Origin of the sequence: Pseudomonas parafulva (assembly GCF_002021815.1) — a bacterium.
Lineage (GTDB): Bacteria > Pseudomonadota > Gammaproteobacteria > Pseudomonadales > Pseudomonadaceae > Aquipseudomonas > Aquipseudomonas parafulva_B.
This window is the reverse complement of sequence record NZ_CP019952.1, coordinates 3,937,620-3,995,290: the sequence shown is the minus strand read 5'-3', so window position 1 is coordinate 3,995,290 and position 57,671 is coordinate 3,937,620. Positions and strand designations below refer to the sequence as shown.

The window sequence follows — 57,671 nt, the reverse complement described above, 5'->3', positions numbered from 1 at the left end:
GGCGCAGGCGTTCTTCACGCGGCAGCTGGGCCTGAAGAATGGCCTGCACCTGCTCGGCGCTGGTGTGGTCGCGGGCGAGGGTGCGTGCTACCTGCAGGGTCTGCGGGGCGTCGATGACCAGTACGCGCTGGGTTTTCTTATACTGCCCCGACTCGATCAGCAGGGGCGAGACGTACACCGCATAGGGCGATTGCCCTTTGGCCAGGTAACTGAAAATCTCCTGGCCGATCAGCGGGTGCAACAATTGCTCCAGCCATTTGCGCTGCGCCGGGTCGGTGAAGATCAACTGGCGCAGCGCGGCACGGTCAAGCTGCCCATCCGCCTGCAGCACGGCAGGGCCGAAGTGCTCGACGATGCTCGCCAAGGCTGGGCGGCCGGGCTCGACCACCCACCGCGCTGCCTGATCGGCATCGACCAGGTGCACGCCAAGCTCGACGAAGCGCTCGGCTGCGGCGCTCTTGCCGCTGCCGATGCCGCCGGTAAGGCCGAGAATCCAGGGTGTTGTGGCCGCTGTGGTCATTGGAATCCAAGCAGTTGCATGTAGGAGGGGGGTATTTCATCACCCCAGAGCACGGCAATCCACCCCGCAATAGCCAGATAAGGCCCAAAGGGCATTGCCGCCCCCATGGCATGCCGGCGCAGCCCGATCAGGCACAACCCTATGAATGTGCCCGCCACCGAGGACAGTAATAGGGTCAGGGGCAGCACCTGCCAGCCACCCCAGGCACCGATGAGCGCCATCAATTTGAAGTCACCGTACCCAAGGCCTTCCTTGCCGGTCAGCAACTTGAATGCCCAGTAGACGGTCCAGAGGCTCAGATAACCCAGCACGGCGCCCCACAGCGCATCGCCAAGTGGCGCGAACACATTGCCAGCATTGACGATCAGCCCCAGCCACACTGCCGGCAACACCAGTACGTCGGGCAACAGCTGTTGATCCGCATCGATCAGGCTCAGCGTCAGCAGGCACCATGTCAGCAGCAGCGCAAAAAGCGCTTGCTCCGACGGGCCGAAGCGCCAGGCAATGGCCATCGACAACAGGGTACTGGCCATCTCGACCAAGGGATAACGCACGCTGATCCGTCCCTTGCACCCCCGGCAACGGCCATTGAGTGCCAGGTAACTGAGCACAGGGACGTTCTCCCACGCGCGGATGACGTGCTTGCACAAAGGGCAATGGGAGCCGGGTAACCATAAATCGAACCGCGCAGACGAAGTTGGGGGTAGCTCCAGTATCTCTTGAGCAGTGCGTCGCCATTGCCGCTTGAGCATGATCGGCAAACGATGCGCCACGACATTGATGAAGCTGCCTGCCAGCAACCCGAGCAGCGCGGCCCAGGCGATGAAATGCGCAGGCTCCATGCCCTGCAGTGTCCAGACCGTCATATCAGATCAGGCTACCCAGTTGGAAAATCGGCAGGTACATCGCCACCACCAGCCCACCGACCAGCACTCCTAGTACCAGCACGATGGCCGGTTCCAGCAGACTGGCCAGCTGGTCCAGGGCCTGGCTGACCTGGTCCTCATAATGGATGGCAGCCTTGTCCAGCATCTGGTCCAAGGTCCCGCTGGCCTCGCCGATTGCCGTCATTTGCACCAGTAGGGGCGGGAACACGCGCTCCTCAGCCATCGCCTGGTTGAGGGCCCGACCGTTTGCCAGTGCTTGACGCAAACGCATTACCGCCTGCTCGTGAAGCTCACTCCCACACCCCCTGGCCACCGTGCTCAGCGCGTCCAGCAACGGCACCCCAGCCGCATAACTGGTCGCCAGGCTGCGGGCGAACCGCGCCAGCGCAGCCTGCCCCAACAACGCTCCGAACACCGGCATGCTTAGCAGTTGCTGCGCGCACCACAGGCGTGCCGGTGCATGCTGGCGATACAGCTGGCGCCCACCGATGCCCAGCAGTACCCCCACCAGCGCCACCCAGGGCGCCACCTGCCCGAACCCCGCCGACAGGTCTATCACCCACTGGGTGAGGGCTGGCAATGCCGTACCCATGCCGACGAACATCGATTCGAACTGCGGAATCACTTCCAGCAACAAGATGGTCGAAACCCCCAACCCCGTGAGCAACAGCAGGATGGGATAGGCCATCGCCTTTCGTACCTTCTTCTCAAGCGTGCGCCGCTGCTCCAGCATGCACGCCAACTGTTCGAGCTGGCGATCCAGCGTCCCCGACTGCTCACCCACCCGTACCAGGTTGCAGTACAGCCCATCGAACCAGCGAGGGTGGCGTTGCAAGGCATCCGCCAATCCCAACCCCGCGCCCAGATCTTTTTTCAACGCTAGCAATACAGCCGCCTGCCCCTCGGGGCAGCCGCTACGGCTCATCACTTCGAACGCCTGCAACAACGGCACACCCGCTCGCAGCAAGGTCGCCAACTGCCGACTGAAACCCGCCGTGTCCGGCCTGGCCTGCCAACGCGGCCAGGTCAGTGCCAGCCCACCCGCTGGCCGCACCCGCGCCACCGTGATGCCTTGGCGAATCAGCGCAGCCTGTACATAGGCCGGGCTGCGCCCCGTGGTCTGGCCGCTGACGGGTGCGCCGCTGGCGTCCGTGCCCTGCCAGGTATAGAGATGCGTAGATGACGTCATGCACATGTCCTTTTTCGTCCCTGTGACAAGCCTGGAAACAGCTTGCCTCGTCCTTGGAAAGGCGCGCCTTTCCGATGGTTACTAGAGTAGTGCAGCGAGGGCAAAGCCCAAGCGGGTAGGGGTGACAAAAGGTGTCTGTTCAGGCCTACTGCGCCGCTGCCGGTCGAGGCAAGCCTGACCTCACTGAGTCTGCGTATCGAAAAGGAAATTGTTCATGAAAGGGCAACGCGGCATCACCCTGATCGAACTGATGATCGTCGTCGCGATCATCGGCATTCTGGCGACCATCGCCTTACCGATGTACACCAACCACCAAGCCCGCTCCAAGGCCGCCGCCGGCCTGCTGGAGATCAGCGCCCTGAAAACCGCAATGGACCTGCGCTTGAACGAAGGCCGCGACGTCACCGACGTCGCCAGCCTCGGCGGCCAGCCCAGCACCGCCCATTGCGCAATCACCGCCACCGGCAAGGCCAGCGACGCCAGTGGCCGCATCGTCTGCACCCTGGTCGACGCCCCCGCGACCGTGCTGGGCAAGGCCCTGACCCTGACCCGCTCAGCCACCGGTTGGGCCTGCACTACCGACATCGAAACCGACCTCGCCCCCAACGGCTGCGCCGCGCCGTAAGGGTGACGCAATAAACGAATGGAAACAGAGGTTTGCGTAACGGGTGCAGCAGTGGTACGTTGCGCTACACGCCGGTGTAGCTCAGTCGGTAGAGCAGCGCACTCGTAACGCGAAGGTCGCAGGTTCGATTCCTGTCTCCGGCACCAGAGACCAGTTTCCAGAAGTCTATGACTGTCTACGAAACCCCCGCAAAGCCCGCCTAGAGCGGGCTTTGTTGTTTCTGTCTGTCTCGTTTTGTCTCTGGGCATCTACGCGATTTAGGGATATGGTTAGGGATATCTCGGTTCGACAAGGAAACGTATCCCTATGGCGCGCACAGTGGTGCCTCTCACCGATCCCAAATGTGATGCGGCCAAGCCTCGGGAGAAGGATTACAAGCTGTTCGATGGCAAAGGCCTCTACCTGCTGGTGAAGCCGTCAGGGGTCAAGACCTGGCGTATGAAGTACACCAAACCTGATGGCCGAGATGGTTTAGCAACGTTTGGCAACTATCCGGCGCTCGGCTTGAAAGCGGCTAGGGAGCGACGCGCTCAGGCGCTTGAACTCCTTGCTGCAGGGAAAGACCCCATCGAGCAGGCGCGCTTGGACAAACAGGAAGCGGCTAACGCCCGGGCGAATACATTCCGTTTGCTTGCTCAGGAATGGCACGCGGCCTGCGCTCGTAAGTGGACACCTGGTCATGCTGCCACCGTATGGCGACGGATCGAATCATACCTGTTGCCCACCCTCGGTAATCGTCCGGTCGCGGAGCTGAAAACACGGGATCTGCTCGTCCCGCTGAAAGCGGCAGAAAAGCGGGATACCTTAGATACGGCTGCACGCCTACGTCAGTACATGACGGGCATCCTCCGCATGGCAGTTCAGCATGGGCACCTGGACTTCAATCCTGCGATCGATCTGCAAGGCGCCACTGCTACTCGCAAAACAGCACATCGGCCTGCTCTGCCATTTGATCGGTTACCTGAGCTTCTGCAGCGGATAGATGCCGACAGCGGGCGCGGCCTGACCAAGCTCGCGGTGCAGCTGACCTTGCTGGTGTTCATCCGCTCCAGTGAGCTTCGGTTCGCTCGCTGGGGAGAGATCGACATGGGGAGGTTGATGTGGGAAATCCCTGGTGAGCGAGCTCCTATCGAGGGAGTAAAGAACTCCCATCGCGGTTCGAAGATGAGCACACCACACTTGGTTCCGCTCAGTCGTCAATCAGTTAGTGTCTTAGAGCGAATCCGTGATCTCACCGGCCGATTCGATTTGGTATTTGCAGGTGATCACCATCACTGGAAACCCATGAGCGAAAACACCGTCAACAAGGCCCTTCGACGCATGGGCTATGACACGAAGTCAGAAGTGTGCGGCCACGGTTTTAGGACAATGGCTTGTTCAGCACTGGTTGAGTCGGGGCTGTGGAGTAAAGACGCCGTCGAGCGACAGATGAGCCATCAGGAGCGAAACACAGTGCGCGCAGCGTATATCCACAAAGCAGAACACATTCAGGAGCGAAGGCTCATGGTGCAGTGGTGGGCAGATTATTTGGACGCCAATCGAGTGGAAGCGATCACCCCGTACGACTTTGCCCACCGAGATGCTGTAGCGAGCGAAATTTGAGACTTCAAGAAACGCATGAGGCATCGAGAGCCCGCGATGCGTTACGGTCGACAATTCTCGTGGATCGTAGCCACCAATTGGGGTGTTTCATGTGTAACCCGTGTTTCGAGGCTGGTGGAACGTTGAAAATCCTAGCCTTCGGACGGGTAACACATCGCTGGCCCACGCAGACAAGCAGGTGTATCAACGCAATATGGTGTTTCGCACTACTGTTGCCTATCGTCCCTGTCGGCATCTCAGCGATCATCTGTGGCGCAGGCTCATTTTTCGATCAAGGGGGCGTGGGGTGTGAACTGGTCCCAAAATGAGGTGGAGCAATTCACGTTCGAGCTTGCGAATACTGACATCAGTAGCCTGCTCGATGAGATCCAGGTGATGGAGGATGCTGTAGCGGAAGCTGCACTTTTCCCTGAGTTTCGTGAGCACTTTCGCCATGCATTCGATGTGATAAACGAGGCAGCTTCATATTGGCTCGAGGAAGGCTTGGGGTATTCCAGTCAAGCAAGGCGGGTAATCAATGAGACGTTCAGACAGCGAGATCTCATTTACGAGCGATTGTGCTTTGCCCAGTCATTTTCGCTGCCGGATGTAGTGCGTGAGGTGCTAGGTCAAGTTGAAGCTATTCCTAGCTCTCGAATGGCGGCGAGCTACGCTTTCGCGCAAGCGCTGGACGCTGTTCAGATGCTGGCTGATTGGCTGGGGAATGTTGAGCTCAATGTGTACGACATCAACCCTGACTTAACCGAATCCCTAAGGCTGAATGATCCCGATTTTTTTCAAACCATGGTTGAGCGCCAACGTCGTACTCAACCGGGCAGGGAAGCAGAGGTGAGAGAGACCTTTGCCCAGTGGGTGGTTGAATCGGAAAAGGTTTTGATGCTTGCTGACCTTCATCGCCAGTCTGAAGTCGCGTTGAGCTCTGGGACGCTTCAGCCAGGTAGTTTTTTTCCGGCGATGATCGACAAAATCTACACCGTGAAAAGCTCCGAGCGGGCTCGCTTGGCTGGCAAGGGGAACAGTCGGCCAGGTACCGCTACTCAAGATGGAAAGGCGAAGAAGCGGGAGCTCACCCGGGCCGCCGTTGAGCGTATCAAGAAGTCCTATCCTGAAATTGAACCTAAGGCACTGCTGTCTAGGCTGGTCGGTGTAGAGGGAATCGGAACACGGGACACGATTAGGGAAAATCTCAGAGAGCTGGGAGAGTACGGCCCTAGGAAAAAAAGAAAAACGAGCGGACCGTGTTGATTCGTTTTTGAGTTTTTAGTCTGTGCCTGTCTCTGAAGATATAGGCATGACTATGACCACTTTCTCCGCAGCAACCTCCCTCCATTCTGGGCGCGACCCACAGACCACTCTGATACGCATCACTGAAGTGATGGCCATCGTAGGGTTGGCCCGTCCCACGATCTACAAGCTGATGCAGCAGGCCGAGAGTGGCTTCCCGCTGCCCGTGAAGCTGAGCAACAGCACCGCCCGGGGCGCTCCGGTAGCCTGGGTTCTTTCCGAGGTTCAAGCATGGACGCGTAGCCGCATTCAGGCTCGTGATCGGGTGGCAGCATGAGCGTGCGCCGCTATCACTTCACTGGCCCATATCATGATCCATATGGCGCAGCCTTCTGCCTCTACAAACCAGGGGAAATCAACTGGCGCCATCGGATCATTGCTGGCGTCAGTTGGAATGGTCAAACCCAGGAAGCGTTCTTCTTCAACCCTGATGGGCTGACCATCCCGCTCCGTGTGAATCCATGGGAAATGCCCGCCTTCATGCGGAAGCATGGGATCCGTCGCGAGTTCTCCACCATCGTGGGGGAAGGGCCGTTCGCAATGGACAAACAGCGGCGCTTGAGCCTCACAGCAAGTCAACTGGCTGAATGGGTAACCTACTGGTTCACCGATGAGAGCTATCCCTATTCGAATGATGCAGAGGTTTGGGACGGCTGGGTAGCGAACGATCTGGAGGAAGAGCGGGCCACCAGCGAACAGAGTCATGCATTTGGACGAGACCAGACAGACCTGGATACCTTCGTGGATGAGTGCGTTGCAAAGCGTGAAGAGTGGCTCACTGAGGAGTACCGCCGACGGTGCAGGGAAGACGCGAGGATCTGTGCCTGGCTGAAAGGCGAACCGCACCCGCTGATATCCGGCAACTGACAGCACCGGCCCGCACTGCTTAAACGAAAACGCCCCCGGCGGCTACCGAGGGCGTTGAGGTAATTCTTCATGCCTGCTCAATCTAATCCACCATCTGCGCTTGTGCAAGTAAGCGCACCTGTTGCGCTTTTGCTCGCTCACGATTACTCTGTGAGAGTCGCTGCAAATTCAGTGACCGACCTTGGCCGGTCGAACAACTCAAGGCGCACAAGCGCCCACCATACGATTGCAGGCGCTTTTTTTGTGCCCGCAGTTTCGTGTTATGGCGGCTGTGCGTGGGACACCTTCGGGTGTGCCGGGTGCCTTGAGTCCCGGTCGGCCAACCCGCGTACAGCCGTCACCATTCCTTGCTTGGCCGCAAGCGGTGATGGCTCCTCAACTCAAGGAGCAACACCCAATGCACGCCCTCCGTCCGTCCAAAATTCGCGCCGCTGCCCATCGGGCATTGGCTCTCGCCGCTCTTCACGCCGACTCCAGCCTTCGTACTCGCCTTGCCCGTTACAACGACCACATGGCCAAAGCCCGCGCCCTGGAAAATACAGGGGGTGCGCAATGAGCACGTCTCTGACCATGGCCCTTCCCGAAGACATCCTCGCTGTTCCTAAACAGACCGATGTCGGTATTCCAGTCGATGCCATCACTTGCGCAGTAGAGCGTGCGAACGCTGTTCTGCTGCTGCTAGAAGATCAGTTCGAATGTGACGCCCCTCGCTTGGCGAACCGTGTGATCGCCGCTGCCCTGTGGGACGTACGCGGGACGCTGGGGCTGATTCGCACGCTGGTGATTCATGCTGAAGAATCAAGCCGTCGCTCGGTATCTGGAGGTGCGCAATGAAGACCTCCTTGGAGATCAGCACCGCTGGCGGCGCCACCTTTGCCAATTGCAACTCGCAGGGTTCACCGCTGTTCCGTGTTAATGCCGGCATTTCTTGTGAGGAAGCGCTTGAGCAAGCCTCGCTTCTGATGGACTGCATCAATAAGCTCACTCTGCGGGGCGGGATGGAAAATGAGAATGGTACGGTAGTTTGGGCTGCTCATTACCTCGGGGAAATGGCTAAAGCCCTCATCGATGACGTCGCCACAGGGCTTCAAGTTGCCCAAGGCGGTGGCGCATGAGCGGAACCAAAGTCAACAGCCGTCGCCCCACCTTTGCGCAGGTCAAAGCTGAGGCGCTGTGTCAGATTGATCGGGTGCTCTCCCACTGGCTGCCGAACGGGAAGCGTGTAGACGGTGGCAAGGAATACACCGCACCAAACCCTACACGAAATGACAAGCACGCCGGCTCTCTGAAGATCAGCCTGTCCAAGGGCACGTGGGCTGACTTTGCAACGGGTGACAAAGGCGGCGATCTGATCGACCTAGTGCGCTATCTCGAAAGCTCGTCTGACGTTGATGCATGCCAGAAGCTGGTCGAGTTTCTGCGTATTGATCCTCGTACCGCGATCCCGGCTCAGCCGGTTAAAAAGCCAGTAACTGCTGAATGGCAGGCGGTATTACCGATCCCCGCTGAGGCGATGACCAAATGCCCAAGCAAGCACCGACAGCATGGGGCTCCGTCGAAAGTTTGGTGTTACCGCAATGGCCAAGGCGAGCCCTTGATGGTTCTCTATCGATTCGATGTCGCCGGTAGTTCAGAAGAACCCGCCAAGAAGGTATTTGCGCCGCTCACGTGGTGCATGCGTGGCGCGCAGGGTCCGGCTCAGTGGCGCTGGCAGGGGCTAGCTGACCCACGACCATTGTTACGCCTGGACGAGCTGGATAAGAAGCCAGACGCTCCAGTGATTCTGTGCGAGGGCGAGAAGGCCGCTGATGCAGCGCAGGTGCTTCTGCCCAGTCACGTGGCCACCTGCTGGCCAAACGGCTCTAACTCTTGGCGCAAGGCGGACTTCACCCCGTTGCAGGGACGTGAGGTGCTCTTGTGGCCCGATAACGACGACAGCGGCGCCAAGTGTATGCAGGCGATAGCCACCAAGCTGGCGGAAATTGGTTGTGCAGTTCAAACCATCGAGCTAGCGGTGTTCAAGCGCAAGCCTGTGCTCAAGGGCGAAACACCGAGCTTTACCAAAGGTGGACGATGGGGTGATGGTGATGACGCCGCCGACGCACTGGAGAAAGGCTGGACTGCTGCGCATTTCGCATTGCTGGCTGGCACCGGTGAGCTGTTCGTCGGCTCGAACCGGAGCGCTCAAGCGGTTGAGGATTTGGTTGATGCGAAGCCAAGCAAAGCGGAGAAACTGAAGTCTCGCCAGAGTCGGGATCTACTCCCGACAGGCTTCCGCCTGTCGGAAGAAGGTGTCTTCTATGCCACTGAAGATGGTGAGGCACGTCCTGTATGTTCGCCCCTTGAGATTCTCGCGCGCACCCGCGACGAGAAGGGTCACAACTGGGGGCTGCTTGTCGAGTTCGATGATCCCGACGGTGAAAAGAAGCGTTGGAACATTCCGGCGCGAACTATGACCGGCGATTTCGGCAAAGACGTGTTGGGTCCACTGGTCGACATGGGGCTGCGCCTGGCCGGCTCTAGGTCAGGCAGGCATGCGCGTAACGACCTGCAGAGCTATCTACAGGGTTTTGATAGTTCGCAGCGCGCACGACTGGTTACCCGTTTGGGCTGGCACAACAACGCATTCCTGCTGCCTGATCGTCAAATTGGTCAGCATGGAGAGCATCTGCATTTCTATGACGCTGGAGCCCAGCTCCCGCCAATCAACGAGGCGGGCACACTAGAGCAGTGGCAGAGCCAGATAGGCGCTCTCTGTGTCGGTAATCATCGCTTGGCGTTTGTTGTTAGCACGGCCTTTGCCGGCCCCTTGCTCCATCTGTTGGGACATGAGTCCGGCGGTTTCCACCTTTACGGTGACAGTTCCGGCGGGAAGACCACGCACTTGCAAGTGGCCGCCTCAGTATACGGCGGACCACGATTGGTACGGTCTTGGCGGTCCACCGACAACGCATTGGAGTCAATCGCTGCGGCGCACTCTGATGGACTTCTAATCTTGGATGAAATCGGCATGTGCGACGCTCGCATTATCGGCGAGACCGTCTACATGCTCGGCAACGGCACCGGCAAAGCCCGGGCGAATGATCGAGGGCAAGCAGGCCGTACCGTACAAGAATGGCGACTGCTGTTTCTTTCGACCGGTGAGAAGACGCTGGCGCAGCACATGGCCGAAGCCAACAAAGAGCTCAAGGCTGGTATGGAGGTTCGCATGCTGGCGGTACCGGCGAACGCCAGCAAAGGGTTAGGAATGTTCGACACCCTGTGTGGATTCGATGATGCCGCAGCTCTCTCAGATGCGCTCAAGCTGCGGGTGAGCAAGTTTTACGGTACGCCGATCACAGCATTTCTGGAGGCCCTGTGCGCTCCCGGCAAGCTTCCCGGTCTGGTGAGCATCATGCGCCGTACTGTAGAGCAGTTCATCGCACAGAACCTCCCGGCGTCAGCAAGTGGGCAGGTCCAGCGTGCTGCTCTGCGCTTCGGCCTCGCAGGGGCTGCGGGCGAGCTCGCCACTGCCTTGGGCGTGACTGGCTGGCCAGATGGCGCTGCGCTCACGGCAACTCGTGTTTGCTTGCACGCCTGGCTGGCGGAGCGGGGCGGTGCTGGGAACATGGAGGGGGAAGCCATCATGGCGCGCCTGCGCCAAGTCATTGAGCGCTTCGGTGAGAGCCGGTTCACGCGGTGGGAGTCCATCGCCGCGAAGATCGATGAGCACGGCCCACGCACGATCGACCGTTTGGGCTTCCGCAAAACCATGGAGCATGGCATGGGTGACACCATGCATACGACCATTACCTACTACGTGCTTCCGGAGGCGTGGCGTTCTGAGGTGTTCCGAGGAATGAACATCACGGCCGTTAACCGCGAGTTGATAGAGCGAGGGATTTTACAGAGTGGTAAGGACGGAAAAGCGTCCAGCACGGTGAGGCTGCCTGGCATGGGAATGCAGCGCTGCTATGTAGTGCTGAGTGAGCCTAGCACCGAGGCCCCGCTGGCTGAGGCGACGGCTGCCTAAACGCAGCTCTTGCACATGAGGCATACGCCGGCGTGTCCGGCCTCGCCAGCCGCTCTACCCATAACCTCAACTCTAGGATGACTGATCAATGAAAAGCCTTGAACAACTGAACACTGAACGCAACCAATATCTTGAGGATCTCAAAGAGCTGGAGCAGCAAATCACCCAATGGGAGGCGCATCTGGCTAACCCTGGTTTTGCCGAAGCGCAGACCGGCCAGAGTCTTCAGGCATCTATCCGAGAGACGAGATCGAAAGTTGATAACATCGAATACAAAATTTCCGTAATCGATCAGGACATTGCATGGTTTAACCGTAAAGCTAATTCATCCGAACTGATGGCTGAATATAAAGAGACCATGAAAAACTGGGCAACTGACAAAGCTGATCTTGAGGGCAAGCGTAAGGTGCTAAGTACTCGGTTGGCTGAAACCAAGGACGAGTCCGAGAGAGTGATTGCCGAAGCTCGTCAGGCTGAGGAGGAGGCCGCTCGGGCCTATGCCCAATCGGTTGCCTGGAGCGACGTTGAGGGTGAGAAAAAGGCCGCTGAAGCTGCGCAGAAGGCGGCAACGAATTTGAGCTCGGCGATGGAAAATCAGCGTCGCCAAAGTTTGATTATAGCTGCGATGGATCAAGAAATTGAAACTATTGATGCGCACATCGAAGAAGCTGTTCAAGAAATACTAAAGGCAGAACGCGCAGCGGTTGTAGTGGCCCTTGAGCGTTTGGAAGAACAGTGGGATGAGTCGGTAAAAGAACTTCTAAATCTGGGATCCAAGCTGTATGCGGCGAAGCGTTACATGGGGCGTGAAGGAATGGCATTTCATCGGTTCCACGTGAGTAGCCAACTCGAAAGCTTCACGCACTGGGGGGAAGGGGATTTGATAACGATGAGCTATAAATATTCTGCTGAGCAGATTATTGATATTGAACTTCCGGATTTAGATGAGGTGAACAAAGCTGCGTGATTAAACCAAAGCGCATCATGTGTACTTCATTTCGTGATGCGCTTGGTGTCAAAAGACTGACGAGAGGTCTCTGCTGCGAGTGACTAATGCTTTCCCCCTAAAGATCAACTATGTATGGTAGAAAAGTTGCCTGCGAAGCTAAGGTTGGTCTGGTATGCCAATGCCATAGATAGACCTCACTTGATTGTCGTACCGTGGGCAATTGGATCTCGCTAGGAGTCTTTGGACGTTAGTGTCATAGAGCCCGCCTTCAGGGCTTAATATATTCAGTGCGCAATGATTGTTATGGTTGGTTGTGTCTTTTATTTGATCCAAAAAAGCTGTTGTTTGGTCGGAAATAGACTTGATTTTTTCTGCATTTCGATCGTTCGACAAAATCATGCTGTCGGTCGTTCTCATTAGTTGCCTAAGTGTGGCGAATGGTCCTTGTGACTTTTGAAGGTTTTCGAGGAGTTGGTAGTCAAGTGGGGTCGAATGTATTTGCTGAAGGGCACTATGCCACGGATAGTTAACGATTCCCTGATTCGTGTGCTGCGCTTTTAATAACTCTTGCCATCTCGAACCACTGTCAGTTATTAGTACTGAGCCGGTAGCTTGTGCTGTTAATAACGAAAGTTCGTAATTTGGAGCCATTTTGAATTGGAGGAACTGACCCTCCTGGCCGGACTCGAAACGTTGTAGCATCATGAGTGGCGAGGATTCTGTCTGGCTTTCTAAATCAGAAAGCGCTCGTTTTGCATCTTCTTCGGTTAGCCCAAATTGTTGAGTCAGTGCTTTTACTTTCACGGTTTGCGGCATCATTGCTATTGTATTCAGTAGGTCCTCGGTTGCCAATTCAAAACAGCGCTTCCTATCTAGTTTGCATATATTTCTTGTTGGAGATCGCGCGGCAGCAATTCCCATGGCGGCCTCCATTAAGTCAGCATCGAATTCCATCAAGCTGGGAATCAGGTTTACAAGGTTAAGTCCAATAAATGGTTCTATTTCTAGCATGAATAAAAAGTCTTTCAAAGCTTGGTATTTGAACTTGGAAGGTGACTTTACAGGGCTGAACTCTGGCTTGACATTGTTTGGGTTCTGTATTGGTGATTCTATCAGGTAGTCGTCAAATAAGGATGCCATAGGCAGGGCGCGTAGGCTAATTGTTCGAGGGTCTATAATTCCAGTGTATAATGCTCTTAACTTTCCGTCTGGCTTGGGTAGCAGTGAGTATATGTCGGTGTCACGTGGCCACAAGGCTGAATAAAAGCCATAAATTTCTGAAACTTGATTGTCTGCTAATTCGCGCCTGACGTCAGTCCAGGTTTTGCCATTGTCTAGGCCGAGTACGCTCCGGATACAGTTGCAGAGAGCAAGGTTTCGCTCTCGAATGCTTGCTGAATCCCAGCTTGTTCGCATATCGGCAGGGATATTGCGGCAGCAGATTTTATATTTCTTTCCGCTGCCACAGCCGCAGTAATCATTGCGGCCTATTTGAGATTCGTCAGTGCTCTTACGTAAGAATTTGTTCGGCGGATCTGCACGGCCGAATGCATCCTGATAATGAACGGAACCATTGTCAAATTGGGCGTATATTTCTCCACCGAATCCAAGAGTTTGATTGGGGGGTGGTAGCAGTACGTGCTTTAACTCTGCCCAGTCAAAAGCAGCGTGGCTTTCAGGGTAAAGCCATTCCTCTCTACCAGCGGCAACGCAAGAGTGTGATCTGCTTTTAATGATGTAGTTTATTTTAGTCACTTCTTCTGATGTAAGCTTGCGGCAGTTTATAAAATCAATCGTATTTACCATGCTATAGCGTACCCGTTTCGCATTAGTTCGCTGCGAAAGCGGGTTGACATTGTCGGGGTCTTTGGCGTACTCAAGGTTTGTTAAGATCAAGCAACGATTTTTGCTTAGCGGGAATATTGTTTGTGATCCCTTTAGTGCAATATCAGGGTCGTTTGGATATTTGCATAGTTCTGAGTTAGGAGGGCACGCATAGTTGTAGATGGTTACAGGGTGGTCAGATATTAGAAATTTAGTATCTGAGTCTTCAGCGGATACAAGCTCCCTAACGCCCTCGGCCCAAAGTGTGCAGTGTATAGATCGTAATGATTGCATTTCCATCATTAGCTGAATCTGGCTCAACTCTGGATATTTGCTTCTGATCCAGGCCAATCCTTTTGGTGTTCGTAGCTTTTGTGCATCGAGATAGATGAAGAAATCCTGGAAGTGTTTATGCCACTCTCCGTGGTCGTCAGTTAGGAACGCTTTAACAGATTTTGAACCGTTGTCATCAATTGGGCCGAATAGTTTTCTTTCAATGTCATCGTTAATTTCTGTTCCAAAAAAAGTCGAATATAAATCTTTTTCATAAAGCTTTTGAGCGGTTGTGTGCCATTTTTTTGAATGTATTGTGTTTTGCTCTCCGTTTTTCAAGAGTATGTTTCGCTTCGTGAGATAACAGAGTTGTTTGTCACGTGCATCCATAAAACCTTCTTGATACCATTGTGCTACGTAATGATTATCTCTAGTCTTGGTCATTTTGGTTGTCGTCAGATATTGAAGGGTTTATGCGATTCAATTCTTCGAAAGCCTATGAGCCTTCAGTTAAGTATTGTTCCCGAGCCAATAGCAACGTATGCATGGTCATATGGTTTTTACTGATGGTCCGGCGAATCGGGTCGAGTAGATTAGCGATGTTACGATTCGACCCAGGCCAGCACTATATTCATAGCCTAGCAAGTGTCCCAAATTGGCGATCTGATCGTCAGTAACCGATACGATATTGAGCCTTTGGCTATATAGAGTGAAGCCGTGCATCTAAGTTGAACCTGTCGCTTGCTTGGCAACCCTCCCATCATTCTGAAGCTTGAATAACAGCGAGTGATGCAGAGGCAGAATTCTAAATAGGTATTGTGGGCGCTTACTTCGGCGTCAGTCATATCAGTGGGCTCCGAGTTTCTGATTTTGGCGCGAAACAGCGCCCGCTATCTGCTGACTTCGCCCAGGTTTTTAAACAAGGGGCTGAGGGTGCATGTGAAAATTTGCAGCAAAACTATCGAGTATTATTAACGAAACCGAAGCTATAATCGCGAATCATATCTACGGTTTTTTGAGCCCGTTCAGGGATAGGGGTAAACTTCGGTGTCAGCTGCTCGAAATATTTTTTTGTGATATTGATAAAGTGCTCGGGTAGATCAGGGTCTGCCAGGTTCTCGAACATTCCACCTCGCTTGAAATGGCGTTCAAGGTACATCCCGACTCCATGTAGCTTGGACTGCCATGAATAGGGATAAACGTCTTTCATGTCTTCGGTCATTTTTACTGTCGGCTGGATCAAGGCCGTACCATGAGCAAGCACGTTTCTCAAAGTAAATAACACGTTAATTCCTTCCTTTACGTCCTTGTCGACATCGGAGTCAAGCGCGCTTCCGAAGTACGAGATACCAGCTGATTTAACGAGATTGTCCCATCCCCCGGAACTCTCCAGTTCAATTAGAAATTTTTGCAGAAGTCGGGTGGGCGAATCATGTTCAGTGCGGCCTGCGCGCTTTCCCCTTTCTACAGCTTCGTCCAAATCAGCCTTCACCTTCTCTGTGAGAATGGTTCGGACAGTCCCCTCCACAAAGGAAGCATTGAGGATGAGAAGGCCGAAAGCATGCATGTAACTGTAATAGGCATGCGGCTCAACACCATCGGCACTAGCCCTGCGTAAAGTCGATCGATGGGCAAGTGCCATGCTTTCGTAACTGAGTAGCAATGAAGTAGCTGTTTCCCAACCCAGATAATGTGCCATGTTTTGTCCTTACTCATGCTTGAGTCGAAAATTGCGAGCTCGAAAATTTAGCCCAGCGCACGGCTGGGTTTTAGTTTCCTATAAGAACTCGTTATCCTCGCGCGTCTCACAACGTTCTTTTATCATACGCATAGTCTTCTCGGTATCGCTGATAACTTTGCCTAACACATAGCAGGTGAAGGCTTGGCTATTTGTTGCATCGAATCCAGGGACAATAGCTAGAAGACTCCAGCCTTCGGCTAGGCGCTTATTAACGGAGACGGGATCACGCTCCTCAACGACTTCTTCGACATTTTCAAATGACATTCCACCATTCCTCGTATCGAGGCGCCAGGAAACGCGCCTTTACTACGGGCTTAGCCCGCACTTTGGCGGGCTTGCTGGTGCTGGCATCCAGCTCGAAGCTGTAGTTTAGCGAAGCGTAGCCTATCCCTTTGGAAGCTGCCTTCTCGATGAGTTTGCGTTAGTCAGCGCCTGTTTTTCGCTGGGCAATTTAAGGCTAATGCGAGCGCAGTATTTGCCGTCAATCATGGTCCAGCAGTGAGTGGAGCGTTCTTAAGCGCAATGAGCATATTCGCAGTCCTGAATGTGACAGGTCGACCGGATATGACCTTCTGTTCACGTAGTGTAGAGACTCAAATTTCATGCGTTTCCACATTCCGCAGACCATGCCGTGATTGCTTGCAAATGGACGATCGCTAACAACGATGCTAATACGGCTGCGCAATCGCATGCATAGACGATCACTGCTAGAGTTTAAGGCTCTACCTTCGTGACCGAGGTCATGCGTTTTCGGCGGCGCTCATGGCCAGCATTTCGTTCTTCTAGCTCCTGAACCGCATGTGGTTCGAGCAGGTCCCGCAAGAGTGTCAGATCGTAGAGATTGGTTTCACTGCGATCCTTTTCTCGTCGGCGTTCGATGCGCCTCAACAGCCCTCCCGCTTCCATAGCGCGGATACGACGTTGGATCGTTGAAGCTGAGACAGCCATGGCTTGTGCCAAGGTTTCTTTCGAAGGGTGCGGGTGATTTTCGTCCTCCCACCAGTAGCTCAGCAGATGCAAAAGGATGTTCAGATCCAGGGCATCTATTCCCAACGTTCTTTGCCGTCGAATCAAGATGTTGGGAATGCCGGTCCATCCTGCCTTCGTGATTGGGGCCCCCCATTTGGCTTCAATCGAGCGCTTTGTAGGCACCACAACTGCCGGAGTATTTGAAGCTTCAGACACAGCTGATGAATGGCTTGCGTTTGCTGGGGGAGGAGGTGGTGTAGTCATAGACGCCTCGAGGGATCTGGATGGCCTAAGGCTATGAGAGGCAGAGGTGGGAAACAATCGTTTCCTGACTGCCCCTGGGGTGCAGCAGCACCTCCCACGTTATCAAGTATATGTTCTCGTGTTGTTCGACGAGTGAGTCTTCTCGGCTGAATGTTATTCGGTGTTCAGCAGCGCGCTCCACTGGGAGCTTCCCTTGCTCACCAGTGGGGTGCATCAGAGCGCCCCAGTCAAACGACTCACGCCCTTCTATAGCGCCTCTGGCTCGCCTTAAGCTTCCAATATGACGACAAGTGAAGGGGTGCCGCTAGTGGACAGCGATCGAAATTTTAAGACCTTGGTGGGGGTCGTTCTGCAAGCGGAGGCAGTAGGCCGGCCTCGTAACGAACTGCTTTTGGAGCTTGGCGGAACGCCAGAATCCATTATCGCATCTGGAGGAGAAATCTATAGCGGGCTGGACCTCGTCGTAAAGGGCAAAACCGTGGGGAAAATGCACTTTGACCATGGTATCCCGTGCGGTGTGATCGAACGGCTCCCGCAGATACTGAATGCGCCCCGGGCAATCTATCGCTCAGCCAATCAAGCCGTGCAAGGTGGCGGAAGCATCGTTTTGATGACATTTGAGACCCATCGAGGCTATCCGCTGATAGTGCCAGTGCATGCAAGAAAGCAGATTGGACGCGGACGGTTCTACAACGAAGTGGTAAGCATGTATGCGAAGGAAGGGCCTAACCCGGAGGCTAAGTGGAAAGCGGCGGGGCTGCTACTGTGGGAATGCTGAAAAAACAAAGCCCCAAGTGACACGACATTTCAGCTCTAATAGCTTGGTGTGGGACGTCACAATGGGGCTTACACCTCTTATGGTAGGCGATCACACCGTCAACACGCAATAACGCCTTGCGGGTAGCGGGGAAGCTACGGGCAAAGGTCAGCTGTTTCATCCAGCACCACTCACGTAGAACCGAGATTCCCCCAGCAGGTATCGCCTTGTCCACGAGGGCTGCCAGTAAAAGCCCACCTGCTGTGCCTCAGGCCTGCCCGTTAGTCACAAAAATCGATCACCTCGGTTACACCGGTTTTATCGTTACACCACCAAATTACGGTGGCAAAGTCGAGGTGTAACTGATTATTGTCCTTTAAAATCAACTACTTACTGATGAAGTTACACATTTTACACCTGTTACACCGCTTTGCAGAACTGGTTAACTACGAACCCCCATTCCCCTATTCGCTTGTGCCTTCAGCGGTGAAATCGGTCCTCGCCACTCCCGTTTCTAGTCGCCGGGGGGACCCTGAGAGATGGGGCCAGATACGGGGCTGGAAACCCGCGGTTCTTTTTTAGCGGGAGGATCGCCAGCTTAGTGAACTGGTAAACAAGGTGAACCATGGTGAATTGTGCATTTTTCAGCACACTTGGAAGGATCCTTGCGATTGCTGCAATGATATGGGCTGTTGACTGAAGGGGCACCAGATGGCTTCAAGAAAATTGGACGGCTACAAAGAGCGATTGAATTGCTCACAGCTCGCCGCAGGCATGACGGCAGCGCGAGCCAATGCCACCAGACTCGCCAAAGACGCACGCCTTCTTCTGGGGGTAGAGAGCTTTGCTTCTGCGGCTTCACTGGCTGCGCTTTCGATTGAGGAAGCGGGAAAGATATCTATCCTCCGAGGGATGGCACTGGAGCTGGAAGACAGTGCGATCAAGGCAGAATGGAAGCGTTACCGCTCTCATACGTGCAAAAACAGCCACTGGATTTTTCCGGCTTTGGTAGCTGATGGCGCAAGATCGTTGGAAGATTTTCGTCCCCTTCACGACGATGGATCAGACCACCCGTATCTCCTAGACCAGGTGAAGCAGTTAGGCTTTTACACCGATTGTCTTGGGCAAAAAGCGAATTGGTCGATCCCTGACCAGGCGATTGACTCGGAACTGGCTACAAGCCTAGTGGACACAGCAGAGCTTCTTAGCCAGGGTGCGCCTGTGACAGAGCGTGAACTTGAGCTGTGGGTTCTATACCTTGGGCCTGTGTGGAAGAAGGGTATGGAGGCTATGAAAGCGGCGCTTGCAGCCTGGTACCGCGCTATGCAGGAAGAAGGGCTCATTGCGAAAGGCCCCAACAGCATGGCTGCTTTCTTAGCGGGTGGCCTGCACCCGTGTGAAAGCGGCGGAAGCTGAGGTGACTTGAGCTTTAGGGATACGTTTAGGGATACGTTCTCTTCTATGAAAGATATAAGGTCAATATTTACTGGATGTAATAGCATTAATTCGATTCCTGTCTCCGCACCACTTCAGCTTCCAGCTAAGGCTACCAAAATCTCTGGAACCCCCGTAAAAGCCGCTTCAGTGCGCCACGCTGTTCACTCAGAACGGCCTAGCAGCCTATCCCGTCACTCCAGGCATCACACGACCACCGGAGCGGCCTTGCCGGGGCGTCGGACCGGCCCCAACGATCTAACAGGTGTACCAAACTCCGACAGCGACTCAGCTCAATGCACCTTCAAGCTGCAATCCAGACCGATCCACCCCGCCCGATCTGATCAACTCAACCACACGCAGCACCTCCATGACCAACCGCCCAGCATCAGACAAACCCTCCATGCCGCTAGCAACATTGTCCTGATACAGGCAGGAATACCATTTAAACGCATTCCAATTCCTCCACATCAACGATGAAGGCAATGAAAGCGTCTGCTCAGATAACTCACCCTCGCTCGCCATCTTCCCGCCCGTGATCCGCACCACCCCGTAGTGCAGCGCCTCAGACGCAACCTCAATTCTAAGCAGCATGCCATCGACGCCAATGTCGAAAAACTGCCCCACGTGCTTCAATCTCGAAGCCTTGGGATAGAACCATTTGCGGCAGTTCTCCTCGCTGCAGTCATGCCCGGAAAAGCCAGGCGGCGCTGACACCGGTGTGCATTGTGCCGACAACCCATGTCGTACTGCATTGAAGAAGCCAAACAATACCGTCCCCTTCGCGTGGGGCAGTGCCTGGGCAATGGCTTCGGCGGCCTGCAAATTGTCGCCGGCAATGAGAAGTTCGATCAGTGCATGTCGTGTTGCATGCGTCATGGTTTGCCCGGTGATTTTCTGAACCAGATGCTTGTACTGGATTAACGCGTGCTGAAGCGCCGGCGTTGCGCTCGAGATGCTGATGCACTGCTCAAGCCAGCCGAGGATGTGCTCCTGGTAGGACAGTTGGCGGTAGCTCACGCCGCAGTGACTGTTTGCGTGCGCTTGCGTGCCTTTTTTTGTCAGGTACCACAACTGCCACGGCTTGCGTGAGGCCTTGCCAATGTCGTTATACCGCTTGAGTTGCTGTTTGCCGTCAGGGGCGTCGATCTTGTTTTCTATCAGGATGAGGTGGTCCCGCAGGTGGATCACCACGTCGACACGGCCGTAGCCCGCAAAAAACTGCTCTTTATTGACTTTGGCGTCGCTGATGCTGCCTTCGTAGTCGAAGCCCATTGTCGCCAGGAACAGTTCGAGAAAGCATTCACCCTGACCGTGGCGGCCCTTGGGGTTCAAGAGTTCTGCAATCATCGCAGAGTGGGTATTGACTTCGGCCCGCTCGATTCGGGTGATGGAGAAGATATTGAAAAGCTCACCGCTTGCTGCGAGCTTGGCTTCTGTCTCCCTCACCAGGCTGCCTGCCTGATGCAACAACAACAGTTGCGCTTTGTCCATGCTCGTTATTTGTCCAGAATCAGATTCAGCATTGTCCCGTGGTTCGGGTTCGAGTTAGATATCAACGGCGTGCTGTAGCGATCAGAAATTCGCACATCAACCATCACGTTGGATCGTACTCGGGGCCGATGATATAGGCCGCGAGCTACGTATTCATTGATCCAGACGGTCACCGATTCGCGCTTTCCTAGATCAGATGTAATCGGCTTGCCTGCTCTACAGCTAACAGGGCGCGATGCCAGGCCTCTTTCGACGCGATACGCGCTCTCTCGTAACGTCCGCCCCAGCAGGCATCACCGTACTAATCACCTGAAAGTCCAATCTCGCCCCAACACCACCTCACAAAACGCCCCCTCAAGCGTCGTATTGTGATGCACCACAATCTGCTCAGCGCTCAGCGCTCAGCGCTCAGCGCCCAGCGGGCTGCGCGCAATTGGCACGCAGCTTGGAGACTTCTTTACAACCCCGGCCTCCTGTACAAAATGGCGGGTTGAAAAGGAGTCCCCATGAAACGCGTCATGATCGTTGGTCAACCGGGCGCCGGCAAGAGTACGCTGGCTCGCCACCTGGGCGAGCGAACCGGCTTGCCGGTCGTGCATATCGATACCATTCACTGGCTACCCGGCTGGGTCGAGCGCAGCCGAGACGAAAAGACCCGCCTGTGCCATGAAGTGGAGGCGCGCGAACGGTGGATCTTCGAGGGCGGGCATTCGGCGACCTGGGACAACCGTCTTGCCAGGGCCGAAATGCTTATCTGGATTGACCGTTCCCTGACGGTCCGATTGTGGCGTGTGCTGGTCAGAACCCTGACCCAGTTGGGCCGCACACGCCCGGACCTGCCAGGCGACTGCCCCGAATCGCTGCGCAATTTGCCTGGCTTCATCCGGTTCATCTGGTCCACGCGGCATTCTTCACAGGACAAGATCAAGCACCTGATGGCGACGGCGCCTGCGGGGTGCCGGGTCGTGCACCTGCGCTCCAACCGGCAGACGCGTCAGTTTCTGGCGTCGATCGATTCGCAGCCCTGAGGTATGTGACGCTTGTCGGCCATGGCGTTAGCGGCGTTTGGCCTGGTCCAGCAGCAGGGGTGCATCCTGGTCACCGAACATCCCTTCGACGCACGCCTTGAACTGGCCGAGCGTGAAGGGCTTGGGCAGCAAGCGCGAATGTGGTTGCTGCTCGGTAAGGCTGGCCGGCGCCTCGATCAACCCTGAAATGAACAGCACCCGCACTGCCGGCACAAGCGCCCGCACCCCTTGGGCGATGTTGTCTCCCGTCAGGCCGCCGGGCAGGACCAGGTCGGTCACCACAAGCTGCAGGTCTTGGCACTGTTCGATCAGGTGCAGCGCGTCGGCAGGATGGGTGACTTCGATCACCTCGAAACCGAGCTCCTGCAACGCTTCGCCGACCAGTTCCCGGATCGCGCCCTCGTCCTCGATCACCAGTGCACTGCCACGGTTGTCAATACGGGCTGCCAGGGTGGCGTGCGTGATCGGTGTGACGCTGGACGGGGCCGGCTCAAGGTGGACGGGCAACAGCAGACTGACCGTGGTGCCGCTGCCCATGACCGATTCGATCACTGCCGTGCCGCCCGCCTGGCGAGCGAAGTCCCTGACCATCGAAAGCCCCAGACCCGTGCCCGACCCCAGCGGCTTGGTGGTGAAGAACGGTTCGAAGGCCCGCTCGGCAATGCTGGCCGGCATCCCCAGGCCTGTATCGGTGACGCTTACCTGAATGTATTCGCCAGTGCGTAGCCCAAGCTGCTCCAGCTCAGCCGTGCCGCTTGTCACTTTGCTGACCCGCACCTGCAAACGGCCCCCTTGGGGCATGGCGTCACGTGCGTTGATGCACAGATTGAGCAGCGCATTTTCCAGTTGATGGGCGTCGCAGTAGCACAAGGCTGGCGCCGGATATGGGCTGAGCTGAAACTCGATCTTGGGTGTAAGGGTTCTGGCCAGCAGCTCTTTCATGTCGTCCACCAGCAGCACCACATCGACCGTGGTGCTGGCCAGTGGTTGTTGCCTGGCGAAGGTCAGCAGGCGGTGGGTGAGGGTGCTGGCCTTGCGAGTGGCAGCTCTGGCCAACGCCAGGTAACGGCCCAGTTCGTCATGCCGGCCTTGCGCCAGGCGTTGCTCGATCATGTCCTGCGTGCCGGTGATCACGGTCAGCAGGTTGTTGAAGTCATGGGCCAGGCCGCCGGTGAGCTGCCCGAGCGCTTCCATCTTCTGGCTTTGCTGCAATTGCTGGCTGACTTGCTCGAACGCCTGCTGCCGCTCGCGGTACTGGGTGACATCACGTGCCACGGCGAAGTAACGGCCCTCGAACCCGGCAATGCGCCAGTTGAGCAGTAAGGGTTGGCCATCGCTGCGCACGCTCTGGGTGTCGAGCTCGACGATGGGCTTGTGGTTGAGCTCGCGCAACGCGTTCGCCAATTGTGCGGGGGAGATGAAACTGTAGAACGTCCCAGTCTTGAGCTGTTCTTCAGTGAAGCCCGTTTCTACCTGCCACGCCGGGTTCACCGACAACACCTGGCCGTTTTCGGACAACGTGCAGATCAGGTCGGGGGACACGTTCCACAGGCTGTCGCGCTCCCCCGTTCGGTGTTGCACTTGTTGCTCGAGCGTTTCGTTGAGCTGCTCCACGGCGCTCAGGTTACGCCTGAGCGAAGCACACACCACCGCCATGGCGAAAGTCACCACGCCAAAACTCAGGCTGTTGGCCCACGTGGCCCAGTCAGCATCGAAACCCAGCGGCCCGATGAAAAAATACTGGGCGATCAGCACGGCCATGATGCACCCCAGCAGGGACGGACCTGCGCCGAACCAGAACCCGATCAGCATCAGGCCAGGAATGAAAAACAGGTAGGGGAGCGCGGCAGGCGACATCTGCGCGCGCGCCAGGGAGCACGCAGCGATGATCAACGCGGCGCCCACGTAGCGGCTGGCCGTGCTCGGTTCGGCACGTCGCAGGCGTTGCAGGATGGCGGTAATCCTTTCTTTGAACCAGGCCAAGGCTGACTCCGTAACAGGCTGAGCATCATCTACGCGATCTGCCGTGCCAAGCGCGGCTGACAGCCTTTTAGGCTAGCTGACCGCAGGCGTCCAATAGATTTTTTGGCCGACCGCCGGTGGGGGTGCTCAATTGTCGAGAGAAACCGATCACAGCTAAGCTGGCAATGTGCCTTCTGGGCTAGAATTTGCTGTTACCGCGACCGGAGCTTTCATGGACAACTTGACGACCCTTCGAGACGAGCGCTTGCGCCTGGTTGAAGTGGACCGCCTTACATCGGACCTGGCAAATGGAGAGGATCCGGTGCTCAATGGCGTCGTCAACATGCTCTGTGCGCACTTCGACGTCCCTACCGCGCTGGTCAGCATCGTCGACCGCGATTACCAGGTATTCAAGGCCAAGATCGGCATGGCCGACGACCGCACGCCGCGCGAAATGTCCATCTGCGCCCTTGGTTTGCGCCAGGAAACGGTGCTCGAGATCTGCGACACGCTGCAGGACCCGCGCACGGTGGATAACCCCCTCGTGCAATCGGCCCCCCACATCCGTTACTACGCCGGCGCACCGCTAATCGTTCGGCCAGGCGTCAGCCTGGGTGGGCTGTGCATCATCGACCATGCCTCACGCGAAGCCTTGTCGGAGCGCGACCGTAATCTGCTGACCAACGCCGCCAAAGTGGTGGTGGCCCGCCTGCAGTCTATCCACCGGCAGAACTTCTACGATCCGATGACCGGGCTGCCCAATCGGCGGCGGTTCGAGACGGACTTCAAGGAAGGTGCCATCACGGCCGGCCAGGTGGCTGTGTTCATCGAGCCGGTGTCGGCCGCGGGTATGGACCGACTGTTCAAGGCGCTGGGCATCGAGTTCTTCACCGATTTCATGCTGGCAGTCAAAGAAGTGCTGCTCACAGCACTTCCGCCCGGCTGCCGCCTTTATCGGGCCAGTACCCTGGGCTTCATGACGGTCATTGATGCATGCGATACCAGTTTTCTTGCCGGTTGGCTTCAGACGCTGGTGGCTTCGCTCGGTGGGCCACTGCGCAGCGGTCACATACCGGTCACGCCGGATGTCGGTATCAGTGTCCTGACGCTGGGCGTGGACGCCAGCGCCTCGCCGGATATCCTGCGACTGCTAGCCAGCATGACCGACACCGCTCGCAAGAGCGAGCAGCGCTGGTTGGCGTACGACCCGGTGGTGGACGCCAACCTGCGGCGCAACACCGCGATACTCAATGCCCTGGAAGCCGCACTGCTGGCACCCGACCAGTTGAGCCTGGCCTACCAGCCCAGGATCGACCTTGGCAGCAACCGCTGCGTGGCGGTCGAGGCACTCTTGCGCTGGACGCACCCGCAACTGGGCGTGATCAGCCCGGCAGAGTTCATTCCGCTGGCGGAAACCACCGCGTCCATCCGCGGCATAACTCGCTGGGTGGTGGAACAGGTGTGCCGTCAAATTGCCCAGTGGCAGGCCAGCGACCTGATGTTGCAGGTCTCGTTGAACATCTCGGCCCTCGATCTGGGTGATGGTCAGCTGTACGAAGATGTCACGCGAGCGCTGGCCCGACACCAGGTGCACCCGAGCCTGGTGGAGCTCGAGTTCACCGAAAGCGCCCTGGTAGCCGACTTCGATGCCGTGCAGGAGCAGCTCCAGCGCTTCCGCGCCCTGGGCATTTCGATCGGCATCGACGATTTTGGCAGCGGCTACAGCAACTGGATCTACCTGCGCAAAATCCCCGCCACCAGCGTGAAGCTCGACCGTTCCCTGCTCGCCGAACTGCAGCCTGGCGGCAATGACTGGCACATCGTGCGTGGGCTGGTCAGCCTGCTGCGCGACCTGCGCCTGACGGTGGTGGCCGAGGGTGTGGAGACGGACCTGCACCATCATGTGCTACGGGGGTGGGGCTGTGATCAAGGGCAAGGCTATTATTACGCAAGGCCCCTCCCGGCAGATGACCTGGCTGCATGGTTGCGTCAGCCGCGGCAAGCCTGACGTTAGGTGAAGCAGCACTCGGTGTGCGCTGCCTGTCAGCGCCTGTTCAATCCCAACAGTTGTCATCCGCAATGACGAGGATCGCCATGTTCAACAAAGCGCTTAGGGATGAGGTCGAGGCACTCAAACGGGAGCTGCATGGGCTCAGGGCTGCGCAACAGAGCAGGTCCAGCGAGATGCTTGAAATCACCGTGGACCGCGACCTGCTGATCACGGCCGTCAACCCGCGGTTTTCCAGCTTCGTGGGGATCGACGCTTCGAAGCTTGTCGGTACATCGATGGGCGCGCTCACGCCCGACTATGTGAAGGACTTGCCGTGCTACAAGGATTTCCAGACCGCGATGAGCCAGGGCACTGGGGTGAGCGACGACTACCGCTACATCGCGGCCGATGGGCGTCTGGTGTGGATGCGCGCGGCGTGGTGCCCGGTCAAGGCCCCCAGCGGCGAGGTGACCCATATGACGGCCTACGGGACCGAAGTTACCGCCGCCATCGACAAGGCCCGTGAAAACGACGAGCTGATCAAGGCGCTTTCCCGGTCCACGGCGGTGATCGAGTTCGCACTGGACGGCACCATACTCACCGCCAACCAGAACTTCCTGGATACGGTGAGCTACACGCTCCCGGAAATCGTCGGCAAGCATCACAGTATTTTCTGCGATCCGGCCTACACCCGGTCGCCGGATTATCAGCGACTGTGGGCCAGCCTCAACGACGGTCGCTTCGTTGCTGAGCGCTTTCAGCGGTTCGACAAGAGCGGTCGCGAGCTGTGGCTCGAAGCTTCCTACAATCCGGTGCGCGACACCCGCGGGCGGCTGTACAAGGTCGTGAAGTTCGCGGTGGATATCACCGCTCAGGTCGAAAGCGAGAAACAGGTCAGCTCGGCAGCGGACGTTGCCTATGAGATCTCCATGAAGACCGACAGCTCCGCCCAGCGCGGCGCGGAGGCGGTCAGGGACACGGTGGAGACCATGAACCGCATCGTCGAGCAGGTCTCGAACGTGTCCACGGGTGTCGAGGCGCTGGGGCATCAGTCGCACCTGATCACGTCCATCGTGTCGACCATCGGCGGCATCGCCCAGCAGACCAACCTGTTGGCGCTGAACGCGGCCATCGAAGCCGCGCGTGCCGGTGATCAAGGCCGGGGCTTTGCCGTGGTGGCGGACGAGGTTCGCAAGTTGGCCGGGCGAACCAGTGCCGCCACCCAGGAAATCGTCGAGGTGGTGCAGAAGAACAACGCGCTGGTGGAGGAGGCGGTACACAGCATGGGCGAGAGCAGGAAACAGGCTGAACTGGGCCTGAGCCTGGCCCAGCAGGCGGGTACCGTGATCACGGAAATCCAGTCAGGTGCGCAGGAAGTGGTCACCGCCGTGGGCCAGTTCTCTTCAAAACTGGTGGCGGAGGCGGGGCGTTAGTCCGATCCGGCAGCACGGCTGCCGATGAACGCAACGCCTGCCCCTGGCCAGGGGCAGGCGCTAGGCACCGTCAGCGCTGATAGGCCTTGCCGTAATGCCGCTCAAGGCGCGCCTGCACCAGCTCCAGCGCGATCGACAACACCCAGTAGATCACGGCCGCAGTGGTCAGCATTTCCAGGTAGCGGTAGCTCGACCGTCCGTAGGACTGGGCCAGGAACATGATTTCCCACACCCCCATCACCGAGATCAACGACGAATCCTTGAGCATGGAGATGAACTGGTTGGCGGTTGGCGGGATGATCACCCGCATGGCCTGCGGCAGGACGATGTGGCAGAAAATCTGCGGCGGGCGCATGCCCAGCGCCAGCGCCGCTTCGCGTTGGCCTCGGGCAACACCCAGGATGCCCGCGCGGAAGATTTCACTGAGGTAAGCGCCGTAGTTCAGCGACAGGGCGATGATACCGGCGCTGATCGCGCCGGGCACCAGGCCTATCTGGGGCAAGCCCAGGTAGATGAGCAGAATCTGGATCAGCAGCGGTGTACCGCGGAAAAACGACGTGTAGAAACTGGCAACACCCACCAGCACTGCGCTGCCGGACAAGCGTGCCAGCGCAGCGGCAAAGCCCAGCGCCACCGACACCACCATCGAGCATATGCACAAAAACAGCGTCAGCGCTGCGCCCTGCAGAAAACCGTTGGGCCCCAGTTTGAAACCGGCCAGGTTGGGAAACTTCTCCAGGATGATCGAGAACTTGAGGTCGAAGCTCAGGAAGAACCCGACGAACAGGGCGAACATCACCAGCCAGGTGAGCATCAACCGTGTGCGAAAGCCCAGCAGGCGTGTGCCCGTGGTACTGGCCACGGGCTTGGGGGAGGGCGGAAACGTGCTCATTTGCTGATATCGGCGCCGATCCACTTCTGCGACAGCTTGCCCAGGGTGCCGTCTGCCTTGAGCTCGGCGAACACCTGGCGAACCTTCGCATCCCACTCTGGGTCGCCCTTCTCGATGGCGACCGAGTTGGGTTCTTCATACAACGGCGCACCGGCGAGCTTGAAACGCTTGTCCTGGTCCAGGCGCGGCTTGGCCGTGACCAGGTTGGTCAGGATTGCATCCAGGCGCACGCCCGCGCCCAGCCCTAGGTCCTGGAACGCCACATTGTCGGTGTCATACGGGGCGATCTGCACGAAGTCGAAGGGGTAGTCGAGGGTTCGGCCCTCGTCACCCTCGATGACCAGATTCTTGTTCAGGTAGCTTTCGTAGCTCGACGCGCTGGTCAGGCCGACCTTGCGCCCGTCCAGATCTTTTGCACCGTGGATGCGGTCATCCTTGGCATTGACCACGATGACCGCCGGGGAGGCGTAGTACTCCACAGGGAAGTCGAACACCTGGGCGCGGGCCTTGCTGGGGGTCATCGAGCAAATGCAGATGTCGTAGCGCCCACTCCAGCGACCGGCGGCGATCACATCCCAGGAAGGCGTCTCCAGGCGCAGCTTCACGCCCAGCTTGTCCGCCACTGCCTTGGCCACATCCACGTCGAAGCCGTCGAGCTGATTCTGGTCATTGAGAAACGAGAACGGGGGATAGCTCTCCATCAGCACATTGACCAGTTCCTTGCGTGATTCGACCCGCTCCAGCGTGGCGCCGGCAAAGGCCTGGGTGGCGGTCGCAATCAGCGCAAGGCTTGCACCGAGCAATGTGGAAAAACGCATGTTCATACCTGAAGTGTTGGCCAATTGAGTATTAGGGTATTAAATAGTTATATATCTAACCCACATAATGAATTTTATTCATAAGCACCTTCAGAGTAGTTATATGACAGAGCGAGCGATGGTGATTCTCGACGGTGGCATGGGCCGCGAACTGCAGCGCAGCGGTGCGCCGTTCCGCCAGCCAGAGTGGTCTGCACTGGCGTTGACCGAGGCGCCGGAAGCGGTGGTGGGGGTGCATGCGGCGTTCATTGCCGCAGGTGCTCAGGTCATTACCAGCAACAGCTATGCGGTCGTCCCCTTCCACATTGGTGAAGCGCGCTTTGCCGAAGAAGGCCGGCAGTTGGCCAATGTTGCCGGTCAATTGGCCCGCCACGCAGCCGACACCGGCCCGCACCCGGTGAGGGTGGCCGGTTCGCTGCCGCCGTTGTTCGGGTCCTATCGTCCCGACCTGTTCCAGCCTGAGCGCGTCGAGGAAGTCCTGCGGCCGCTGCTTGAGGGCCTGGCGCCACACGTTGACCTGTGGCTTGCCGAAACCCAGAGCGCGATCGCTGAAGTCCGCGCCATACGTGCCCACCTGCCCGAGGACGGTCGCCCGTTCTGGGTGTCCTTCACCTTGCAGGATGAAGACGTCGATACGGTGCCGTGCCTGCGCTCCGGTGAGCCGGTGGCCGATGCCGTGCAGGCGGTGATCGAACTGGGCGCAGCAGCGGTGCTGTTCAACTGCAGCCAGCCGGAAGTGATCGGCGCGGCCATCGATGTCGCCCGTTCGGTCATCGATCAGCAAGGTGGCGAAGTCGCCATCGGTGCCTATGCCAACGCCTTCCCACCCCAGCCCAAGGAAGCCACCGCCAACGACGGGCTGGACGAACTGCGCGAAGACCTGGACCCACCGGGCTACTTGGCCTGGGCAAAAGACTGGCGCGCACGCGGCGCCAGCATGGTGGGTGGCTGCTGCGGCATTGGCCCTGAGCACATTGCCGAGCTCAAACAGCGCCTCGGCTGACGGGTTCAAGGGCATCTGAAAAGCAAGCGAAGCGTTTAAGTTTTGGAAATGCTGGAACTGACGGTAAGGTTTCAGCATCTTCCATTCATCATGCGCCACGGGCAGTCGTGTTCTGACTGCCCAACCATGGAGCGCAGCGCTGAACGTCAGAAGGAGCAATGCCTATGCCTGAAGAACAACAACGCAGGAGCACCATCAACCCACCTGTCTTTTTCACCAGTGCGGTACTGGTGCTGTTGCTGGTTTTATACGCCACCCTTTTCCAGGAGCATGCCCAAAGCGTCTTCGAGCATGTTCAGCAATGGATCGTCACCAATGCGGCCTGGTTCTACATTCTTACCGTCGCGCTGGTGCTGATCAGCGTCGTCTTCCTGGCCGTCAGCCGCTACGGCGATATCAAGCTGGGCCCGGACCACAGCGAGCCCGATTACCCCAACAAGAGCTGGTTCGCCATGCTGTTCTCGGCGGGCATGGGCATTGGTCTGATGTTCTTCGGCGTGGCCGAGCCTGTGATGCACTTCATCAACCCGCCTGTGGGTGACCCCAATACGGTGGCTGCGGCCCGCGAAGCGATGAACATCACGTTCTTCCACTGGGGCCTGCATGCCTGGGCGATCTACGCCATCGTGGCGCTGATCCTGGCCTACTTCAGTTTTCGCAACGGGCTGCCGCTTACCCTGCGCTCGGCGCTGTACCCGCTGATCGGGGAGCGTATCTACGGGCCTATTGGCCATGCGGTAGATATCTTCGCCATCCTGGGCACCGTGTTCGGCGTGGCGACCTCGCTTGGGTACGGCGTGCTGCAGATCAACAGCGGCCTGCATCAGCTGTTCGGCCTTCCGATCAGCACCACGATCCAGGTCATCCTGATCGCCGTCACCTGTGCGCTGGCCACGCTGTCGGTAGCCAGCGGCCTGGACAAGGGTATCCGGATTCTTTCGGAGCTCAACCTGGGCCTTGCTGTGGTACTGATGCTCTTCGTCCTGGCAGTCGGGCCTACGGTCTTCCTGCTCCAGGCCTATGTGCAGAACACAGGTGCGTACCTGTCCGATATCGTCAACAAGACGTTCAACCTGTTCGCCTATGAACCCACCGACTGGATTGGTGGCTGGACCTTGCTCTACTGGGGCTGGTGGTTGTCCTGGTCGCCCTTCGTCGGGCTGTTCATTGCACGCATTTCCCGTGGCCGCACCATTCGCGAGTTCGTCTGTGGCGTGCTGTTCGTACCGGCAGGTTTCACCTTGCTGTGGATGACCGTATTTGGCGATTCGGCCATTCACATGATCCTGCACGGCGGCATCAAGGACCTGGCCACGGTGGTCAATCAGGACAGTTCGTTGGCCTTGTTCGCGTTCCTCGAGCATTTCCCCTGGTCTACGGCCATCTCGATGCTGGCGGTGCTGATGGTCGTCGTGTTCTTCGTCACCTCAGCGGACTCGGGCGCCTTGGTGGTGGACATGCTGGCTTCGTCCGGCAGGGGACATTCACCGCTCTGGCAACGTGTGTTCTGGTCGGTCAGCATGGGCGCAGTAGCCATTGCCCTGCTGTTGGCCAACGGTTTGAAGGCCTTGCAGGCCGCCACCATCGCCAGTGCGCTGCCGTTCGCGATCATTCTGCTGTTTTCCATCTGGGGGCTGTTCAAAGCACTGGGGCTGGACGCCACGCGGCGTGGTCTGCGAACCCAGGCGTTGCCGGGCCAGCGGCAGGGCCGTCAGAACCACGGCGGCTGGCAGCGTCGGTTGCGCAATATCGCGATGATGCCGCGCAGGGCTCATGTCACTCGCTTCATTGGAGAGGTGGTCAAGCCCGCGTGCGAGGAAGTGGCACAGGAGCTGCGCAAACAAGGCTACGAAGTGACGGTGGAGGAGCGCGAAGACGGCCGCATCACGCTGGAGCTTTCTCATGCCGGTGAGGGCCGCTTCAAATACGAGGTTCGCCCCCGCGCCTTCAATACGCCGAGCTTCGTCATGCGCGATGCCGATGACAACAGCGATGCACGCAAGTACTTCCGTGCCGAGGTGTACCTGCGCGAAGGCGGGCAGGACTACGATGTCATGGGCTGGAGCCGTGAAGATGTGATCGGCGACATCCTCGACCAGTACGAGCGCCACCTGCACTACCTGCACGTGGTCAGCTGAACCCGCCTACGTGCGGGCGACCACTGGAAACGCCCGCACGTACACCAGCTCGCAGATCAGCTCGACCACTGTCTGCGTGATCACCGCCGCCGCTGCCAGCGTTCGTATCTGCTCTGGCAAGGCGAGCGCCAACGGCAACACCACCAACGAATTGCGCGTCGAGGCACTGAACATCACGGCGCGCGTTTGTTGTACAGGCAAGCCCATCAGCCGTGCCGTCGCCCAGCCAATCACCGGTGCCAAAAGCGCAAAGCCCAGAAACACCGGCACCACGGGCAGCAGTTGATCCAGCGCCTGCAACACGATGCCGATCTGCGAAGCGATCACCACGAACAACACGAGTGCCATCGCCGGCACCGGCATCCAGGCCCAGGCGTCGTTCCAGCGACTGACCCGCTCTGATTTGGCCACGTGTGCACTGGTCAGCACCGCCAAGGCCAACGGCACGACGATCATCAGCACGAACGCCTGCACGAAAGGCCCGAGCGCCAGGCTTATGTGGTCGCCGTCTTCAAGCATGAGCGCCAGGTAAAGCGGCAGCAGCACCAGCTGTAGCAGCAACAGCACGGGTGTGGCGGCCAGCATGAGCCGTGCATCGCCCTTGCCCATGTGCGTGAACACCACCACGTAGTCGATACAGGGCGCCAGCAGGACCAGCAGCGCGCCGATCAGCAAGGCCGGGTGGCCTGTCAGCCCACGGGTCAACGCCCACGCCAGGACGGGCACCAGCACGAAGTTAGCCAGGAGCAAGGCAGTCATGAACCGCCGATTGGCCAGGCTCGCGCGCAGGTGCAGAAAGGGTATCTGCAGGAACATGGCGTACATCAGCACGGCGATGGCTGGCGTGATCAGTGCTTCCAGGACAGAGGCACTGGCATCGGCTACAAGGCCGAAGGCGATGGCCACCAGCACGGTGGCGAAATAAAGGGGTGTCTGCCGGGTTTCGAGTTGGTCTCTGGTCAAGAACGTACCTGCTTGGAAAAAGTGCAGCGCTGTAGCGCGATGCGGCAATCGAGCGCGTGTGGCCGTTTTAAGACTCGTCTGAGTTATCCAACAGCGCCAGGGCTGCATTCTATGCGCAGCCCACATAACAACCACAGGACGCTGTAATGAATATTCGCGCTATCGCTTTCGCTGCAGCTGCAACCATGGCCGTTCCCGGCCTGGCGAACGCGGCCAACACCATCACCTTCAGCGGAGAAGTCACCGATCAGACCTGCTCTGCTGTCGTCGATGGCAACACCGAGCCAACCGTTGTCATGCAAAGCGTGCCAGCCAGTGCGCTGAGTGGCAGCACCGGCAAAAACACCGGGGAGACCAAATTCACCCTGCGCCTGACCGGCTGCGCCGCGCCGACCGACGCCAACGAGCAATTCACCACGCTGTTCCAGGCCACCAATCCGACATCGCTGGGCAACCTGACCAACACCGCCACCAATGGCGCGACCGGCGTTGCACTGCAGTTGCTCGACGCACCCGGCGGTAGCCCGGTGAACCTGGCAGGGGGAGCGGCCGTCAGCGCCGGACAAATCATCCTGAGTTCTGGCCAGACCTCCACAAGCCACGACTATGCCGTGCGTTACGTGTCCGAGGCCGCCACCGTTACTGCGGGCCCTGTGCTTGGCGCGGTTACCTACACCCTGCGTTACGAGTAATTGGCGCACGCCACTTTTTCCGACTGCCGCCCGGGGGCTCGTATCCAGGGCGGCAGTCCTTCGAGGTATCTGCATGAGAACTTTGCCAGTGGGCCGGCTCAGGCTGGTCGCCATTGCGCTTGCCTTCGTGCTCGGCATGACGGGCGCGACCCTCGTCCAGGCCAGCGTGGTAGTGACGGGTACACGGGTCATTTACCCCGGCAATGCGAAGGAAAAAACCCTGCAGCTCACCAATCAGGACCCCTTCGCCAATGTCGTGCAAGCCTGGGTGGATATCGATGACCCTGCTTCTACACCAGAAACCGCCAAGGCGCCGTTCATGGTCAATCCGGCCGTGTCACGCGTGGCTCCTGGCAGTGGACAATCCTTGAGGCTCATCTATACCGGCGCGGCGCTCCCTCAGGACCGCGAGTCGGTGTTCTATCTGAACGTGCTCCAGATCCCCCCGCGCAACGCCGCACAGGCCGACAGAAGCCAGATGCTGCTGATCCTTCGTAATCGCCTGAAGCTGTTCTACCGCCCTGATGGCATCGCCGGCACGGTCGAGCAGTTGCCTGAAAAACTACGTTTCAGCCTGGTCGAGAGCGGCGCCAGCTGGCACGTGCTCGTCGACAATCCGACGGGCTTCCATGCCTCGTTCGGGGCCGCGACGATCACTGTCGGCAACAGACAGGTGAAACTGCGCGCTGCCATGGTGCCGCCCTACGGTTCGGTGCAGTGGACGCCAGAGGCCACCGGAGCGCTCACAGGTACAGCGGCGCAGCTCAACGCGCAGTTGATCAACGACTACGGTGCACGTGTGGGCATCACTCATGGCTTGCAGCGCTAATCTGCGGCGCACCTCGGTCCTGCTGTGCGGCCTCGCCTGGATGATGGCCCGGCTGGCCCATGGCGAGGGTGAGTACCGCTTCGACGACAGCCTGTTGCTTGGCTCGGGTCTGGCCGGTGGCAGCCTGGAGCGTTTCAATCGTGCGCAGCAGATCGACCCGGGTACTTACCTGGTCGATGTGTACGTGAACACGCTTTACGTCAACCGAAGCGAAGTGAGTTTCAGACTGCAAGACGATGTCGTCGAACCCTGTTTTTCCGAACGGTACCTGCATCAACACATGAACGCCCGCACGCTTGAAACACCTACCGCCGACGCAGCCCAGTGCCTGGCGCTGAGCACGCGGCTACCGGGGGCAACGTTTCAATACGACTCAGCTCGCTTGCGCCTGGACCTCTCCGTGCCCCAGGCATTACTCGACATCAAGCCGCGCGGCTACGTCGATCCGCAGGACTGGGACGCAGGCGGCACGATGGGCTTCGTCAACTACGACGCAAGCCTCTACAACTCTCGCTACGAAGCATCAGCAAGCCAGGCGGCCAACTACGGCTACCTGGGTCTGAACACGGGCGTGAACGTTGGGCTGTGGCGTTTGCGGCACCAGTCCAACTACAGCTACTCAAGCTTTGGGGGCACTGCGGTCAGCCGCTGGAACAGCATTCGCACGTATGCACAGCGTGCCATTGCCCCTTGGCAAAGCGAACTGACGGTCGGCGACAGCTTCACCGAAGGCAACCTGTTCGGCAGCATCGGCTTTCGGGGCGTGCGCCTGGCCAGTGACGATCGCATGCTGCCCGACTCACAGCGTCAATATGCTCCGCAGGTGCGCGGCACAGCGGTGAGCAACGCTCGCGTGGTGATCAGCCAGAATGGCCGCAAGGTGCACGAAACCACGGTGGCGGCGGGCCCTTTTGTTATCGACGACCTGTACGGTACGGCCTACAACGGTGACCTGGACGTGCAGGTAATCGAGGCTGACGGCAGCATCACACGCTTCACTGTCCCCTATGCGGCGGTGCCCGACTCCATCCGCCCGGGCATCTCTCGCTACAGCGCCACGCTGGGTGAGGTACGCCAGACCGGTGCGAACCAAGGGGCTTTTGCCGAGGCTACTTACCAAAGGGGCCTTAACAATACTATTTCGGCCAACCTGGGCGCTCGGGTAGCGCAGGACTACCTGGCTGTGCTGGGCGGTGGCGTACTGGCAACGCCCTATGGCGCCTTCGGCGTCAACAGCACGTTTTCCAGTGCCACCGTTGAAAACCAACAGCGCAAGCAAGGCTGGCGCATGGGGCTTAGCTACAGCCGTACCTTTCAGCCCACCAACACCACCCTCAACCTTGCCGGGTATCGATACTCAACCCAAGGGTACCGGGATCTGGCTGATGCGCTGGGTGCGCGGCAGGCCTCCGAGCGGGGTGACAGTTGGGACTCGACCAGTTTCAAGCAGCGCAATCAACTGACCTTGCTGGTCAACCAAGGGCTGGGGGGATACGGAAATCTGTATCTGTCTGGCTCGAGCAGCGACTACTACGACGGCAAAAGCCGTGATACGCAGGTGCAGTTCGGTTATTCCAACACCTGGCGGCAGCTCAATTACAGCCTGGCCTATTCACGCCAGCGCACGACGTGGTACCGGGACACGGTGACCAGTGCTGCCGTGCCCGATTTCGCCAACCAGGCAGACCAGCACGACACCAGCAATCGCACCAATACCCTGACGCTGACGCTCTCCATGCCCCTGGGCAGCTCGACCCGGGCACCGAGTATCAGCTCGATGCTGACGCAGCGCTCAGGTGATACCAAGGGCAGCAGTTTCCAGACGGGCATCAACGGCACCCTGGGAGCCCAGCGCGACATGAGCTACGCAATCGCGGCCAGTCGTGACAGCGCCGGACGCGGGACGAACTGGACGGGCAATCTCCAGGCACAAAGCGCCGTTGCCACATTCAACGGCGGTTACTCGCAAAGCGCCGATTACCGGCAGGTCAATGGTGGCATTCGCGGGGCAGCCGTCCTGCATGGAGGCGGCCTGACCTTGGGGCCCTATGTGGGGGACACCTTCGCGCTGGTGCGGGCCAAGGGCGCAGGTGGCGCGATCATCCGGGGCGGGCAGGGGGCTCGTGTGAACGCGGATGGCTACGCGGTGGTGCCTTCGCTGTCACCCTACCGGTACAACCCGGTAGGGCTCGACCCCAGCGGCATGGGTGACCAGGCCGAGCTGATCGAAACGGAACGAAAGGTCGCGCCCTACGCCGGTTCTGCGGTGCTGGTCGATTTCAAGACCTTGATCGGCCATGCCCTGTTGATCCAGGCCAGCTTGCCAGGCGGCGGTGCCATTGCGCTGGGCGCCGATGTGCTGGACGAGCAGGGCACCGTCATTGGCATGGTGGGACAGGGCGGGCAGGTGTATGCACGCGCCCAGGCCGACAGCGGGCGCCTGCAGGTCCGCTGGGGCTCAGGCCCCGACCAGGCATGCCTGTTGCCCTTCGACGTCAACAGCAGCAACGCCCATGACAGCCAAGGCTTCATTCATCTGAAAAGTACATGCACGCCTAACGAGGAACCCTCATGACGTTCAGGGCTTGGCTGTTGGCAGCCTTTGTGTTCGCAACCGTTCAGAACGCCTGGGCGACTTGTTACAAGGTCACCTATGTGGGCGCCGCCACTACCACGGCCAACGATGCCATCCGCCCCGGGGAGGGCACTGCCGGTGCGTGGGCCGGTGGCTGTGATACCTGCAATGGCTCCTTGGGCTTACCTAGCGTGATCAACGTCAGCGACCCCAGCTTTCAGCCTTACGGTTCATTGATTGCCAGCTCGGTAGCGCCTTTCACCCAATACGGTGCTACGGCCGGATTCAACCCGGAATACGTGTTTTTTCGCTGCGAGGCCCGGGATGCGGTTTACGAGATGTTTTCCACCAATGGTGACGACGTCTACAGCGGCTGGTTCCAGGGGGGCGACAGCGTCGGCAACACCCTGGGCTTGCGCAGCGCCTACCGGACAGCCTGGACGAATGTGCTGTTGCGCCTGACTCACCTGGCAACCGGCCAACTGTTCACCGACGTCTGGCAGGAGCGGCGGCTCACGGGGCTGGACACCGACTCGCGCGGGTATCAGCTGGTCAAGGCCAAGAACCTCAGTGCCGTTCGCGCGGAGCTGTTCAGTGCACCCAAAGATCCCAGCTACAACTACTACAGCGACACGGTTTCATCGCAGCTTTACGGCTACGCACAGCCGGCGGCCTATATCGCCATCAAGGGGCCTGGGCTGGCCTATCCGACAGTGGGTCAAACGCACTATGGAAACTGGAGTGGCTGGTACGGGAACTGGCCTGGTGCGTTGGGCTTGTACAACAAGGTCACGCTCAAGCGTTATCCCACCTGCAGCGTCACCAGTGTCACCCCCTATGTCGTGTTTCCCTCGATCAGCGTGAGCGAAATCAACGCGGGCGGCCGCCGCGAAATGCCCTTTCAGATCAACTTTCGCTGCCAGAGCAACATCGTGAACAGCACCAGCGCCAACGGTACGGCCATTGGCATCAAGGTTTCCTCCGGTGCCCTGGCTGCGTCGTCTTCCCTGGGCCTGGTCAATGCCCAGGGCGGCCTGACCTACCTGCTGGCGGACCGTTATGGCCAGGCAGGTGTGGCGCAGGGCGTAGGCATACGGCTGCTGCGCGGCGGTGCGCCCATCAATTTGCTGGCCAATGAGGATTCTGCCAATGGCAGTGGTGCGGCTGGCCGGGGTTGGTACCCGGTGATCAGCAGCGCTGCCAACCTGACCGGTACCGTCAATGGCATCGGCCAGTACACCGAGACATTCCGAGCGCGTCTGGAGAAACTCTCCACCGGCACCCTGCCTACCGTAAGGCCTGGCCGGGTCGAGGCCACAGCGCAGGTGGTGATACGTGTTCAGTAGCTGTGGGCAACGTCTGCTGCTGCTGGTCGCTATGCTGATCAGCACGCTCGCCAACGCTGGGGTCACTGCCGAGCGCACGAGGGTCATCGTGCATGAAGGCCAGCGCGAAACCTCACTGGCACTGGTCAATCAAAACGCCTATCCGGTCGTGGTCCAGACTTGGGTCGACAATGGGGACCTGGCTGTCACGCCGGACACCGCGAGCGCACCGATCATGCCGCTTCCCCCGATGTTCAGGCTTGAACCCCAACAGCAGCGAAGCGTGCGCCTCGTCACGACCGGGCAGGTGCTTGCCCAGGATCGAGAGTCGTTGTACTGGCTTAATGTGTACGAGATTCCACCTCGGCCAACCGAGGTGCTGGACGAGGGTGCGACGCGTCTGACGATCACGCTCCGCACTCAGTTGAAAGTCATCTACCGGCCCCAGGGTTTGTCGAGCAAGGCTGAGCTAGCACCTTCGCACCTGGTGGTCACGGCCCAAGGTCGCAGTGTCCAGTTGCGCAATCCAACGCCGTTCTACATCTCCCTCTCCCACGCGCAGATCGGCGAAGGCAAGGGCTCGATCGCTCTGGATGCGCCTTTGCTGGCACCGTTCAGTATGCAACGGCAGACGGCACCGGCCACCGTGCCTAGCGACGCGACGTTTCGCTTTTCATGGCTCGATGACGAGGGTAACGCACAACGCGGTGAGCGGCCCATCACACACCCTGTGTCCATCAGCCCTTGAGCAAGGCCACGTGGCGTATCGCCAGATTGAGATTCGTCCTATTCAGGTCTGTCGGTGCCGCCCCTAGGCTGGCTGCATGAAGCTAGCCAACCTGTTACCTGCCGCCCAGTGGAACCTGTCAACGCCTATTGCAGCGCGTAATCTTCTACGCCTGTTTGCGATCACCCTCGTAGCGGGTGTCTATGTCGGCGCCTACGGTTACATGCGCATGACCCTGAACGAGGAGATTTCGTCCCGGCGCAGGTACATGAACGAGGCCATCTTCAACGCCCAGGATTTCTTTGTCAGCCGTCAGACCTTGCTCAAGTCGCTGGGGCTCTCGACGGTCAAGCACGCTGCCACTGCCAGCGATAGCGAAACTTACATTCCGGGCGAGGAAGTCCATATTGTTCTCCGTCAGCCCAGCGGTACCTGGAGCTTGTGGCTGACGCCGCGCATGCTGGATTTTTTGCGCACCAAGCAGACCAACCTGGTATACGTGCCGCACGCTTTGGATGCGTCGGTGCAGTGGCTCTACAGCCGGCCCGAGGTCCCACCCCAGGTTCCCAACGCCGTGCTGCAACGCCTGCGCGGATCGACTGGCGAACCAGGAAACGAGCAAATCTGGCTGGCGGACCCTGGAGACGATAAACCGCCCTCGCTCTACATTTTCATTGCCATGGATGAGCGCGACCGCGCTTCAGGTTGGCTGGGGCTTGAAGTAGAGGGCCCGCAGCTGGTGGCAGCGTTGCGCCATGAGCAGGCGGGTGAATTCCAGCTGGTCGACAGTGCAAGCCAGATCATCGCCAGCAAGGACCGCGAGCAGCAATTGACTTCCCAGCGCCATACGGCAACGCACGTGGATGATGGTTTCGGTTGGGAAGGCGGCTATTGGCTCCCAGACCGCCTGAGCATTCGCAAACAGCTCGACCATTCGGACTGGCAGATCATCTACAGCACACCCTTGGCCTCTATCGTCCCAGTGCTGATTCTGCCGTTCGGGCTGGCAGTATTGATCAGTGTCGCCGTCACACTGCTGATGCTGTGGCTGGTCCGCCGGGTCGACTTGCGACTCATCCGCCCGGCAGCTGCTCGAATCGAGGCATTGGTCGAAAGCGAAGCGTTTAGCAGTGCCGTCATCCGCACCGCCCCGGTTGCGCTGTGTGTATTGCGTCGTCGTGACGGTGCGGTGGTGTTGGCCAATCGGCTGAGCGAGCAGTGGCTTGTAATGGGCGATGAGCGAACCCGAGCCTGTCAGGACTGGATTACCCGTGCGTTTGGCAAGCCTGCGCAGACCAGTTGCACAGAAGAGCTGCAAATGGCCGATGGTCGTCACCTGTGTCTGAGTTATGCACCTACCCGCTATCGACGCGAAGATGTTCTGATCTGCGCCTTCAGCGACATCACCGAACGAAAAACCGCCGAGCTTTCGCTGCAACAGGCCAGGGCGCTGGCCGATGCTGCCAATGAAGCGAAAACACTGTTTCTGGCCACCATGAGCCATGAAATCCGCACACCGCTCTACGGCATGCTTGCAACGCTCGAACTGCTTTCGCGCACCCACCTCGATAGCCAGCAAAGGGGGTACCTCAATGCCATCGAAGGCTCATCGGCCACCTTGCTGCAGCTGATCTGCGATGTGCTGGATGTGTCCAAGATCGAGGCCGGGCAACTGGCGCTGGAAGTCAGTGCGTTCTCACCCGTCGAGCTGACCCAGGACGTTATGCAGGGCTATATGGGGGCTGCGCACACCAAAGGGTTGCAGTTGCTCAGTTGCATGGACCCGCAGCTTCCTGAGCAGGTATTGGGCGACACGACGCGTACCCGCCAGATCCTTGGCAACCTGCTCAGCAACGCGGTCAAGTTCACCCGCAGTGGCCGAATCATGGTCAGGCTTCACCTGGTTGGGATCGAAGGGGAGCGCATGATGCTGCGCTGGCAGGTAGTGGACACGGGGCAGGGCATCCCCGAGCAGGACCAGCAGCACCTGTTCGAGCCCTTCTTTCAAAGTGGTCCCAGTACCAACACGGTGGCAGGGACCGGCCTGGGCCTGTCCATCTGCAAGCGGCTGGTCGAGTTGATGAACGGGTCGATTCGTGTGTTCAGCGAGCCGGGCCTGGGCAGCAGCTTTTCGTTCACGCTGCCGCTCGGGCAATTGGCGCTCGATGAAGATCAGAGCTGGGCCCAGCCATTGCTCAACCAAGGCGTGATGGTTTATTCACCTGTTCCCGAACTGGCCGATCATGCCGCTGGGTGGCTGCGTCGCTGGGGTGCCCGGGCGCAGGCGATTGGCGTGCCGGACGTCCGTCATGAGCCGGGCATCGTACTGGTCGAGTTATGTCCAGGGCCTGCCAGCTCGGCTGTCATCAGGCAATGGCCTGGCCCATTGGTATTGGCCTGCGCCGATGAGCACGCGCTTTCTCGCCCTTCGACTCAATACTGGCAGGTGGGGCTGAACAATCTTCAGTGCCTTAACCAGGCGGTGAGCCAGGCCCAGGGCATCGAGGCCCGACACAGCGCCACAGCCCGTCAAGCAATGATCGAAACCAAACTGTGCATTCATGTGCTGGTGGCTGAGGACAATGTCATCAACCAGCTGATCCTGCGGGATCAACTGGAGAAGCTCGGCTGCACGGTCACTCTTGCCAATGATGGCGAGCAAGCGCTGGCGCTGTGTCAGAAGGAAGTCTTCGACCTGGTGCTGACCGACGTGAACATGCCCAGGATCAACGGGTACCAGCTGGCGCAGCACCTGCGGCAACAGGGCCATGCCATCCCCATTGTGGGCGCAACCGCCAACGCCATGCTCGATGAGGCGGAGCGTTGCCTGGGCGCCGGAATGGACCAGTTTCTGGTCAAACCCTTCACGTTGCACGCGCTCTACCAGTGCCTGCTGCCGTACCGTAAGGGCGCGGCCTGATGATCTATCGCGTTTTGATCGTCGAGGATCACCCCTTTCAACACCAGCACCTGGCACAGCTGTTCCGGTCCGTCGGTGGGTTCGACGTCGCGCTGCAAGCCGATGCCAACCTGGCGATCGAGCAGTTGCGCAACCAGGCCTACCACCTTGTCGTCACTGACCTGATGATGCCGCAATTGGACGGCGTACAGTTCATCCAGAAGATGAGCCTGCTACCGACGCCTCCGGCGCTGGGGCTGATGACCGCGGCTTCTGCGCGCGTGCTCGCCGGCGTTGGCAAGGTCGCCGAGAACCTCGGTATTCGCCTGGCCGGCATGATCAGCAAGCCCGTGCAGGCGCATCATGTCGCTGCACTGCGTCGCTACATGGATAGCGCCTGCGCTCAAGGCCACTTGCAACCTCGATCCTGTTCCGGTGGTCATTCGGCCAGCGCGCTTACCCGTGCACTGCAGGCGGGCGAGATACAGGCGTGGTTTCAGCCCAAGAAATCCCTGCTCGACGGCAGGATCGTCGGTGCCGAGGCCCTGGCCAGATGGCTGCATCCAGCCGAAGGTCTCTTGCTGCCGCGGGCATTTCTGCCCGATTTGGAGGCTGCAAGGCTTGATTTGCCGCTGCTGTGCAACATGCTTGAGCAAACGCTTAGCGCTCAATCGCTTTGGGCCGCAGAAGGATACAGGCTACCGGTCTCGATCAATCTGCCCACGCACCTGCTGGACCGTCCCGATCTGGTCGACACGCTGCACCGAAAGGTTCGAGGACGAGGCGCCGACCCCAGGACCATCACCTTCGAGTTGACAGAAACGTCGACCACCCGGCGCTCCAGCGATTACTTTGCAGGGACGTGCCGGCTGCGCATGATGGGCTTCGGCCTGGCGCAGGATGATTTCGGCAAAGGGTACAGTTCCTATTCCAACCTGATCTCCACGCCTTTCACCGAAATGAAGATTGATCGCTCCTTGGTCAGTGGTTGTGCATGCAACCCCGACATGGCCATCGCCTTGGCCAGTGCCGTCCACCTCGGGCGCGCGTTGGGGCTGGTGACAGTAGCAGAAGGTGTTGAAACGCGAGAGGAATTGGAAGTTGTACGCAAGGCCCAGTGTCACCAGGTGCAGGGGTTCATCATCTCTCCAGCCGTGGACCGAGACAACATGCTCTATTTGCTAAACGGGCAGAGCGTTGAATAAAGAATCGGATGCTCGAATAAACGTTTCAGCTACGTAAATATGTCGCTATATGGCATGAATTTTGTGTCTGTTGGAGCACTCTCACCTTCATAGAGTGATGTCGACGATCAACACCATGAAAAATGCAAGCTTGCGCATGGACAAACTTGCGCGCAGCTCTCAGCGCCTGAACAAGGCAATCCTGCTGCTCAGCGGGCTCATGCTGCTGTTGTCCAGTACGTGTTACTGGGCAGTGTCGCGCCTGCTTGAATCGGAGCAGCAGCGGCTGGAGCTGCATTTTGCCCGGGTGATCGAAATCATCCATGAGCACGAGATCTTCCTGCAGAATCTGGCCAACAGCATGCCAGCCGGTGGCGAGCTTCCTCCACCCGTGGAGCAGGGTGTCACAATGCTCGATTCAACGAGCATCGACGGCAAGACACTGCTCAAGGCGAAGGGATTCGAACTTTCCTTACCCTTCACCCTGGCCTACACCGGCGATTTCCGGGACCAGGAAATACGCGGCGCCTTGGGGTTGGGGTTGCGTCTGACCGACTACTACGGGGGGTTCTGGGCCCGCTCGTTCTACGCATCGCCACAACTGTTCGTGCTCGAACGGGGAGCGGGCGCAAGCATTGCCGTGCCCGCTGCTGGCGACCAGCGTCAGCATCAGCCGCTGCTGCCTCGCCATTATGTAACCGTGGTCGATCGCTTGGTGCACTTGTTGGCTCAACCCGACATGCTGCCCGACCAGCGTGTCCATTGGGTGCGAGCGCCAGCGCGCCTTTACAACGACAACCTGCGCATGGTCGCACTTTTGAAGCTGGCGCCCGAGCACACCCTCAAGCCGAGTGCGACGGGCGATAGGGAAATGGTTTTGGCTGCGGTAATGGATACGGAGCAGGTCGATGAATTCGAGCGTGTGCTCAGGCTATCGGTCTACAACCAGTTCACCCTGATTTCCCCAGATGGCAAGGTCTTGATGGGAGAGCGCGGCAAGGGTGATCTGGCCCCGCTTGGCCTGAGCTTCAACCGGAGCGGCTTGCGTTTCAAGATGATGTCGTCGTCGGGAGACGCGTGGACTGGGCTGTATGCCATCAGCTACGGGGACTTTCTGCGCTACGCCAAATGGCCTCTGCTTGGCCTGGCGTTGACAATCATCGCTGCGATCCTGCTAGGGCTCTGGGTCAATCACTGGTACAAGTCGCGCATCGTTCGACCCGCTCAGCGAGCTCAAGTCCGGCTGGCGGAAAGCGAGGCCTTCAGCCGCATCATCCTTCACAACGTGCCGGTCGGGCTGTGCGTTGTGAGGCGCCACGATCACAGGGTGTTGTTGGAAAACGAGTGCGCAGTACAACTGGGCGTTACCGCAGCGGTGCTTCAACTGCTGCGTGATAACCACGGCGACCAGGCGCCGGGCGAACTGTGCCTGCAGGTAGACGGGCGTTACGTCCAGGTGGTAGCGGTCGCTACCCGTTACGACGGAGAAGACGTGTTCCTCTGCGGCTGCAATGACATCACCCGCCACGTCGACGAGCAATTGCAGCTCAACCAGGCCCACCAGCGTGCAACGGCTGCCAATGAGGCCAAGACCGTTTTCCTGGCCACCATGAGCCATGAAATTAGAACCCCGCTCTACGGTGTGCTGGGCAATCTTGAACTGCTCTCGCTGACCGAGCTCAGTAAGCGCCAGCGGCATTACCTGCAAATCATCGAAAACTCGTCGACAGTGCTGTTCCAGCTGATCAGTAACGTTCTGGATGTGACCAAGATCGAGTCTGGGCAGATGGCATTCGAGCATGCCGCTTTCGATCCGCGTCAGCTGGTCGACGACGCACAGGCCAGTTTCGAAGCCACAGCTCAAAGTAAAGGGCTGCAGCTTGAAGCTGAAATAGACGCCCATGTGCCTGCACAGGTAGAAGGGGATGCCGGGCGGATCAGGCAGATCCTGCACAACTTGCTAGGCAACGCGATCAAGTTCACCCCCTCTGGACGCGTACGCCTGCGCTTGATCGTTCAAGAGCGCAGCGATCAGGATGTGTTATTGCAATGGCAGGTGACGGACACCGGAAAAGGGATTCCCGAAAAGGCCCTGGAGCATCTGTTCAAACCGTTCTACCAGGTATCGGCAGGGCAGGAAGGAGGAGGTGCCGGGCTCGGGCTTTCCATTTGTTCACGCTTGAGTGAGTCGATGGGCGGCACCATGCGCGTGGTCAGTGAGCCTGGCCTTGGGAGCAGCTTCTCACTGTTCATACGCCTGCCCGTTGTAGCCTCCTCGTCGACCGTGGTGCCTGTGCAAAAAGAGGGGTCGCAGGCGCCGTCTGCACCATTGAAGTTGAGCGTTTTGGTGGCTGAGGATAACCCAGTCAGCCAGGCGGTCATGCGTGAGCAGCTCGAAGCCATCGGGGCTTACCCAACCGTCGCGGCTGATGGCCACCAGGCACTTCAACTCTGGCACGCCAAGCGTTTCGACATGGTCATCACCGACATCAACATGCCCAAAATGAACGGCTACGCGCTGACCCGCACGCTGCGAGAGGCAGGCGTGGACGTACCCATCATCGGCATCACCGCCAATGCGCTGCGCGAAGAAGGTGAGCGTTGCCTGCAAGCGGGTATGACCGCGTGGATCGTCAAGCCTCTGAGCCTTGGTGCACTGCGGCAGGTACTGATGAACCACTGCCCTGGATCGACTGGTACTCAGGCTGCAACCGACCCGGGCAGTGAGGATTTTTCAGGCTGGATTCAATTGTCCCAGCCCATGCGCCAATTGCTTGCCCAGACGTTGGCAAGCGACATCGAACAGTTGGAAAAGGGGGTGATCGAGCGCGATGCAGTTCTGGTCGAACAACGGTTGCATAGTTTGAGCGGTGCATTGGCCAGCATCAACGCGACCGCGTTGTACACCGCATGCCAGCGACTGGAAAACATGTTGCAGGAACTGCCGCTGGACGCACGCCTGGGCGGGCAAGTCCGTGCGCTGTGCGAGCGGCTTGCCCAGGTCGCGCAACGCTTGTCAGACGAGATTCCCGGATGAGCCTTGTCCCCTATTGGAGTATTTCTGCATGCCTCATCACAAGGTTGTCATCGCTGACGATCATCCCATCGTTCTGCTGGGGGTGCGTGAAGTCATTCAACGCATCGGGCGTTATAAAGTCGTCGGTCAAGCCACCAACTCATCTGAATTGATCGATCAACTGCGCCTGCACAACCCTCGCACCTTGATCACCGACTTCAATATGCCGGGGGATTGCACCTACGGGGATGGTTTCAAACTTATCGAGTACATTTTGCGTCACTTCCCGGACACCCAGGTCATCATTCTGACCATGATTTCTAACGGGTTGATTCTGTCCCGGCTTCAGGAACTGGGTGTGGCAGGGGTCATTCAGAAAAATCACCTGCATGATGAAATCGAAAAAGCGCTGAGTGCCATCCGCAAGCGGCGGCGGTACCGAAGCCCATTGCCGGCACCCACATCTGTGGTGCGCGAAGCCGTGAAGGTCGAGGCACGCTTCAATCAGCTGTCCCCCAGAGAACTCGAGGTCATCCGGCTCTTTGTCACTGGGATGACCGTAGGTGATATCGCCCGGCAACTGTCGCGCAGCAACAAGACAGTCAGCGCGCAGAAGGTGTCGGCGATGCGCAAACTCAATGTCGACAGTGACCAGGACTTGCTGACTTACTGTATCGAATCCAGGCAATTCCAATAGCCAGGGTCTGTGCCTGGCTTGGGGAGTTGGAAAGCGGGTGCGTGGCCGTCAGCACAGGCATGCAGACGATTGGACACGCATCGCAACAAGCCCAGCTTCCTGCTGGACCAGATTAAACGTGTTACCGCTAGACGCGTATGTGAGTCTCCACGCTGTGGGTCATCGCATGCCTCCAATGTTTCAGGGACGAACTCAGAAATCTATGCTGATGCGCACAGGGGATAACCGGAACGGGTTCCTAACGCAGGATGCAAAAAAGCCCGGCACCTGGCCGGGCTTTCCAGTTAGCGATCAGCGATCAGTTGCCGTACACCGGCAGCTTTTTGCAGATGGCTTTGACCTTCTCGCGCACGGCGTCGATCACCGCTTCGTTGTTCAGGTCGGCGAGGATGTCGCAGATCCAGCCAGCCAGCTCACGGCACTCGGCTTCCTTGAAACCGCGAGTGGTCACGGCCGGGGTGCCGAAACGCAGGCCCGAGGTGACGAACGGGGAGCGTGGGTCGTTCGGCACCGAGTTCTTGTTGACGGTGATGAACGCCTTGCCCAAGGCCGCGTCAGCGTCCTTGCCCGAGATGTCCTGCTTGATCAGCGACAGCAGGAACAGGTGGTTTTCGGTACCACCGGATACCACGTCGAAGCCACGCTCGATAAAGACGCTGGCCATGGCCTGGGCGTTTTTCACCACTTGCTGCTGATAGGCCTTGAACTCTGGCTGCAAAGCTTCCTTGAAGCAGATGGCCTTGGCTGCAATCACGTGCTCCAGCGGGCCACCCTGGGCGCCTGGGAAGACCGCGGAATTGAGCTTTTTCTCGATCTCTTCGTTCTTGCGAGCCAGGATCAGGCCGCCGCGCGGGCCGCGCAGGGTCTTGTGCGTGGTGGTGGTGACGACGTCGGCGAAGGGCACCGGGTTAGGGTAGACGCCGGCGGCGACCAGGCCCGCCACGTGCGCCATGTCGACGAACAGGTAGGCACCGACCTTGTCGGCGATGGCGCGGAAGCGGGCGAAGTCCAGTACCTGGGAGTACGCCGAGAAACCGGCAACGATCATCTTCGGCTTGTGCTCGACCGCCAGGCGCTCGACTTCGTCGTAGTCGATCAGGCCATTGCCGTCGATGCCGTACTGTACGGCGTTGTACAGCTTGCCCGACGAGCTGACCGAAGCACCGTGGGTCAGGTGACCACCATGGGCCAGGCTCATGCCCAGGATGGTGTCACCGGCCGACAGCAGGGCCAGGTAGACAGCGGCGTTGGCCTGGGAGCCAGCGTGCGGCTGGACGTTGGCGTAGTCGGCACCGAACAGTTGCTTGGCGCGGTCGATGGCCAGTTGCTCGACCACGTCGACGTATTCGCAGCCACCATAGTAGCGCTTGCCTGGATAGCCTTCGGCGTACTTGTTGGTCAGTACCGAACCCTGGGCTTCCATGACGGCCGGGCTGGTGTAGTTTTCCGAGGCGATCAGCTCGATATGCTCTTCCTGGCGCAGGGCTTCTTGCTGCATGGCTTCGAAGAGCTCGGCGTCGTACTTGGCAATGGTCAAATCACGGCTGAACATGGCGGTCCTCAAGGATCGGGGGTGAAGTGGGTGGGCATTCTACCCCATTGACCCGCCGCTGGCATATGAAGTGGCATCAAGTCGCGGACCAGTGGGGCTCATGTTGCATCCCGCGCCGTTGCTGGGCTGGGCGGGCATTCGAGTTGACTTTCAGGTCCGGTTTTTGGCGTTGCCTGCGTGTGGTGCGCGACCAGACGTGAGAGGCCTCGCTGCCGTTTCAACCGCAGCGCGAAGGCAGAGTCAAGGGCGGCTCAATTGAACATGAACAACGTCTCATTGGCGAACTGTGCCTCGAACTGATGCGCCGGCATCGGTCGTCCGAACAGGTAGCCCTGTACTTCGTCGCAGCCGTGCTCACGCAGGAACTCAAGTTGCTCATGAGTCTCGACGCCTTCGGCGATGACCGCCAGGTTCAAGCTGTGGGCCATGGCGATGATCGCCCTGGCGATCTGCGCATCCTGCTCACCTTCGGGCAAGCCGTCGACGAAGGTACGGTCGATCTTCAACACATCGATCGGGAACTGCTTGAGGTAGTTGAGCGAAGAATAGCCGGTCCCGAAATCGTCCACTGCAATGCTCAGGCCCAGGTTCTTGAGGCTGGCCAGAATCTGCAGCGCTTCGTTCACTTCGCGCATCAGGATGCTTTCGGTCAGCTCAAGCTCAAGGCACGCCGGTGGCAGGCCGCTTTCTTCCAGGATGTTGGCGATCCGCGTACCCAGCTGACCATCGGAAAACTGGCGCGCGGAGATGTTGACCGACACTTTCGGCACACGCACCTTGGCTTTGTGCCAGGCCTTCAGCTGACGGCTGGCTTCGCGCAGCACCCAATCACCGACGTCCACCACCAGGCCCAGTTCTTCGATGACGGGAATGAAGTCGCCCGGTGGCACCAGGCCGCGGGTGGGGTGCCGCCAGCGCAGCAGTGCCTCGGCACCGGTCAGGCGCTTGCCGTCGCCGCTGAATTGCGGCTGGTAATACAGAATGAATTCGTTCTGCTCCATGGCATGGCGCAGGTCACTTTCCAGTTCCAGACGCTCCAGGGCGCTGGCGTTCATCTCGGCCTGGTAGAACTGGAAGTTGTTTTTGCCGCGCTCTTTGGCGTGATACATGGCGGTGTCGGCGTTCTTCATCAATTGGCTCAACTCGCCGCCATCCTGCGGGCTGAGTGCGATGCCGATGCTGGCCGTGACGAAGAACTCGCGGTTCTCCAGCACGAACGGCTTGACCAGGCTGCCGAGGATGTTTTCAGCCACGTGAATGGCGCGGTTCAACGCCAGCTCGCGGGTAGGCCGGGGCTGTAGCAGCAGCGTGAATTCATCGCCGCCCATGCGCGCGACCGTATCGTCCTCGTCTACGCAAGCCAGCAAGCGCAGCGCCATGTCCTTGAGCATGCGATCGCCCGCGGCATGGCCAAGGGAGTCGTTGATAGGCTTGAAACGGTCCAGGTCCAGGAACATCAACACCACCCAGGCCTTCTGCCGCTCGGCCTGCTGCAGGGCATTGTACAGCCGGTCCTGGAACAACGTACGGTTGGGCAGGTGCGTGAGTGCGTCGTAGTAGGCCAGGCGGTGAATGCGCTGTTCGCTGGCCTTGCGCTCGCTGATGTCGGTAAAGAAGCACACGTAGCTGGCCAGGTCGCCTTCATCGTCCAGCACGGCAGTGATGCCTACCCAGGCCGGGTAGTGATCGCCATCGCGGCGCTTGAGCCACACCTCGCCCTCCCAGCTGCCACGCTGGTTGAGCTGCTTGAGGATGTAGCGCAGGTGCGCCTGCTGCTGGTCGTTCATGACCAGCATGCTCGGCAATTGGTCCAGCACCTCGCTGACCGCGTAGCCGCTGACCCGGCTGAATGCCTCGTTGGCCTGCACGATGTAGCCGGCAGGGTCGGTGATCAGTATGGCCGAGGTCGAGTGCTCGAAAACCGTCGCGGCCATGCGCAAGTCTTTCTCTGCACGGCGCTGCTGGCTGATATCGCGACCTACTCCCAGTACACCCTCGAAACGCTGGTCGTCATCCCAGACCAGTACCAGGCGCAACTCGATGGGGATCTTGCGGCCGTCGGCGCGCAGGCAGTCGAACAGGAACAGCTGGGTCGGCAACTGGCCACGCAGTTCGGCCAGTTGAGCCGGGTCGTCCATCGCCTTGCTTACCCGCTCCATCAACCCGTAGATGCCCGTGAGCTGGGCGGGGTTGGCGATGATCGAATGCCAACCGTTGGCGAAGATCCAGTCGGCGTGATAGCCCAGCACGCTTTGCACCGAGGGGCTTACGTAGTCGAGCTTGAGCTGGCTGTCGGTGGAGAAGATCACGTCACTGATGCTTTCGGCCAGCATCCGATAGCGCTGTTCGCTGTCGCGCAGCGACTGGCTCGCCTCGATCTGTACGGTCACGTCCTTGCCTACACCGATGATGCGCGTCACCCGGCCGTCGGCGTCACGAGCCAGCACTTGCTCACGTATGTCGTAGCAGCGCCAGTTGCCATCATGGTGCCGGAAACGCAGCTGGCAGTGCAGCGGCAAGTCATGGCCGTTGTCGAGCTGCTGTTGGCGCAGGTCCTGGTAATGCGCGGCGTCTTCGGGGTGCAGCAGCAGCTCCCAGAAGCGGTCGCCCATGCGGGCCAGTTCCGTGCGGTCATACCCCAGCGTCTGGCCTAGGTGGCGGTTGCTGAAGATCATCCGCTGGCTGTGGATATCCTGGACGTAGAGCTGATCCGGTACGGTACGCACCACGTCCGACCAGAACCGCTCGCGCTCGAGCAACGACAGCTCCACCTTCTTGCGGCTGGTGATGTCGCTGATGCTGAGGATCACGGCCTGGTAGTTGCGGCGCAATTGCGGCAGGCGCGCTGTGAGCCACAAGTGCAGTGCGTCGCCATGCGGAGCAGGCAGGCGCACCTCGAGCTCCAAGGACGGGCGTTGGTCGATCAAGGCCTCGAGCAGTTGCATGCCAACGCTGTCCTGGCCGTCACCGCTGTCGTCGATCAGGCGCTGCCAGGCCTGCTGGTGGTCTTCGATTTGAAGCAACTGGCGCGCTACCTGGTTGATTTCGGTGATCTTCAGTTGCGCCAGGAGCGAGCGGCGCAGGTGAGGGTCCAGCATCAGGCTGTGCTTGAGCGCGGCGCGGTTGCGCACGTGATAGCGGTCCAGTTGGCCGGGCAAACTGGACAGGTCCAGCACGCACAGGGCCACACCTGTGCCTTCGAAGATCTCCTGATAACGCCTGCGGTCTTCCTGCAGGGCCCGCTGCCGGCGGCGCATGTTGACCAGCGCCAGCACTGGGAGCAGGGCGCAGAACAGCACCAGCAGGCATTTGCCTATCAAGGCAGGCAGCAGGTCATTGCGCGCCCGGTCAGCGTCGAACAGGCCGCGCAGTTGCCAGGCACTGTTGTCGATGAACGCCAGCATGACGCTCTGCAAGGGCGCGTCGGGGCGCTCGGCGGCCAGGTCGCGTTGCAGCACCTCGCCTGTACGGCTGTTTTCCAGCAGCCATAGCAGATGGTCAGCTTCGTGCAGATGGCCGGTAAGCGCGCGGTAATAATCAGGCGACAAGCGCAGTAGCCAATGGCCTTGGCCTGGTGATTGGCTCAGCAACAGGTACACGTTGGCGTTGCTGGACGCATTGGTAAAGAAATAGGGCCGCTCCTGGTTGAGCCTCAGCACCTCACCGATGACTGCGTGGTCGTCGCTGGCAGGTGCACTGTCGGCAACGATCTGCCCGGCATCGTCTATCCAGACCACGCTGCGCAGCGCAGGCACTCGCTCGCGCAGCGTGACCACCAGGGGCCCAGCTGCCGATGCCGCCACGGTTGGGTAGGGCTGGAGCAGGTTGATCGCCTGCTGCGCCTTGAGTGCCATGTTCAGACCCAGGTGGTCCGCCAGCTCGGTCGTGTCTTCCAGGCGCTTGTTGCGCAGTTCGGCCTGGGTCAGGCTGAACTGCGCGAACAGCTGCCAAAGAAGCAGCCCGAGCAGAATCAGGGCGAGCAATGCCAGCGCACCCTTGATCGACCCGCGCAGGCTGGCAGCGGGCGCCTTGGACACGCTACGCGATGACGGCGGTGGAGTGAGTGTGATCAAGCGTCGATCCTGCGATGGGCCTGGCGATGGCAGGGAGGGGGCGGGCATGGCGTATGCTTTTTTTATGAGGTAACCGATGCGCGGTGGCGCACTATAAGCCGACCACTCGAAACCGGCTAGCATGCCTCGCATTATGGCAAAGTGCCAGTGCCATTCATGCTTCTGACCGCCCCTATTCGGCAAGCGCATGCCTGCTGTGCGAGAATACCGCCCGCTTTACATGACAATGCTTGGGAGATGTTCGGTTTTGGTTACTCATTTTTCCATCAATGGCCTCGATTCCGCCTGTGGGCGCAGCAGTCAGACCCTTGTCAGCTCTGCCGTGACCGAGGACGTGTCCTGCAAATCGTGCCAGCGCTCACTGGCCAAGCCCGAGGCAGCCACTTCTACCAAAAGCAAGGCGCCGTCGCTGGCCGAGCTGCGCAAGTCTGCCAAGGCTCCCGTCCCAGCTGCAGTGGTTGGCGCCGCCCCACATGCGCCGACGGCGGCATCGGTCACGTCCGGCACCTCTGATAACCGTGTCGGCGCTGCGCAGCCTGCGCGCTCGGGCGGGTTCTGCGTCAAGTCCGCCTGGGCGGCGCGCCTGGCCGAGCAAGGCGACCGTTGCCGACTGCCACGGGGCAAGGTGCGCCAGCGTCACGTCTGAGCAAGGGCTGCTCACCAGGCGCGGCCGCAGGGCATGATCGCTGCTGCTCGACGACCGTTCCAAGCCTGCACCGCCGGCAGATCCAGGCGTGTACAGCGCCGTGATGCCGGCGCGTTGTTGCGCTCGGCGCCTCCTATCAAATACTGCGCGTTGGCGTAGAATGGTCCACTTTGTTCAACGACACCCGACCCTGGCCGACCCGCTGGGGCGATCGTCGATGTCTTTACCTATCTGAATTAGAGGGCTTGGTTTTGGCTCAATACGTCTACACCATGCATCGGCTGAGCAAGGTCGTGCCGCCGAAGCGGGAAATCCTGAAGAACATTTCCCTGTCGTTCTTCCCTGGCGCCAAGATCGGCGTGCTGGGCCTCAACGGCGCGGGTAAATCGACGCTGCTGCGGATCATGGCGGGCGTCGACAAGGAATTCGACGGCGAAGCCCGTCCGATGCCTGACATCAACGTGGGCTACCTACCCCAGGAGCCTCAGCTGGACCCGAGCAAATCGGTCCGTGAGGTGGTCGAGGAAGCCGTCAGCGTCATCAAGGACGCCCAGGCGCGCCTTGACGAGGTCTACGCGGCCTACGCCGAGCCGGACGCCGACTTCGACAAGCTGGCTGCCGAGCAGGCCAAGCTCGAATCCATCCTGCAGGCCGCCGACGGGCACAACCTGGAACGCCAGCTGGACGTGGCCGCCGACGCGCTGCGCCTGCCGGCTTGGGATGCACGCATCGAGCACCTTTCCGGTGGCGAAAAGCGCCGTGTCGCCCTGTGCCGTCTGCTGCTGTCGGCGCCCGACATGCTGCTGCTCGACGAACCGACCAACCACCTGGACGCTGACTCGGTCGCCTGGCTCGAGCGCTTCCTGCACGACTTCCCCGGTACCGTGGTGGCCATCACCCACGACCGTTACTTCCTCGACAACGTCGCAGGCTGGATTCTGGAACTCGACCGCGGCGCTGGTATTCCTTATGAAGGTAACTATTCGGGCTGGCTGGAAGCCAAATCCGACCGTCTGGCCCAGGAATCCAAACAGCAAAGCGCCCATGAAAAGGCCATGAAGGAAGAACTGGAGTGGGTGCGCAAAGGCGCCAAGGCTCGCCAGTCCAAATCCAAGGCACGTCTGCAGCGTTTCGAAGAACTGCAGTCGCAGGAATTCCAGAAGCGCAGCGAAACCAACGAGATCTACATCCCGGCCGGTCCGCGCCTGGGCGACAAGGTCATCGAATTCAAGAACGTGACCAAGGGTTATGGCGACCGCGTCTTGATCGACAACCTGTCCTTCGCCATGCCCAAGGGTGCAATCGTGGGCGTGATCGGGGGTAACGGTGCCGGTAAATCCACCCTGTTCCGCATGCTCATGGGCAAGGAACAGCCGGATTCGGGCAGCATCGAGATCGGTGAAACCGTGCAACTGGCCTGTGTCGACCAGAGCCGCGAGGACCTGGACGGTGCCAAGACCGTGTTCCAGCAGATTTCCGACGGCTCGGACATGATCCGTATCGGCAACTACGAAATCCCGTCGCGTACCTACGTGGGCCGCTTCAACTTCAAAGGTGGCGACCAGCAGAAGTTCGTCAAGGACCTCTCGGGCGGTGAACGTGGCCGTCTGCACCTGGCGCTGACCTTGAAAGAGGGCGGCAACGTCCTGCTGCTCGACGAACCGTCCAACGACCTGGACGTCGAAACCTTGCGTTCCCTGGAAGAGGCACTGTTGGACTTCCCCGGCGCCGCTATCGTGATTTCCCACGACCGTTGGTTCCTGGACCGCGTCGCGACTCACATCCTGGCGTACGAGGACGACTCGAACGTGGTGTTCTTCGAAGGCAACTACACCGAGTACGAAGCCGATCGCAAGAAGCGCCTGGGCGACGCCGCTGCACAGCCGCACCGTGTGCGGCACAAGAAGCTGGCGCAATAAGCCAGATCTTGCTGCACAGAAATGGGGCCCTCAGGGGCCCCATTTTCGTGCGTGTAGCACAACCTGGCACGATCCTGTCGGCAGGTCGTGAGGGCCTACGGCAGATCTTCTAGCGCCTTGTATCTCACGCGTGTTGCTTGAACGATCGCCGCCATCTTTCCCGAAGGTTTGTATACATTTACATAAAACGCACCAAATTATTTCAATAAAACGACATTTCGCCCTATTGCAGGGCAATTGCTTCTTGGTACATTCGGGAAAAACCAATAAGTCCAATCCTCTTGGTGAGATGTCTACCATGATCGAATCCGTCGACAATTTCCTTGCACGCCTGCAACAGCGGGACCCTGGCCAACCGGAGTTTCACCAGGCTGTCGAAGAGGTGCTGCGCACCTTGTGGCCCTTTCTGGAAGCCAACCCGCACTACCTGCAAGCGGGCATTCTCGAACGCATGGTCGAGCCTGAGCGTGCAGTGCTGTTCCGGGTGTCGTGGGTGGACGATCAGGGCAAGGTCCAGGTCAATCGCGGTTACCGTATCCAGATGAACAGCGCCATTGGCCCTTACAAGGGCGGCCTGCGCTTTCATCCTTCGGTGAACCTCAGTGTTCTGAAATTCCTGGCATTCGAGCAGGTCTTCAAGAATTCCCTGACCTCACTGCCCATGGGCGGTGGCAAGGGTGGGTCTGACTTCGATCCCAAGGGCAAGAGCGACGCCGAAGTGATGCGCTTCTGCCAGGCCTTCATGAGCGAGTTGTACCGTCACATCGGCGCCGACTGCGATGTACCGGCCGGGGATATCGGGGTAGGCGCCCGTGAGATTGGGTACATGTTCGGTCAGTACAAGCGTCTGGCCAACCAGTTCACCTCCGTGCTGACCGGTAAGGGCATGACCTATGGCGGCAGCCTGATTCGTCCGGAGGCCACGGGCTATGGCTGTGTGTATTTTGCCGAGGAGATGCTCAAGCGCCAGGGCCAGCGCATCGACGGTCGTCGCGTGGCGATCTCGGGTTCGGGCAACGTCGCGCAGTATGCGGCGCGCAAGGTCATGGACCTGGGGGGCAAGGTGATCTCGCTGTCCGATTCCGAAGGCACGTTGTACGCCGAAGCGGGCCTCACCGACGCGCAGTGGGAAGCGGTGATGACCCTCAAGAACGTCAAGCGCGGCCGCATCAGCGAGCTGGCCGAGGAGTTCGGCCTGGAGTTCCGCAAGGGCCAGGCGCCGTGGAGCCTGGCCTGCGACATCGCGCTGCCATGCGCGACGCAGAACGAACTGGACATCGAGGATGCCAAGGCGCTGTTGGCCAACGGCTGTATCTGCGTTGCAGAAGGCGCCAACATGCCGACGACCCTGGCGGCTGTGGACATCTTCCTCGAGGCGGGCATCCTCTATGCGCCCGGCAAGGCGTCCAACGCCGGTGGCGTTGCGGTGTCGGGCCTGGAAATGTCGCAGAACGCCATGCGCTTGCTGTGGACTGCCGGCGAAGTGGACAGCAAGCTGCATGGCATCATGCAGTCGATCCACCACGCCTGCGTTCACTTTGGTGCGCAGGACGATGGCCGGGTCAACTATGTGAAAGGGGCCAACATTGCGGGCTTCGTGAAGGTGGCTGATGCAATGCTGGCCCAGGGGGTCGTCTGATTGGGTGAGGCTTCGCAGCCCATCGCCGGCTACTCGGGTATTGAGCGGCCTCGCCGGGCCGGCTGCGGTGGGTTATTGGCCCGCCGCTTCGATCTCGATGATCTCGATGGCCTGTTCACCGACAGGCCGGCGCCATGTCACTTCATCTCCCGGGGCTGCGCCCAGCAAGGCCCTGCCCAGAGGTGATCCCCAGTTGATCAGGCCACGTGCCGCGTCAGCCTCATCTTCCCCAACCAGGCACACCAAGTGTTCCTGGTCCTGATCGTCGATGAACCTGACGCGGCTGCCTATCTGCACTTTTTCGGTGGACAGAGCTGCCGGCACCACCTGGGCACTTTGCACCCTGGCGGCGAAATACCGCAGATCCCGCTCGACTTCGGCTAACCGCTGTTTGTCGGCACGCTCGCCCTGAGCCTGCAATTCACTGCGCAACGTATTGAGTTCGGTCAGGCGCCGTTGCAGCTGGCGCAGGCCGTTGGCGGTGACGTAATTACGCTGGTCGCTGACACGCCGCTCGACCGGTTGGTCGGCCTGGGCGGCGGCTTGGTCTTCGTTGACGAATGCTCGGCTCATGAGTGCCTCCTTGTGCAGAAGACCATCATGGCAGGGGCAGGGTTTCAAGCGATGTCCAGCTGCGACACCTTCAGCGCCAGGCGCGGGCGGCGCCGCGGTCTTTCTCCTGCTGCCACTGACGGTCCTGTTCGTCCCAGAAACGCTCGTGGTAGCGCTGCTGTTCGGCGCGCTCCTGCATGGCCTGGCATTGGCGAAAGCCATCGTCCCAGCCAGACTCGTACTGCCGTTCTTGAAGATAGCGCGGCACGTTCTTGCGAAAATCACCTGCTGGTACACCCGCGGCCTGACGGCCGCTGCTGCACCCGTCCTCGAAGCCATCGGCGTAGGCAGGGGGAAACCCTTGGCCAAGCATCTGCTCGTGAGTCGTTTCGCACCCCGACAGCAGCATCACCACGCACAGACCCCAC

Annotated in this window: 44 protein-coding genes, 1 tRNA gene and 1 pseudogene (2 of these 46 cut by a window edge); 30 read left to right on the top strand and 16 right to left on the bottom strand. The window is 59.1% G+C overall.

Annotated features, from left to right (window positions below):
- The 3 genes in view from coaE to B2J77_RS17895 are tightly spaced (at most 1 nt apart) and all read right to left on the bottom strand, a layout consistent with a single transcriptional unit that may run on beyond the window.
- Window positions 1–520: the 5' portion of a dephospho-CoA kinase gene (gene coaE, locus B2J77_RS17905; RefSeq protein ID WP_078479142.1), read on the bottom strand. It extends 104 nt beyond the left edge of the window; only the first 520 of its 624 coding nucleotides appear in the window; its start codon is at window positions 518–520; its stop codon lies beyond the left edge, outside the window.
- Window positions 517–1,386 (bottom strand): prepilin peptidase, encoded by an 870-nt coding sequence (locus B2J77_RS17900; RefSeq protein WP_078479141.1) that lies wholly within the window; start codon window positions 1,384–1,386, stop codon window positions 517–519. The genes coaE and B2J77_RS17900 overlap by 4 nt, the downstream gene beginning before the upstream one ends.
- Window position 1,387: 1 nt before the next feature.
- Entirely contained in the window at window positions 1,388–2,596 is a 1,209-nt protein-coding gene (locus tag B2J77_RS17895) for a type II secretion system F family protein (RefSeq protein WP_078479140.1), read from the bottom strand.
- A gap of 214 nt (window positions 2,597–2,810) precedes the next feature.
- Between B2J77_RS17895 and B2J77_RS17890 the strand changes: the two genes are divergently transcribed.
- The 10 genes from B2J77_RS17890 to B2J77_RS17845 all read left to right on the top strand — a co-directional run bounded on the left by B2J77_RS17890 (window position 2,811) and on the right by B2J77_RS17845 (window position 11,953).
- Window positions 2,811–3,221 carry a pilin gene (locus tag B2J77_RS17890; protein WP_058638634.1) on the top strand — a complete coding sequence of 137 codons (411 nt, stop codon included), beginning with the start codon at window positions 2,811–2,813 and terminating at the stop codon, window positions 3,219–3,221.
- Between the two features lie 70 nt (window positions 3,222–3,291).
- Window positions 3,292–3,367, top strand: a tRNA-Thr gene (locus tag B2J77_RS17885).
- Between the two features lie 160 nt (window positions 3,368–3,527).
- A complete protein-coding gene (locus B2J77_RS17880; protein WP_078479139.1) occupies window positions 3,528–4,823 on the top strand; it encodes a tyrosine-type recombinase/integrase in 1,296 nt (431 codons plus the stop codon).
- 288 nt (window positions 4,824–5,111) lie between these two features.
- Window positions 5,112–6,068, top strand: a complete 957-nt coding sequence (locus B2J77_RS17875) for a hypothetical protein (protein ID WP_078479138.1) — start codon at window positions 5,112–5,114, stop codon at window positions 6,066–6,068.
- A 46-nt stretch (window positions 6,069–6,114) separates the two neighbouring features.
- The gene (locus B2J77_RS17870) at window positions 6,115–6,384 is read left to right on the top strand and encodes a helix-turn-helix transcriptional regulator (RefSeq protein ID WP_371316857.1); all 270 of its coding nucleotides are present in this window, start codon (window positions 6,115–6,117) and stop codon (window positions 6,382–6,384) included.
- Window positions 6,381–6,974 carry a hypothetical protein gene (locus tag B2J77_RS17865; RefSeq protein WP_078479137.1) on the top strand — a complete coding sequence of 198 codons (594 nt, stop codon included), beginning with the start codon at window positions 6,381–6,383 and terminating at the stop codon, window positions 6,972–6,974. Before B2J77_RS17870 ends, B2J77_RS17865 begins: the two co-directional genes overlap by 4 nt.
- Window positions 6,975–7,526: 552 nt before the next feature.
- Complete coding sequence (locus B2J77_RS17860; RefSeq protein ID WP_228385151.1) at window positions 7,527–7,808, top strand: hypothetical protein; 282 nt, start codon at window positions 7,527–7,529, stop codon at window positions 7,806–7,808.
- Complete coding sequence (locus B2J77_RS17855; RefSeq protein ID WP_078479136.1) at window positions 7,805–8,089, top strand: DUF3077 domain-containing protein; 285 nt, start codon at window positions 7,805–7,807, stop codon at window positions 8,087–8,089. The genes B2J77_RS17860 and B2J77_RS17855 overlap by 4 nt, the downstream gene beginning before the upstream one ends.
- Complete coding sequence (locus B2J77_RS17850) at window positions 8,086–10,986, top strand: DUF927 domain-containing protein (RefSeq protein WP_078479135.1); 2,901 nt, start codon at window positions 8,086–8,088, stop codon at window positions 10,984–10,986. The genes B2J77_RS17855 and B2J77_RS17850 overlap by 4 nt, the downstream gene beginning before the upstream one ends.
- Window positions 10,987–11,074: 88 nt before the next feature.
- Entirely contained in the window at window positions 11,075–11,953 is an 879-nt protein-coding gene (locus tag B2J77_RS17845; RefSeq protein WP_078479134.1) for a hypothetical protein, read from the top strand.
- 138 nt (window positions 11,954–12,091) lie between these two features.
- Here B2J77_RS17845 and B2J77_RS17840 read toward each other — a convergent pair whose 3' ends face one another.
- The 4 genes from B2J77_RS17840 to B2J77_RS21415 form a co-directional block, all read right to left on the bottom strand.
- A complete protein-coding gene (locus tag B2J77_RS17840; RefSeq protein WP_078479133.1) occupies window positions 12,092–14,476 on the bottom strand; it encodes a DUF4238 domain-containing protein in 2,385 nt (794 codons plus the stop codon).
- 514 nt (window positions 14,477–14,990) lie between these two features.
- Entirely contained in the window at window positions 14,991–15,731 is a 741-nt protein-coding gene (locus B2J77_RS17835; protein WP_078479132.1) for a hypothetical protein, read from the bottom strand.
- A 78-nt stretch (window positions 15,732–15,809) separates the two neighbouring features.
- The gene (locus B2J77_RS17830) at window positions 15,810–16,037 is read right to left on the bottom strand and encodes a hypothetical protein (RefSeq protein ID WP_070576391.1); all 228 of its coding nucleotides are present in this window, start codon (window positions 16,035–16,037) and stop codon (window positions 15,810–15,812) included.
- A gap of 450 nt (window positions 16,038–16,487) precedes the next feature.
- Complete coding sequence (locus B2J77_RS21415) at window positions 16,488–17,006, bottom strand: helix-turn-helix domain-containing protein (RefSeq protein ID WP_139146879.1); 519 nt, start codon at window positions 17,004–17,006, stop codon at window positions 16,488–16,490.
- Between the two features lie 307 nt (window positions 17,007–17,313).
- Here B2J77_RS21415 and B2J77_RS17825 point away from each other — a divergent pair, with 307 nt between their 5' ends.
- The gene (locus B2J77_RS17825; RefSeq protein WP_153302519.1) at window positions 17,314–17,784 is read left to right on the top strand and encodes a hypothetical protein; all 471 of its coding nucleotides are present in this window, start codon (window positions 17,314–17,316) and stop codon (window positions 17,782–17,784) included.
- Window positions 17,785–18,474: 690 nt separating this feature from the next.
- Complete coding sequence (locus tag B2J77_RS17820) at window positions 18,475–19,179, top strand: AbiV family abortive infection protein (protein ID WP_228385150.1); 705 nt, start codon at window positions 18,475–18,477, stop codon at window positions 19,177–19,179.
- Window positions 19,180–19,485: 306 nt separating this feature from the next.
- Here the strand turns inward: B2J77_RS17820 and B2J77_RS17815 are convergent, their stop codons facing one another.
- On the bottom strand, window positions 19,486–20,691 hold the full coding sequence (locus B2J77_RS17815; RefSeq protein ID WP_078479130.1) for a PD-(D/E)XK nuclease family protein: 1,206 nt from the start codon (window positions 20,689–20,691) through the stop codon (window positions 19,486–19,488).
- Between the two features lie 506 nt (window positions 20,692–21,197).
- On the opposite strand from B2J77_RS17815, the gene B2J77_RS17810 reads away from it, so the two are divergent.
- A complete protein-coding gene (locus B2J77_RS17810) occupies window positions 21,198–21,719 on the top strand; it encodes an AAA family ATPase (protein WP_078479129.1) in 522 nt (173 codons plus the stop codon).
- A 27-nt stretch (window positions 21,720–21,746) separates the two neighbouring features.
- Here the strand turns inward: B2J77_RS17810 and B2J77_RS17805 are convergent, their stop codons facing one another.
- On the bottom strand, window positions 21,747–23,702 hold the full coding sequence (locus B2J77_RS17805) for an ATP-binding protein (RefSeq protein WP_078479128.1): 1,956 nt from the start codon (window positions 23,700–23,702) through the stop codon (window positions 21,747–21,749).
- Window positions 23,703–23,913: 211 nt separating this feature from the next.
- Here B2J77_RS17805 and B2J77_RS17800 point away from each other — a divergent pair, with 211 nt between their 5' ends.
- The 3 genes and pseudogenes from B2J77_RS17800 (at window position 23,914) to B2J77_RS21960 (ending at window position 27,104) form a co-directional block, all read left to right on the top strand.
- Window positions 23,914–25,689 (top strand): sensor domain-containing phosphodiesterase, encoded by a 1,776-nt coding sequence (locus tag B2J77_RS17800; RefSeq protein ID WP_078479127.1) that lies wholly within the window; start codon window positions 23,914–23,916, stop codon window positions 25,687–25,689.
- A pseudogene (locus B2J77_RS21965) lies at window positions 25,662–26,552 on the top strand (PAS domain-containing protein); the annotation flags it as partial. The gene B2J77_RS17800 and the pseudogene B2J77_RS21965, both read left to right, overlap by 28 nt.
- A 48-nt stretch (window positions 26,553–26,600) precedes the next feature.
- Window positions 26,601–27,104, top strand: a complete 504-nt coding sequence (locus B2J77_RS21960; protein WP_235166502.1) for a methyl-accepting chemotaxis protein — start codon at window positions 26,601–26,603, stop codon at window positions 27,102–27,104.
- 70 nt (window positions 27,105–27,174) lie between these two features.
- Here B2J77_RS21960 and B2J77_RS17790 read toward each other — a convergent pair whose 3' ends face one another.
- Entirely contained in the window at window positions 27,175–27,996 is an 822-nt protein-coding gene (locus B2J77_RS17790; protein ID WP_058638627.1) for an amino acid ABC transporter permease, read from the bottom strand.
- Window positions 27,993–28,814: an ABC transporter substrate-binding protein gene (locus B2J77_RS17785; RefSeq protein ID WP_078479126.1), complete on the bottom strand. Its 822-nt coding sequence runs from the start codon at window positions 28,812–28,814 to the stop codon at window positions 27,993–27,995. The genes B2J77_RS17790 and B2J77_RS17785 overlap by 4 nt, the downstream gene beginning before the upstream one ends.
- Window positions 28,815–28,932: 118 nt before the next feature.
- On the opposite strand from B2J77_RS17785, the gene B2J77_RS17780 reads away from it, so the two are divergent.
- Entirely contained in the window at window positions 28,933–29,817 is an 885-nt protein-coding gene (locus B2J77_RS17780; protein WP_194286088.1) for a homocysteine S-methyltransferase family protein, read from the top strand.
- 164 nt (window positions 29,818–29,981) lie between these two features.
- Window positions 29,982–31,955, top strand: a complete 1,974-nt coding sequence (gene betT, locus B2J77_RS17775) for a choline BCCT transporter BetT (protein WP_078479124.1) — start codon at window positions 29,982–29,984, stop codon at window positions 31,953–31,955.
- A gap of 6 nt (window positions 31,956–31,961) precedes the next feature.
- On the opposite strand, the gene B2J77_RS17770 is transcribed toward betT, so the two are convergent.
- Window positions 31,962–32,918: an arsenic resistance protein gene (locus B2J77_RS17770; protein ID WP_078479123.1), complete on the bottom strand. Its 957-nt coding sequence runs from the start codon at window positions 32,916–32,918 to the stop codon at window positions 31,962–31,964.
- Between the two features lie 146 nt (window positions 32,919–33,064).
- Between B2J77_RS17770 and B2J77_RS17765 the strand changes: the two genes are divergently transcribed.
- The 9 genes from B2J77_RS17765 (at window position 33,065) to B2J77_RS17725 (ending at window position 46,862) form a co-directional block, all read left to right on the top strand.
- Window positions 33,065–33,610 carry a fimbrial protein gene (locus B2J77_RS17765; protein ID WP_078479122.1) on the top strand — a complete coding sequence of 182 codons (546 nt, stop codon included), beginning with the start codon at window positions 33,065–33,067 and terminating at the stop codon, window positions 33,608–33,610.
- Window positions 33,611–33,683: 73 nt separating this feature from the next.
- Window positions 33,684–34,439 (top strand): molecular chaperone, encoded by a 756-nt coding sequence (locus B2J77_RS17760; RefSeq protein ID WP_058638623.1) that lies wholly within the window; start codon window positions 33,684–33,686, stop codon window positions 34,437–34,439.
- The gene (locus B2J77_RS17755; RefSeq protein WP_078479121.1) at window positions 34,423–37,014 is read left to right on the top strand and encodes a fimbria/pilus outer membrane usher protein; all 2,592 of its coding nucleotides are present in this window, start codon (window positions 34,423–34,425) and stop codon (window positions 37,012–37,014) included. The genes B2J77_RS17760 and B2J77_RS17755 overlap by 17 nt, the downstream gene beginning before the upstream one ends.
- Window positions 37,011–38,360 (top strand): fimbrial protein, encoded by a 1,350-nt coding sequence (locus B2J77_RS17750; protein ID WP_078479120.1) that lies wholly within the window; start codon window positions 37,011–37,013, stop codon window positions 38,358–38,360. The genes B2J77_RS17755 and B2J77_RS17750 overlap by 4 nt, the downstream gene beginning before the upstream one ends.
- Window positions 38,361–38,391: 31 nt before the next feature.
- On the top strand, window positions 38,392–39,087 hold the full coding sequence (locus tag B2J77_RS17745; RefSeq protein ID WP_058638657.1) for a molecular chaperone: 696 nt from the start codon (window positions 38,392–38,394) through the stop codon (window positions 39,085–39,087).
- Between the two features lie 76 nt (window positions 39,088–39,163).
- Window positions 39,164–41,986, top strand: a complete 2,823-nt coding sequence (locus tag B2J77_RS17740) for an ATP-binding protein (RefSeq protein WP_078479119.1) — start codon at window positions 39,164–39,166, stop codon at window positions 41,984–41,986.
- The gene (locus B2J77_RS17735; RefSeq protein WP_153302518.1) at window positions 41,983–43,170 is read left to right on the top strand and encodes an EAL domain-containing protein; all 1,188 of its coding nucleotides are present in this window, start codon (window positions 41,983–41,985) and stop codon (window positions 43,168–43,170) included. Before B2J77_RS17740 ends, B2J77_RS17735 begins: the two co-directional genes overlap by 4 nt.
- A gap of 115 nt (window positions 43,171–43,285) precedes the next feature.
- Entirely contained in the window at window positions 43,286–46,186 is a 2,901-nt protein-coding gene (locus B2J77_RS17730) for a hybrid sensor histidine kinase/response regulator (RefSeq protein WP_078479455.1), read from the top strand.
- 28 nt (window positions 46,187–46,214) lie between these two features.
- Window positions 46,215–46,862, top strand: a complete 648-nt coding sequence (locus B2J77_RS17725) for a response regulator (protein ID WP_058638618.1) — start codon at window positions 46,215–46,217, stop codon at window positions 46,860–46,862.
- Between the two features lie 298 nt (window positions 46,863–47,160).
- On the opposite strand, the gene glyA is transcribed toward B2J77_RS17725, so the two are convergent.
- On the bottom strand, window positions 47,161–48,414 hold the full coding sequence (glyA, locus tag B2J77_RS17720) for a serine hydroxymethyltransferase (protein WP_023533265.1): 1,254 nt from the start codon (window positions 48,412–48,414) through the stop codon (window positions 47,161–47,163).
- A gap of 251 nt (window positions 48,415–48,665) precedes the next feature.
- On the bottom strand, window positions 48,666–52,535 hold the full coding sequence (locus B2J77_RS17715) for an EAL and GGDEF domain-containing protein (RefSeq protein ID WP_078479117.1): 3,870 nt from the start codon (window positions 52,533–52,535) through the stop codon (window positions 48,666–48,668).
- 199 nt (window positions 52,536–52,734) lie between these two features.
- Here B2J77_RS17715 and B2J77_RS17710 point away from each other — a divergent pair, with 199 nt between their 5' ends.
- From B2J77_RS17710 to gdhA, 3 genes are all read left to right on the top strand, one after another.
- The gene (locus tag B2J77_RS17710; RefSeq protein ID WP_078479116.1) at window positions 52,735–53,133 is read left to right on the top strand and encodes a hypothetical protein; all 399 of its coding nucleotides are present in this window, start codon (window positions 52,735–52,737) and stop codon (window positions 53,131–53,133) included.
- A 251-nt stretch (window positions 53,134–53,384) separates the two neighbouring features.
- Window positions 53,385–55,052 (top strand): energy-dependent translational throttle protein EttA, encoded by a 1,668-nt coding sequence (gene ettA / locus B2J77_RS17705; RefSeq protein WP_023533201.1) that lies wholly within the window; start codon window positions 53,385–53,387, stop codon window positions 55,050–55,052.
- A 298-nt stretch (window positions 55,053–55,350) separates the two neighbouring features.
- Window positions 55,351–56,691, top strand: coding sequence for an NADP-specific glutamate dehydrogenase (gene gdhA / locus B2J77_RS17700; protein WP_078479454.1), 1,341 nt, complete (start codon window positions 55,351–55,353; stop codon window positions 56,689–56,691).
- A 72-nt stretch (window positions 56,692–56,763) separates the two neighbouring features.
- On the opposite strand, the gene B2J77_RS17695 is transcribed toward gdhA, so the two are convergent.
- Window positions 56,764–57,264, bottom strand: coding sequence for a GreA/GreB family elongation factor (locus tag B2J77_RS17695; protein WP_058638615.1), 501 nt, complete (start codon window positions 57,262–57,264; stop codon window positions 56,764–56,766).
- A gap of 70 nt (window positions 57,265–57,334) precedes the next feature.
- Window positions 57,335–57,671 carry the 3' portion of a hypothetical protein gene (locus B2J77_RS17690; protein ID WP_078479115.1) on the bottom strand. It continues 14 nt past the right edge of the window, so only the last 337 of its 351 coding nucleotides appear in the window; its start codon lies beyond the right edge, outside the window; it ends in the stop codon at window positions 57,335–57,337.

Excerpts from the sequence above, each read along its gene's own strand:
- B2J77_RS17900 (WP_078479141.1), bottom strand. The coding sequence starts at position 1,386 with ATGACGGTCTGGACACTGCAGGGCATGGAGCCTGCGCATTTCATCGCC.
- B2J77_RS17895 (WP_078479140.1), bottom strand. The coding sequence starts at position 2,596 with ATGACGTCATCTACGCATCTCTATACCTGGCAGGGCACGGACGCCAGC.
- B2J77_RS17890 (WP_058638634.1), top strand. The coding sequence starts at position 2,811 with ATGAAAGGGCAACGCGGCATCACCCTGATCGAACTGATGATCGTCGTC.
- B2J77_RS17880 (WP_078479139.1), top strand. The coding sequence starts at position 3,528 with ATGGCGCGCACAGTGGTGCCTCTCACCGATCCCAAATGTGATGCGGCC.
- B2J77_RS17870 (WP_371316857.1), top strand. The coding sequence starts at position 6,115 with ATGACTATGACCACTTTCTCCGCAGCAACCTCCCTCCATTCTGGGCGC.
- B2J77_RS17865 (WP_078479137.1), top strand. The coding sequence starts at position 6,381 with ATGAGCGTGCGCCGCTATCACTTCACTGGCCCATATCATGATCCATAT.
- B2J77_RS17860 (WP_228385151.1), top strand. The coding sequence starts at position 7,527 with ATGAGCACGTCTCTGACCATGGCCCTTCCCGAAGACATCCTCGCTGTT.
- B2J77_RS17855 (WP_078479136.1), top strand. The coding sequence starts at position 7,805 with ATGAAGACCTCCTTGGAGATCAGCACCGCTGGCGGCGCCACCTTTGCC.
- B2J77_RS17850 (WP_078479135.1), top strand. The coding sequence starts at position 8,086 with ATGAGCGGAACCAAAGTCAACAGCCGTCGCCCCACCTTTGCGCAGGTC.
- B2J77_RS17845 (WP_078479134.1), top strand. The coding sequence starts at position 11,075 with ATGAAAAGCCTTGAACAACTGAACACTGAACGCAACCAATATCTTGAG.
- B2J77_RS17840 (WP_078479133.1), bottom strand. The coding sequence starts at position 14,476 with ATGACCAAGACTAGAGATAATCATTACGTAGCACAATGGTATCAAGAA.
- B2J77_RS17835 (WP_078479132.1), bottom strand. The coding sequence starts at position 15,731 with ATGGCACATTATCTGGGTTGGGAAACAGCTACTTCATTGCTACTCAGT.
- B2J77_RS17830 (WP_070576391.1), bottom strand. The coding sequence starts at position 16,037 with ATGTCATTTGAAAATGTCGAAGAAGTCGTTGAGGAGCGTGATCCCGTC.
- B2J77_RS21415 (WP_139146879.1), bottom strand. The coding sequence starts at position 17,006 with ATGACTACACCACCTCCTCCCCCAGCAAACGCAAGCCATTCATCAGCT.
- B2J77_RS17820 (WP_228385150.1), top strand. The coding sequence starts at position 18,475 with ATGGCTTCAAGAAAATTGGACGGCTACAAAGAGCGATTGAATTGCTCA.
- B2J77_RS17815 (WP_078479130.1), bottom strand. The coding sequence starts at position 20,691 with ATGGACAAAGCGCAACTGTTGTTGTTGCATCAGGCAGGCAGCCTGGTG.
- B2J77_RS17810 (WP_078479129.1), top strand. The coding sequence starts at position 21,198 with ATGAAACGCGTCATGATCGTTGGTCAACCGGGCGCCGGCAAGAGTACG.
- B2J77_RS17800 (WP_078479127.1), top strand. The coding sequence starts at position 23,914 with ATGGACAACTTGACGACCCTTCGAGACGAGCGCTTGCGCCTGGTTGAA.
- B2J77_RS21960 (WP_235166502.1), top strand. The coding sequence starts at position 26,601 with ATGAAGACCGACAGCTCCGCCCAGCGCGGCGCGGAGGCGGTCAGGGAC.
- B2J77_RS17790 (WP_058638627.1), bottom strand. The coding sequence starts at position 27,996 with ATGAGCACGTTTCCGCCCTCCCCCAAGCCCGTGGCCAGTACCACGGGC.
- B2J77_RS17785 (WP_078479126.1), bottom strand. The coding sequence starts at position 28,814 with ATGCGTTTTTCCACATTGCTCGGTGCAAGCCTTGCGCTGATTGCGACC.
- B2J77_RS17780 (WP_194286088.1), top strand. The coding sequence starts at position 28,933 with ATGGTGATTCTCGACGGTGGCATGGGCCGCGAACTGCAGCGCAGCGGT.
- betT (WP_078479124.1), top strand. The coding sequence starts at position 29,982 with ATGCCTGAAGAACAACAACGCAGGAGCACCATCAACCCACCTGTCTTT.
- B2J77_RS17765 (WP_078479122.1), top strand. The coding sequence starts at position 33,065 with ATGAATATTCGCGCTATCGCTTTCGCTGCAGCTGCAACCATGGCCGTT.
- B2J77_RS17760 (WP_058638623.1), top strand. The coding sequence starts at position 33,684 with ATGAGAACTTTGCCAGTGGGCCGGCTCAGGCTGGTCGCCATTGCGCTT.
- B2J77_RS17755 (WP_078479121.1), top strand. The coding sequence starts at position 34,423 with ATGGCTTGCAGCGCTAATCTGCGGCGCACCTCGGTCCTGCTGTGCGGC.
- B2J77_RS17750 (WP_078479120.1), top strand. The coding sequence starts at position 37,011 with ATGACGTTCAGGGCTTGGCTGTTGGCAGCCTTTGTGTTCGCAACCGTT.
- B2J77_RS17745 (WP_058638657.1), top strand. The coding sequence starts at position 38,392 with ATGCTGATCAGCACGCTCGCCAACGCTGGGGTCACTGCCGAGCGCACG.
- B2J77_RS17740 (WP_078479119.1), top strand. The coding sequence starts at position 39,164 with ATGAAGCTAGCCAACCTGTTACCTGCCGCCCAGTGGAACCTGTCAACG.
- B2J77_RS17730 (WP_078479455.1), top strand. The coding sequence starts at position 43,286 with ATGAAAAATGCAAGCTTGCGCATGGACAAACTTGCGCGCAGCTCTCAG.
- B2J77_RS17725 (WP_058638618.1), top strand. The coding sequence starts at position 46,215 with ATGCCTCATCACAAGGTTGTCATCGCTGACGATCATCCCATCGTTCTG.
- glyA (WP_023533265.1), bottom strand. The coding sequence starts at position 48,414 with ATGTTCAGCCGTGATTTGACCATTGCCAAGTACGACGCCGAGCTCTTC.
- B2J77_RS17715 (WP_078479117.1), bottom strand. The coding sequence starts at position 52,535 with ATGCCCGCCCCCTCCCTGCCATCGCCAGGCCCATCGCAGGATCGACGC.
- gdhA (WP_078479454.1), top strand. The coding sequence starts at position 55,351 with ATGATCGAATCCGTCGACAATTTCCTTGCACGCCTGCAACAGCGGGAC.
- B2J77_RS17695 (WP_058638615.1), bottom strand. The coding sequence starts at position 57,264 with ATGAGCCGAGCATTCGTCAACGAAGACCAAGCCGCCGCCCAGGCCGAC.